Source organism: Micromonospora sp. NPDC023814, from assembly GCF_040639595.1.
Taxonomy (GTDB): Bacteria; Actinomycetota; Actinomycetes; order Mycobacteriales; family Micromonosporaceae; genus Micromonospora.
Window position 1 is genome coordinate 1 of record NZ_JBFAAF010000039.1, and the last position, 55,511, is coordinate 55,511.

At 72.2% G+C, this 55,511-nt stretch carries 55 protein-coding genes and 3 pseudogenes (1 of these 58 running past the window's edge); 24 read left to right on the forward strand and 34 right to left on the reverse strand.

Going from position 1 to position 55,511, the window contains the following annotated elements:
- Window positions 1–402: hypothetical protein (locus AB0G14_RS20820; protein ID WP_357699726.1), on the forward strand; the 402-nt coding region annotated here is incomplete at its 5' end.
- Window positions 399–935: a GNAT family N-acetyltransferase gene (locus AB0G14_RS20825; protein WP_357699728.1), complete on the forward strand. Its 537-nt coding sequence runs from the start codon at window positions 399–401 to the stop codon at window positions 933–935. The genes AB0G14_RS20820 and AB0G14_RS20825, both read left to right, overlap by 4 nt.
- 35 nt (window positions 936–970) lie before the next feature.
- Here AB0G14_RS20825 and AB0G14_RS20830 read toward each other — a convergent pair whose 3' ends face one another.
- From AB0G14_RS20830 to AB0G14_RS20840, 3 genes are all read right to left on the reverse strand, one after another.
- Window positions 971–1,435, reverse strand: a complete 465-nt coding sequence (locus tag AB0G14_RS20830; RefSeq protein ID WP_357699730.1) for a hypothetical protein — start codon at window positions 1,433–1,435, stop codon at window positions 971–973.
- 302 nt (window positions 1,436–1,737) lie between these two features.
- A complete protein-coding gene (locus AB0G14_RS20835) occupies window positions 1,738–3,981 on the reverse strand; it encodes a hypothetical protein (RefSeq protein ID WP_357699732.1) in 2,244 nt (747 codons plus the stop codon).
- 31 nt (window positions 3,982–4,012) lie between these two features.
- Window positions 4,013–4,528: a hypothetical protein gene (locus AB0G14_RS20840; protein WP_357699734.1), complete on the reverse strand. Its 516-nt coding sequence runs from the start codon at window positions 4,526–4,528 to the stop codon at window positions 4,013–4,015.
- Window positions 4,529–5,144: 616 nt separating this feature from the next.
- Here AB0G14_RS20840 and AB0G14_RS20845 point away from each other — a divergent pair.
- The 4 genes from AB0G14_RS20845 to AB0G14_RS20860 all read left to right on the forward strand — a co-directional run bounded on the left by AB0G14_RS20845 (window position 5,145) and on the right by AB0G14_RS20860 (window position 10,681).
- Window positions 5,145–8,219: a DUF3427 domain-containing protein gene (locus AB0G14_RS20845; protein ID WP_357699736.1), complete on the forward strand. Its 3,075-nt coding sequence runs from the start codon at window positions 5,145–5,147 to the stop codon at window positions 8,217–8,219.
- Window positions 8,216–9,112 (forward strand): phosphorothioated DNA-binding restriction endonuclease, encoded by an 897-nt coding sequence (locus AB0G14_RS20850; RefSeq protein ID WP_357699738.1) that lies wholly within the window; start codon window positions 8,216–8,218, stop codon window positions 9,110–9,112. Before AB0G14_RS20845 ends, AB0G14_RS20850 begins: the two co-directional genes overlap by 4 nt.
- A 43-nt stretch (window positions 9,113–9,155) precedes the next feature.
- Window positions 9,156–9,824 (forward strand): hypothetical protein, encoded by a 669-nt coding sequence (locus AB0G14_RS20855; protein ID WP_357699740.1) that lies wholly within the window; start codon window positions 9,156–9,158, stop codon window positions 9,822–9,824.
- 92 nt (window positions 9,825–9,916) lie between these two features.
- Window positions 9,917–10,681, forward strand: coding sequence for a hypothetical protein (locus AB0G14_RS20860; RefSeq protein WP_357699742.1), 765 nt, complete (start codon window positions 9,917–9,919; stop codon window positions 10,679–10,681).
- A 30-nt stretch (window positions 10,682–10,711) separates the two neighbouring features.
- On the opposite strand, the gene AB0G14_RS20865 is transcribed toward AB0G14_RS20860, so the two are convergent.
- A complete protein-coding gene (locus AB0G14_RS20865; RefSeq protein WP_357699744.1) occupies window positions 10,712–11,893 on the reverse strand; it encodes an aminoglycoside phosphotransferase family protein in 1,182 nt (393 codons plus the stop codon).
- A gap of 485 nt (window positions 11,894–12,378) precedes the next feature.
- On the opposite strand from AB0G14_RS20865, the gene AB0G14_RS20870 reads away from it, so the two are divergent.
- From AB0G14_RS20870 to AB0G14_RS20885, 4 genes are all read left to right on the forward strand, one after another.
- Window positions 12,379–12,540, forward strand: coding sequence for a putative ATP-grasp target RiPP (locus AB0G14_RS20870; RefSeq protein WP_357454953.1), 162 nt, complete (start codon window positions 12,379–12,381; stop codon window positions 12,538–12,540).
- A gap of 163 nt (window positions 12,541–12,703) precedes the next feature.
- Window positions 12,704–13,684 (forward strand): MvdC/MvdD family ATP grasp protein, encoded by a 981-nt coding sequence (locus tag AB0G14_RS20875; protein WP_357699746.1) that lies wholly within the window; start codon window positions 12,704–12,706, stop codon window positions 13,682–13,684.
- Window positions 13,681–14,739 (forward strand): TIGR04500 family putative peptide maturation system protein, encoded by a 1,059-nt coding sequence (locus tag AB0G14_RS20880; RefSeq protein ID WP_357699748.1) that lies wholly within the window; start codon window positions 13,681–13,683, stop codon window positions 14,737–14,739. The genes AB0G14_RS20875 and AB0G14_RS20880 overlap by 4 nt, the downstream gene beginning before the upstream one ends.
- On the forward strand, window positions 14,739–16,889 hold the full coding sequence (locus AB0G14_RS20885; RefSeq protein ID WP_357699750.1) for a peptidase domain-containing ABC transporter: 2,151 nt from the start codon (window positions 14,739–14,741) through the stop codon (window positions 16,887–16,889). The genes AB0G14_RS20880 and AB0G14_RS20885 overlap by 1 nt, the downstream gene beginning before the upstream one ends.
- Window positions 16,890–16,967: 78 nt before the next feature.
- Here AB0G14_RS20885 and AB0G14_RS20890 read toward each other — a convergent pair whose 3' ends face one another.
- The 3 genes from AB0G14_RS20890 to AB0G14_RS20900 form a co-directional block, all read right to left on the reverse strand.
- Window positions 16,968–17,651, reverse strand: coding sequence for an ankyrin repeat domain-containing protein (locus AB0G14_RS20890; RefSeq protein ID WP_357699752.1), 684 nt, complete (start codon window positions 17,649–17,651; stop codon window positions 16,968–16,970).
- The gene (locus AB0G14_RS20895) at window positions 17,648–18,280 is read right to left on the reverse strand and encodes a response regulator transcription factor (RefSeq protein ID WP_357454977.1); all 633 of its coding nucleotides are present in this window, start codon (window positions 18,278–18,280) and stop codon (window positions 17,648–17,650) included. Before AB0G14_RS20895 ends, AB0G14_RS20890 begins: the two co-directional genes overlap by 4 nt.
- A 74-nt stretch (window positions 18,281–18,354) precedes the next feature.
- A complete protein-coding gene (locus AB0G14_RS20900) occupies window positions 18,355–19,485 on the reverse strand; it encodes a sensor histidine kinase (RefSeq protein WP_357699754.1) in 1,131 nt (376 codons plus the stop codon).
- A 173-nt stretch (window positions 19,486–19,658) separates the two neighbouring features.
- Between AB0G14_RS20900 and AB0G14_RS20905 the strand changes: the two genes are divergently transcribed.
- The 5 genes and pseudogenes from AB0G14_RS20905 (at window position 19,659) to AB0G14_RS20925 (ending at window position 22,462) form a co-directional block, all read left to right on the forward strand.
- Window positions 19,659–20,207: a heme-binding protein gene (locus AB0G14_RS20905; protein WP_357699756.1), complete on the forward strand. Its 549-nt coding sequence runs from the start codon at window positions 19,659–19,661 to the stop codon at window positions 20,205–20,207.
- A 230-nt stretch (window positions 20,208–20,437) separates the two neighbouring features.
- Entirely contained in the window at window positions 20,438–20,947 is a 510-nt protein-coding gene (locus AB0G14_RS20910) for a VOC family protein (protein ID WP_357699758.1), read from the forward strand.
- A gap of 74 nt (window positions 20,948–21,021) precedes the next feature.
- Window positions 21,022–21,390 (forward strand): annotated as a pseudogene (locus AB0G14_RS20915) (DUF6244 family protein); the annotation flags it as partial.
- Between the two features lie 180 nt (window positions 21,391–21,570).
- Window positions 21,571–21,993, forward strand: coding sequence for a hypothetical protein (locus AB0G14_RS20920; RefSeq protein WP_357699852.1), 423 nt, complete (start codon window positions 21,571–21,573; stop codon window positions 21,991–21,993).
- A gap of 16 nt (window positions 21,994–22,009) precedes the next feature.
- The gene (locus tag AB0G14_RS20925) at window positions 22,010–22,462 is read left to right on the forward strand and encodes a SitI3 family protein (RefSeq protein WP_357699760.1); all 453 of its coding nucleotides are present in this window, start codon (window positions 22,010–22,012) and stop codon (window positions 22,460–22,462) included.
- A gap of 81 nt (window positions 22,463–22,543) precedes the next feature.
- Here the strand turns inward: AB0G14_RS20925 and AB0G14_RS20930 are convergent, their stop codons facing one another.
- Together AB0G14_RS20930 and yidD are read right to left on the reverse strand one after the other, a co-directional pair.
- Window positions 22,544–23,035, reverse strand: coding sequence for a hypothetical protein (locus tag AB0G14_RS20930; protein ID WP_357699762.1), 492 nt, complete (start codon window positions 23,033–23,035; stop codon window positions 22,544–22,546).
- A gap of 68 nt (window positions 23,036–23,103) precedes the next feature.
- The gene (yidD, locus tag AB0G14_RS20935; protein ID WP_357699854.1) at window positions 23,104–23,559 is read right to left on the reverse strand and encodes a membrane protein insertion efficiency factor YidD; all 456 of its coding nucleotides are present in this window, start codon (window positions 23,557–23,559) and stop codon (window positions 23,104–23,106) included.
- A gap of 117 nt (window positions 23,560–23,676) precedes the next feature.
- Between yidD and AB0G14_RS20940 the strand changes: the two genes are divergently transcribed.
- Entirely contained in the window at window positions 23,677–24,234 is a 558-nt protein-coding gene (locus tag AB0G14_RS20940; RefSeq protein ID WP_357699764.1) for a hypothetical protein, read from the forward strand.
- Window positions 24,235–24,317: 83 nt separating this feature from the next.
- Here AB0G14_RS20940 and AB0G14_RS20945 read toward each other — a convergent pair whose 3' ends face one another.
- Both AB0G14_RS20945 and AB0G14_RS20950 read right to left on the reverse strand, forming a co-directional pair.
- The gene (locus tag AB0G14_RS20945; protein ID WP_357699766.1) at window positions 24,318–25,493 is read right to left on the reverse strand and encodes a hypothetical protein; all 1,176 of its coding nucleotides are present in this window, start codon (window positions 25,491–25,493) and stop codon (window positions 24,318–24,320) included.
- Window positions 25,494–25,810: 317 nt separating this feature from the next.
- Window positions 25,811–25,981, reverse strand: a complete 171-nt coding sequence (locus AB0G14_RS20950; RefSeq protein ID WP_357699856.1) for a hypothetical protein — start codon at window positions 25,979–25,981, stop codon at window positions 25,811–25,813.
- A 1-nt stretch (window position 25,982) separates the two neighbouring features.
- On the opposite strand from AB0G14_RS20950, the gene AB0G14_RS20955 reads away from it, so the two are divergent.
- Together AB0G14_RS20955 and AB0G14_RS20960 are read left to right on the forward strand one after the other, a co-directional pair.
- Entirely contained in the window at window positions 25,983–27,545 is a 1,563-nt protein-coding gene (locus AB0G14_RS20955) for a gluconokinase (protein WP_357699768.1), read from the forward strand.
- Between the two features lie 77 nt (window positions 27,546–27,622).
- Window positions 27,623–28,864, forward strand: coding sequence for a serine hydrolase (locus AB0G14_RS20960; RefSeq protein WP_357699770.1), 1,242 nt, complete (start codon window positions 27,623–27,625; stop codon window positions 28,862–28,864).
- A gap of 81 nt (window positions 28,865–28,945) precedes the next feature.
- Here AB0G14_RS20960 and AB0G14_RS20965 read toward each other — a convergent pair whose 3' ends face one another.
- The 3 genes from AB0G14_RS20965 to AB0G14_RS20975 all read right to left on the reverse strand — a co-directional run bounded on the left by AB0G14_RS20965 (window position 28,946) and on the right by AB0G14_RS20975 (window position 30,646).
- Window positions 28,946–29,230, reverse strand: a complete 285-nt coding sequence (locus AB0G14_RS20965) for an antibiotic biosynthesis monooxygenase family protein (protein WP_357699772.1) — start codon at window positions 29,228–29,230, stop codon at window positions 28,946–28,948.
- Between the two features lie 33 nt (window positions 29,231–29,263).
- Entirely contained in the window at window positions 29,264–30,022 is a 759-nt protein-coding gene (locus tag AB0G14_RS20970; protein WP_357699774.1) for a MerR family transcriptional regulator, read from the reverse strand.
- 96 nt (window positions 30,023–30,118) lie between these two features.
- A complete protein-coding gene (locus AB0G14_RS20975) occupies window positions 30,119–30,646 on the reverse strand; it encodes a winged helix-turn-helix domain-containing protein (RefSeq protein ID WP_357699776.1) in 528 nt (175 codons plus the stop codon).
- A 55-nt stretch (window positions 30,647–30,701) separates the two neighbouring features.
- On the opposite strand from AB0G14_RS20975, the gene AB0G14_RS20980 reads away from it, so the two are divergent.
- Complete coding sequence (locus tag AB0G14_RS20980) at window positions 30,702–31,637, forward strand: S41 family peptidase (RefSeq protein WP_357699778.1); 936 nt, start codon at window positions 30,702–30,704, stop codon at window positions 31,635–31,637.
- A 306-nt stretch (window positions 31,638–31,943) separates the two neighbouring features.
- Here AB0G14_RS20980 and AB0G14_RS20985 read toward each other — a convergent pair whose 3' ends face one another.
- The 10 genes from AB0G14_RS20985 to AB0G14_RS21030 form a co-directional block, all read right to left on the reverse strand.
- A complete protein-coding gene (locus AB0G14_RS20985) occupies window positions 31,944–33,632 on the reverse strand; it encodes a hypothetical protein (protein WP_357699780.1) in 1,689 nt (562 codons plus the stop codon).
- Window positions 33,629–34,741, reverse strand: coding sequence for a hypothetical protein (locus AB0G14_RS20990; protein ID WP_357699782.1), 1,113 nt, complete (start codon window positions 34,739–34,741; stop codon window positions 33,629–33,631). The genes AB0G14_RS20985 and AB0G14_RS20990 overlap by 4 nt, the downstream gene beginning before the upstream one ends.
- Before the next feature lie 148 nt (window positions 34,742–34,889).
- Window positions 34,890–35,375, reverse strand: coding sequence for a hypothetical protein (locus AB0G14_RS20995; RefSeq protein WP_357699784.1), 486 nt, complete (start codon window positions 35,373–35,375; stop codon window positions 34,890–34,892).
- 274 nt (window positions 35,376–35,649) lie between these two features.
- Window positions 35,650–35,883 (reverse strand): zinc-ribbon domain-containing protein, encoded by a 234-nt coding sequence (locus tag AB0G14_RS21000; RefSeq protein ID WP_357699786.1) that lies wholly within the window; start codon window positions 35,881–35,883, stop codon window positions 35,650–35,652.
- Between the two features lie 48 nt (window positions 35,884–35,931).
- Window positions 35,932–36,270 carry a TIM barrel protein gene (locus AB0G14_RS21005; RefSeq protein ID WP_357699788.1) on the reverse strand — a complete coding sequence of 113 codons (339 nt, stop codon included), beginning with the start codon at window positions 36,268–36,270 and terminating at the stop codon, window positions 35,932–35,934.
- Window positions 36,271–36,447: 177 nt separating this feature from the next.
- Window positions 36,448–37,389 (reverse strand): CHRD domain-containing protein, encoded by a 942-nt coding sequence (locus tag AB0G14_RS21010; protein WP_357699790.1) that lies wholly within the window; start codon window positions 37,387–37,389, stop codon window positions 36,448–36,450.
- A 306-nt stretch (window positions 37,390–37,695) separates the two neighbouring features.
- Complete coding sequence (locus tag AB0G14_RS21015; protein ID WP_357699792.1) at window positions 37,696–38,574, reverse strand: SRPBCC family protein; 879 nt, start codon at window positions 38,572–38,574, stop codon at window positions 37,696–37,698.
- On the reverse strand, window positions 38,567–39,124 hold the full coding sequence (locus AB0G14_RS21020; protein ID WP_357699794.1) for a helix-turn-helix domain-containing protein: 558 nt from the start codon (window positions 39,122–39,124) through the stop codon (window positions 38,567–38,569). The genes AB0G14_RS21015 and AB0G14_RS21020 overlap by 8 nt, the downstream gene beginning before the upstream one ends.
- Before the next feature lie 88 nt (window positions 39,125–39,212).
- Window positions 39,213–40,556 carry a class I SAM-dependent methyltransferase gene (locus AB0G14_RS21025; protein ID WP_357699796.1) on the reverse strand — a complete coding sequence of 448 codons (1,344 nt, stop codon included), beginning with the start codon at window positions 40,554–40,556 and terminating at the stop codon, window positions 39,213–39,215.
- Window positions 40,553–41,953 carry an FAD-binding oxidoreductase gene (locus AB0G14_RS21030; RefSeq protein ID WP_357699798.1) on the reverse strand — a complete coding sequence of 467 codons (1,401 nt, stop codon included), beginning with the start codon at window positions 41,951–41,953 and terminating at the stop codon, window positions 40,553–40,555. The genes AB0G14_RS21025 and AB0G14_RS21030 overlap by 4 nt, the downstream gene beginning before the upstream one ends.
- 160 nt (window positions 41,954–42,113) lie before the next feature.
- Here AB0G14_RS21030 and AB0G14_RS21035 point away from each other — a divergent pair, with 160 nt between their 5' ends.
- Complete coding sequence (locus AB0G14_RS21035) at window positions 42,114–42,398, forward strand: DUF427 domain-containing protein (RefSeq protein ID WP_357699800.1); 285 nt, start codon at window positions 42,114–42,116, stop codon at window positions 42,396–42,398.
- A gap of 51 nt (window positions 42,399–42,449) precedes the next feature.
- On the opposite strand, the pseudogene AB0G14_RS21040 reads toward AB0G14_RS21035, so the two are convergent.
- Window positions 42,450–42,734 (reverse strand): annotated as a pseudogene (locus AB0G14_RS21040) (MFS transporter); the annotation flags it as partial.
- Between AB0G14_RS21040 and AB0G14_RS21045 the strand changes: the two are divergent.
- Window positions 42,731–43,417 (forward strand): annotated as a pseudogene (locus tag AB0G14_RS21045) (helix-turn-helix domain-containing protein); the annotation flags it as partial. The pseudogenes AB0G14_RS21040 and AB0G14_RS21045 sit on opposite strands and share 4 nt — an antisense overlap.
- A gap of 172 nt (window positions 43,418–43,589) precedes the next feature.
- Here the strand turns inward: AB0G14_RS21045 and AB0G14_RS21050 are convergent.
- The 8 genes from AB0G14_RS21050 to AB0G14_RS21085 all read right to left on the reverse strand — a co-directional run bounded on the left by AB0G14_RS21050 (window position 43,590) and on the right by AB0G14_RS21085 (window position 52,616).
- Window positions 43,590–44,054, reverse strand: coding sequence for a hypothetical protein (locus tag AB0G14_RS21050; RefSeq protein ID WP_357699802.1), 465 nt, complete (start codon window positions 44,052–44,054; stop codon window positions 43,590–43,592).
- 445 nt (window positions 44,055–44,499) lie between these two features.
- Window positions 44,500–46,455 (reverse strand): VWA domain-containing protein, encoded by a 1,956-nt coding sequence (locus AB0G14_RS21055; protein ID WP_357699804.1) that lies wholly within the window; start codon window positions 46,453–46,455, stop codon window positions 44,500–44,502.
- Between the two features lie 2 nt (window positions 46,456–46,457).
- Window positions 46,458–47,915, reverse strand: a complete 1,458-nt coding sequence (locus AB0G14_RS21060) for a magnesium chelatase (protein WP_357699806.1) — start codon at window positions 47,913–47,915, stop codon at window positions 46,458–46,460.
- A gap of 63 nt (window positions 47,916–47,978) precedes the next feature.
- Entirely contained in the window at window positions 47,979–49,046 is a 1,068-nt protein-coding gene (locus AB0G14_RS21065) for a hypothetical protein (protein WP_357699808.1), read from the reverse strand.
- 100 nt (window positions 49,047–49,146) lie between these two features.
- Window positions 49,147–49,815, reverse strand: a complete 669-nt coding sequence (locus AB0G14_RS21070) for a response regulator transcription factor (protein ID WP_357699810.1) — start codon at window positions 49,813–49,815, stop codon at window positions 49,147–49,149.
- Window positions 49,812–51,056, reverse strand: a complete 1,245-nt coding sequence (locus tag AB0G14_RS21075) for a histidine kinase (protein WP_357699812.1) — start codon at window positions 51,054–51,056, stop codon at window positions 49,812–49,814. Before AB0G14_RS21075 ends, AB0G14_RS21070 begins: the two co-directional genes overlap by 4 nt.
- A gap of 88 nt (window positions 51,057–51,144) precedes the next feature.
- On the reverse strand, window positions 51,145–51,642 hold the full coding sequence (locus tag AB0G14_RS21080) for a hemerythrin domain-containing protein (protein ID WP_357699814.1): 498 nt from the start codon (window positions 51,640–51,642) through the stop codon (window positions 51,145–51,147).
- A 5-nt stretch (window positions 51,643–51,647) separates the two neighbouring features.
- On the reverse strand, window positions 51,648–52,616 hold the full coding sequence (locus tag AB0G14_RS21085) for an aldo/keto reductase (protein ID WP_357699816.1): 969 nt from the start codon (window positions 52,614–52,616) through the stop codon (window positions 51,648–51,650).
- Between AB0G14_RS21085 and AB0G14_RS21090 the strand changes: the two genes are divergently transcribed.
- The gene (locus AB0G14_RS21090) at window positions 52,615–53,184 is read left to right on the forward strand and encodes a GNAT family N-acetyltransferase (RefSeq protein ID WP_357699818.1); all 570 of its coding nucleotides are present in this window, start codon (window positions 52,615–52,617) and stop codon (window positions 53,182–53,184) included. The genes AB0G14_RS21085 and AB0G14_RS21090 overlap by 2 nt on opposite strands.
- A 38-nt stretch (window positions 53,185–53,222) precedes the next feature.
- On the forward strand, window positions 53,223–54,212 hold the full coding sequence (gene mgrA / locus AB0G14_RS21095) for an L-glyceraldehyde 3-phosphate reductase (protein ID WP_357699820.1): 990 nt from the start codon (window positions 53,223–53,225) through the stop codon (window positions 54,210–54,212).
- Between the two features lie 101 nt (window positions 54,213–54,313).
- Here the strand turns inward: mgrA and AB0G14_RS21100 are convergent, their stop codons facing one another.
- Window positions 54,314–54,775, reverse strand: coding sequence for a hypothetical protein (locus tag AB0G14_RS21100; protein ID WP_357699822.1), 462 nt, complete (start codon window positions 54,773–54,775; stop codon window positions 54,314–54,316).
- A gap of 314 nt (window positions 54,776–55,089) precedes the next feature.
- Between AB0G14_RS21100 and AB0G14_RS21105 the strand changes: the two genes are divergently transcribed.
- Window positions 55,090–55,511: the 5' portion of a hypothetical protein gene (locus AB0G14_RS21105; protein WP_357699824.1), read on the forward strand. Its footprint extends 157 nt past the window's final position; 422 of the gene's 579 nt are visible here — the first part of the coding sequence; it begins with the start codon at window positions 55,090–55,092; the stop codon falls past the right edge of the window.

Here is a 55,511-nt window from a genome sequence, read left to right on the forward strand (position 1 = left end):
CCTCACAAACACATGATCGACAGGCGGCTGCGTCCACGTTGCACACCCCCACCGCATCCCACCAGGTCAGACGGCCAATGGCGGCTGCCGTACTACCTTGCACTGGGCAGGCCCGATCACGCCGCCGACGCCTTCCGGGCCATTACGGAGAACCCCTCGGCTGTTCTTCGGCGCAATCAGATCTACTACTCGGTTCAGCTCGCCAGCGCCGCCTACAGGCAGGGCAACCTCGACGAGGCTGCGTACACGGCGATGAACCTGCTGCCTGAACTTGGTCAGGTGAGTTCGGGGCGGGTGACTCACCACCTCGCGCAGATCCGGTCCGACCTGGGGCAGCCACAGCGGTCAACGGCCGCAACCCGGAAGTTCGTTGAGGCGTACGACCAGGCGGTGCGCGGATGATCGAAGGTTTGGAGCTGCGGCACCACACCGTTGAAGAGGCCGCCGGACTCATCGACCGACTCGTTGGGCTCTACCTAATGGTGTACGCGGACGGCGGCGAGTTCCACAGCGAGGACCGGTACCGCCGCCAGCTTGCCGGCCACATGCAGCGCGACGGCTGGGACCTCGTCACCGCCACGGTCGGCGGCGAGCTGGTCGGATACATCTACGGGTTTCCGCTACCCGCCGAGACCGGGTGGTGGGGCGGCATACACGAGCCCATCCCGGCCGGATTCACTGACGAGAACGGAAAGCGGACGTTCGCCATCAGCGAGCTGATGGTGACCCCTGACTGGCGTCGCCGAGGGATCGCCAAGTCGCTGCACGACGAGCTACTCGCTGGGCGTACCGAGGATCGCGCCACGCTCCTGGCTGAGCCGGACAACACCATAGCCCAGGCCGCCTACCACAGTTGGGGTTGGCAAAAGGTCACCAAACTCCGGCCGGGCTGGGAGCACGCGCCCACATACGACGTTCTGGTGAAGCAAACTTAGCCGTATGGTAGTGAGCAGCGAGCAAACCCTCTTCTCTAACGGTCCAGCTCGTCAGCACCATCGGGCCGCTTACCAATTTCGGCATCCCCTCCAGCCTCTTCGCGAATCCTTTGAGCGAAGTCAAGGTCGCCAAGAGCTTCAGCGGCCACACTGAAGGCCTTGACCAATTCCGCTGACTTCTCGCTGGACATACCAGCGACATATTTGTGCACCATGCGCGCAATCACCAGCCAGCGATTCTGCGGCGTCCACCAGGATGCCTCTTCGAGAAGCCCTTCCAGCGCTTCCTTTTGAACACCCTTCCCACCAAGCGCATCTGCCGAAAGAAGTAGATAGAGTCGCGCAGTGGCGGGGTCCGACAGCACCTCGTTCCGTACAAATTCAACACGCGCCTTAGCCTGCTGACGAACCAGCGAATCAAAGCATTCCTGGCGCATTAGGCTTTCCAGTCGCAGAGCCGACTCTCGACAGGCCGGATCCACGCTTACCTCACTGCTCACCCTAAGCACCCTTGCACGCTTAACCGCGAGAGGTAAGCGCCTTAGAAACTCAGCATGCAAGTCTTGGCCCGCTATTTGGAAATCAAGTACCTCGCTGCCAGATAGAACACTTCCGGCTATTCTTCGAATCTCCTGCACTACTAAAGCCTCGAGGTCAAGCCGGCCTGCGCCGCCAGCCCACTCGATACTTAGGTCTACCTGAAAACGATACTCAGGGCGCTTACTCGGCAAGCTAACCTTGAATTGACTACGTCGAGTAGCAGCGGTCCAGCGGAAGACTCTTCCGGCCCACAGGACGCCACTCACCGTGAATCCTCACGCGCTGCGATTCGCCGGACAGATCTTACAATCTCAGCGTCTAGCACCTCGCTGAGATCTCTCTGCAGTGCGTGCTTCAAATTCGAAGAACCAGGCCCATCCTCTACCCATCTACGGACGCTACCGCGCAGCAATTCTCGTCGGACACTGGCTTTAGATCCGGTTGCACCGGAGACCGCCGCGGAGAGGACTGCGAATATCCGGCTACTGCCATCAGACTCAAGCGCCGATGCCATCCAGAAGTCTACACACTTCTGGAGGGGGCTGTCAGCTATTGTCAGGTCTCCCCGATCTAGGAGCCGACGCCAGGCGATCTCTAACACATCAATAGAGACGCCGCTAAAGGAGCTGGCAGAAAAAACACTTAGAACCTGGGGTAGTTTACTTTCAGCGTCCTTCAGTAATGCGAGCGTCTGGAATACAACAGGACCTGCTACATGGTCGTCGCGGCACCACGCACCAAGGTATTGCAACAGCGTCACTCGCGCCGCGTCGTCGCTCCAAAGCCGAATGACCGCGTCCTGGAGGTCAGGCAGAACAGTACCTGGACAGGCGTCGCCGATGTGGCGTAGTCGGCGGAGAGCGAAGCCTGTATGGATTGCACCAAAACTTCTGGCGCAGACGGCCGCCACGAGGCGTTTCTTTGACGCTTCGCTTGTTTTCGCCCAATCAAGTAACATCTTCCGAATGTACGGCGAACTAGCATCGGCGATCGCAGCTGCGTCTATGGCATCGACCAGTAGCGTCCACAACGATCGTTGACGATCCCAGGTCTCGACTAATGCCGCTAGAGGCAGGGGGCGCTCATGACGAACAGCAAATCTGACAGCAAAATCTACTACTCGCCGCCCAATCTGAAGCGAGTCATCTTGGGATATCTTAACAAGGTCCCCGTGAGAAGATGCCAAGGGAGTTTCGGCGAGCCATTTCACGAACACCTGCCGAGACAATGGCCGATCAATCCAAAAGTACTCGACCGCAGCATCCTCCCAGTGAGGTCGCCGAAAGCTGATCCTCTCTGCGGATGCCAACTCTCCTTCGACAGAGCTAAGTAGTTCGATAATGCCAGGCGCAGCCTGGCCAGACAACTCCAATTCCGAGTCTGAGAATGCCTCACATAGGTCTGCAGCTTTTGCGTAGATGTGACCGACGGGCGCATCACGAAGGATAGCTGCAGCCAATAGGAAGTTGCGCTGGATGGCGGTCCGACCATCCTCGCGATGCCACCTAAGAAGATCTTCGCGCCAACTCGATCGCGCGTTGACCACATTATCGATCTGACTCAAGGATGGGCAGTCAGAATGCGACTGATCCCCGCCCGGTCGATCCTCACTAATAATAAGGTCAGCGATGTCTATCGCGTCTACGGGAGCAGCCCCTTGAAAAAGCCGCGCGATGCGCTGGTCACCCAACCACCTCTCTATCCGGGAAATCGGGCAGGCGACGCGAAGGACCCCCCGTGCGATATCTATAGGCAAAGGAGGCGTCCCAAAGTTGGGTGCGAAGTCAGACCTTACACCCCGAGTAATTCGCACCCACTGATTAGGCCGAGCTAGGACAACAAGCCTAGCCTTACGGCGCGCGAGCACGTCACGCAAAGCAATCAGATGGTCACCGAATTCGTTGCTTACTCCGAACTCTATTTTGCCATCAGATGATTCCTCATCGGGGGGAAGCTCGAGCAGATAAGCTCTTCCGGGCTCGCGCGGAAGCCGGCGACCGGGAAGCGTATTTGAGCCACCAAAGGTGAGCCTATGCACTTCCTCTGCGAGCGACTCGTATCGCAGCCTCGCCAAAAGCGCGTACGCCAATGCGCTTCGTCCGGTGTCCGGCGGGGCTACGATAACCACCACCCCACCAACGGGCTCGATCAAGCTCCAAAATTCCTCAAATGAAGAATGTGGCGCATAGGTAGCCCTGAAGAGCGCCAATTGAACATCCGGAATTCGAACAGAGGGCGCAGAGTCCAGCACTTCCACGTTGAAGTAGACGCCCGCCATGACACCATTATTAAGGAGGGCCGACTGACGGTAGTCCGACTGAAACTTCTCGAAAGCCCTCCGATCGACGCCGAGGCGCTCAAGTAAAGAGGTCAGACCATCCGGCTCTTCCGATATTTCTGTATCATGCTGGGCCCAGGAACCTGCTTCCTGTTCTGCCGAGAATTCCTTCCGCGCCCCTTCTATCGCCTCATCCGCAGTGGGTGCGGTCGGCGCATTGCTCGACACTACTGGGCTTTCTGTTGTAAACCACACGGCGTCATCCAATGAAGCCGTCAACTTCTAGACCTACAATCCTGCCATCCCGGCTTACCCTTACAGCGGTCTGCTTTAGATCTACGTTGACGCCTCTCCTGATTCCGGAAGCCTTGATGCCCGTGACTGGGCGCTCGACATCGCCGAGTTGTTGATCAACCCTGACCTCGCCGGCCTCAGAATTCTGGAAGCGGAACTTTATGCCGTACAAAGCAGAAAGGTCCATACATGCGAGAACAATCGATTCCACTAGCCTCGAATCGTCGCCTCGCGCGATTTCTGGATGATCTCGATAGACCGCAAGGGTTCCTGCTAACTGCTGCAATCTTGCCTCGCGATCGCTTGTCAGGGCAGATTCATCTAGCGGCAGTGGCCCAGGATACTCCTCGACAAATTTCGCTTCGCCCTCTGAAACTACAGCAGGCTCCCTGCCAAGCGCCCCGTCCACTCTCGAACAAATAAATTGAACGATTGCACCTAAGGCAGGGCCAGCCAGCGTTGCGATAACTGCAGGATCCATTCGCTGCACTCCTCCATCAGCGGCCCACATATGAGCTTCGCACGTCAAATCCCCCGTCGCCTCGCAATGCCTTCCGATAGGCGCCTTGAAATTCTCCGACACGGAACCTAAATTCGGGCGACCAACATCCACGGTTGGTTCAAAGGGGCATCCTGCCACCTTTTTTTAGACATGACACCTATGGGCAATGTTGGCAGAGCAACGGCGCAGACGAGACAATGTGAGGCTCTCTCCTCATCTACCAAAAATCTCACTTGCACATCGGAACTAAAACTCCCCGACGCGAGAGGTGTTAAAGACACTACCGCGAGAGAACCAACCAGGGGAGAGCCCGACCCCGGTCTGATCAGCCAGCAACTCCTAGCCCTCATCGCTCACAGGGAACCAGCGAGGCCAACAGTTGCGTCGATCAGCGCTTTGCAACTGGGGCATCGCCGCAGGTCACGCAACGGATAGCGGTCCCGAAGCATGTGACGATCCGACACTCTTGGGCGGCAAGAGTGCTATCTAAATCCGAATTGGGGGAGGGGGAGTTGTCGGGGAACCGACACCAGCTCCGGCTAAGGAAACCAGCGGAGGGGTGACACTGCACGGCGATCAAAGTTACTTTTTCGGAGTGACGGATCTTGAGCGGGGCATCTACGAGCACCTCATCACCCGCGAGCTGGCCGACCGCCTTCAGCACGTCGACGCCCTCCTCGTCCAGCGCGACAAGCTCGACCCCGCTGACGCCCCCGACGCCCTCGCCCGTCACATCGCCGCCCTGGCCCACCGCGCCCTGCACGCCCTCCCCGGCGGCGACGACAAGCTCGCCCGTCAGGTCGACCTGGCCAACCGCATCGCCGACGCCATCGCCGCCGAAAGCCCCCAGGCAGCCAGGGCCCAGGACCAGGTCAGCGACGCCAAGCACCTCCTGCACGCCATCGCCGCCCCGCCGACCCCACCCGCGCAGCCCGCCTTCCCGCAGCGCCCCACCACCCCGCTCTCCACCGGCGCGCTGCTCGTCAACGGCCGCCACCAGCCGCGCATCGGCCACGAGGTCACCCACGAGATGGCCTCCGCCGACTCCGTCGACCTGCTCTGCGCGTTCATCAAGTGGTACGGCCTGCGGATCGTCGAGCCCGCCATCCGTGACCTGATTGCCCGGGGCGGCCGGCTGCGCGTCATCACCACTACCTACCTCGGGGCAACCGATCAACGGGCCCTCGACCGGCTCGCCGAGCTGGGTGCCGAAATCAAGGTGTCCTACGAGACCAGGACCACTCGCCTGCACGCCAAGGCGTGGCTGTTCCGCCGGGGCAACGGCATGACGACCGCGTACGTCGGCTCCTCCAACCTTTCCAAGGCCGCCCTGGTCGACGGCGTGGAGTGGAACGTACGGATCTCCAACATCGAGCAGCCGCACGTCATCGACACGTTCACGGCCACGTTCGAGGACTACTGGAACGACGCGGCCTTCGAGGACTACGACGCCAGCAGAGACGCGGAGCGACTCAGGCAGGCACTCAGCGGGGAGCGCCCCGGCGAGACACCGATCCAGATCGCCAACCTTGACGTGCGGCCGTACCCGTACCAGGCCGAGATCCTGGCCGACCTGGACGCCGAGCGGCACTTGCACGGCCGGTGGCGCAATCTCGTTGTCATGGCCACCGGGACCGGCAAAACGGTGGTCGCCGCGCTGGACTACCGCCGGCTACACAAGTCGGGCGAGGCGGACTCGCTGCTCTTCGTCGCCCACCAGGAGCAGATCCTGCGGCAGAGCCTGGCGACGTTCCGGCAGGTGATGGGCGACGGCAGCTTCGGCGAGATGCTGGTTGGGGGCAAGGAGCCGACGCACTGGCGGCACGTCTTCGCCTCCATCCAGTCGCTGCACCGTCGGGAGATCGACCCCGAGGCGTACGACATGGTGATCGTCGACGAGTTCCACCACGCGGAGGCACCGACGTACGCCAGTCTCCTGGAGCGGCTGCGGCCGCGCGTACTGCTGGGGCTGACGGCGACCCCCGACCGGGCCGACGGCGGCGACGTGCGCCGGTGGTTCGACGGCCGCGCCGCCGTGGAGCTGCACCTGTGGGACGCCCTGGAGCGGCAGTTGCTCGCGCCGTTCCAGTATTTCGGGCTGCACGACGACGTGGACCTGTCGCAGCTGCGCTGGAAGCGCGGGCAGGGGTACGACCTGGCGGAGCTGGACGTCGTCTACACCGGCAACCACGCGCGGGCACGGGCGGTGCTGCGGGCGGTACGCGACAAGGTCGACGTGGGCCGGATGCGGGCGCTCGGGTTCTGCGTGAGCATCGGGCACGCCCGGTTCATGGCGGACTGGTTCACGAAGCACGGCGTGGCGTCGGCGGCGGTGACCTCGAAGGTCGACACGCCGGATCGGCACGCACTGCTCGCCGAGTTTCGCAAGGGCACGCTGCGGGTGCTCTTCACCGTGGACCTGTTCAACGAGGGCGTCGACCTGCCGATGGTCGACACGATCCTGATGCTGCGGCCCACCGAGAGCGCGACGATCTTCCTCCAGCAGCTCGGCCGCGGGCTGCGCCTGGACGACGACAAGCCGTGCCTGACGGTGCTCGACTTCATCGGCGGGCAGCATGCCAACTTCCGCTTCGACCTGCGCTGGCGGGCGCTGACCGGGGTGAGCCGGAAGTCCGTCTACGACGCGGTCGACCAGGACTTCCCGAGTTTGCCGAGCGGCTGCCACATCGAGCTGGACCGGGTGGCCAAGGAGATTGTGCTCGGCAACCTGCGCTCGGCGCTGCCGACGTCGAAGCGGGGCCTGGTGGCGGAGCTGCGGCTGCTGGGTGACGTGAGCCTGGGCGAGTTCCTGCGCGAGACGGGCGTGGAGATCGAGGACGTGTATCGGTCGGCGAGCGTCGGCGGGTGGACCGGGCTGCGCCGGCTCGCCGGGTTGGAAGCCTCGACGCCTGGGCCGGACGACCGGGAGCTGGGCCGGGCCATCGGGCGGATGCTGCACCTCGACGACCCGGACCGGTTGGACCTGCTGACCCGGGTGACGGCGGGCGAGCAGCCCGACGCCGGGCGGCTGTGGGACATGCTGCACTTCGACCTGTGGGGGCCGAACGCCCCGCTGACCTCTCGGGAGGAGCGGTTGGCGCGGCTCCGGGCGGAGCCCGCCCGTTGCGCCGAGCTGCGCCAGGTCGCCGAGGTGCTGCGCGACCGGATCCACCGGGTCACGCCGGAGCCGCTGTCGGCGGCGGTGCCGCTGCGGGTGCACGCCCGATACAGCCGCAACGAGGCGTGCGCCGCCTTCGGCATGGCGAACCCGGGATCGCTGCGCGAAGGCGTGAAGTGGCTGCCGGACGCCCAGGCCGACCTGTTCTTCGTCACGCTCGTCAAGTCGCAGGCGCACTACTCCCCCACCACCATGTACGCCGACCGTGCCATCACCGACAGCCTGTTCCAGTGGGAGTCGCAGAGCACCACGTCGTCGGCCTCGGCGACCGGCCAGCGCTACATCCACCACGCCTCGCGCGGGTCGACGGTGCATCTGTTCGTGCGGGAGACCCGGGTCGCCGACCGCGACCTGGGCGCGCCGGCCTACCTCTACGCCGGCCCGATGACCTACCGGGAGCACACCGGCGACCGGCCCATGCGGATCATCTGGCGGCTGCACCACGCGCTCCCCGCCGACATGTACGCCGCTGCCCGAGCGATCGCCGCATGAGCACCCGGCAGGAGGTGTTGGACCGGCTGACCTCGCTGCGCCTGCACCAGCAGCGGGGCCGGCGCGCGCCACACAAGCCGCTGCTGGTGCTGCTGGCGCTCGGGCAGCTCACGCACAGCGGGTCGAGCGAGTTGCCGTGGTCAGCGGCGCAGGAACGGCTGAGTGACCTGATCGCCGAGTTCGGGCCGGCGTCGAAGACCGGACGGGCGCAGAGCGCCGCGTACCCGTTCACCCGGCTCCGCAGCGACGGCGTGTGGACGCTGAACCGGGACGTACCGATGGATCTGGTCGGGCCGTTGGCGACGCACGACGTGGTGGGTCGGCTCGACGCCGCCACCGAGTCGGCGCTGCGCCGCGACCCCGAGCTGGTGCGGCGGGTCGCCCGCGCCCTGGTGGAGCAGCACTTCCCGCCCACCATCGCGCCCGACGTGCTGACTGCGGCGGGCCTGGACCCGGACGACATCCTCCAGGCGCCGGGCGTCACGCCGATCCCCGCGCGGCGGCGGGACGCGGCGTGGCGGGTGGCGGTGCTCCAGGCGTGGGACCGGCAGTGCGCGTTCTGCGGGTACGACGGTCAGCTCGGCCACGCGTCGGTCGGCGTGGAGGCCGCGCATGTGCGCTGGTGGGCCTTCGACGGCCCGGACAGCCCCGACAACGGGCTGGCGCTCTGCGTGCTGCACCACAAGCTGTTCGACTTCGGCGCGCTCGGGCTCGACGCCGACCTGCGCGTCGAGGTGTCGGCCGCCTTCACCGCTCGTACGCCGGCCGGTCGGTCGACCTATGACCTGCACGGCAGCATGCTGCGGCCTCGACCCGGGACCCAGGTCCCCGCCGTCGAACACATCGCCTGGCACCGCCGTGAGGTGTTCAAGGGCGAATCCCTCGCTGCCTAGTGATGTCCAGTTACGGGCGCGTCGAGCGGTTACTGTGTACCGGATGATCACTCCCGCGCAGACGACGAGCCGGCTGAACAAGGACATCGGCGCCGTTGTGCGGCCGCTGGGCTTCCAGGGCACTCGCGGGACCTGGTCGGTCGTCACGACCGACGGCGTCGCACAGGTCAATGTCGGACGGAGTGTGATGCGCAGCGTCGGCGGCGGCACGATCTTCGTCAACGTGGGCATCGGTGTGGTGCCGGTTGCCTGGTGGGGGTACCTGAACTGGCGCGCCGCCCGCTGGGGCCAGCCTCCGATCCCGTTGGACAAGGACGCCACGTCCTACCGGATCGGATTCGTCGAGACCCGCCAATGCCCGGAGGACAGCTACTACCACCTGCGCCTGGACCCTGACAGGTACCCGGCGACCGTGACGACGACCGAGGAGCTCGACCACGCTGCGGCGCTGCTGGCCGGTGCGGCCGACAAGCTCGCCCACACCGCGCTCGACCTGCTCCGGCCGGGCCGTTACCTCGAGGCGCTGCGCGGCATACGCGATCTCGGCGGCGCGATGTGGGAGCCGCTGGTGGTGCTGCTCGCCGAGGGCGGCCCGTCGGCCGAGCTCGATGCCGCGATCGAGGACATGCGGGCCGACTACGCCAACTACGGCTTCGGCCCACCCGACATGGAGGTCGAGTACGCCCGCATGCGGGCCGCGGCGGCGGTGTGAACGGCAAGGTGCCCCTGGCTCCGCCATCGACGGTCGCTTGAATCGCCCTGCAATGCTCTCCACGGCGGCCCTCACGAGATCGAGGTATGGGCATGGAGCTGCGCAAGAGCCGGCGCTTGCTGGTGGCTGGCATTGTGTTCCTGGCGTTCGGCGTACTCGTGCTGCTGTGCGCAGCGGGCAGTTCGTCCCCTTCCATCGGCTCTTGGCTCTTCGGTGGGATCGTGGCGCTGATGGGTGGCGCGTTCGCCGTCAGCGAGCTCAAGCCGTTCAGGTTCCACATCGGAGACGAGGGGCTGACCCTGCGGCTGGCCGGGCTCGACCGACTCGTGCCGTGGACGGAGATCGACTCCATCATCCTCGACGAGCCGGTACCGACGCCCGGTGGCAAGAAGCCGACGTCTCCGTCGCTGTTGCTGGTGCCGGCCACCGGGTCGACCATCGATCGCCCGCAAACCGCCCGGAGTCCGGTCGATGGCCGAGACGCCCTGGTCCTCCTCGACCTCGACGAAGTTCGGCAGTCGACAGACGAGGTGGCAGCCGCCCTGGCCCGCTTCGGAGGTAGCCGTTTCACGGATGTCCGGAAACTACGCCGGGAGCGGTTCGATTCGCCCGACTTCACCATCGGCCTGCGCGGTTACGACCCGGCACGGGTGGACGAGCTGATCCGGCGGGGGCAGGACGCGCTGATCTCGGGCGTGACGTCGCAGCGTTACGCGGCCAAGGCCGAGCTCGACAAGGCGCGCACCGCCCTGCCTTTTGCCACGCGCGGATACAGCTGCGCACAGGTCGACGCGCTCCTGGAGGAGTTGTCTGCCACGCTGGCACGTTGGGGTGACGAGGGCGCCAAGCCTGACTGAGTGGTTGGGGCGCCCGACCGGGCAGGTGTGTCACGCCGGCGCGGCCACGCCCCCGAGCGCCTGCTTCAGACAGGCGTTGACGTCCGTGGCGTGGTACACCCGCTCGCTGGCCTCGATCCCGTCGAGGAACATCGCGTACACCGCCGCCATCCGCAGCGCCGCGACCGGCCGCAGCAGCTCGACGGCTCGCTCCGGATCGCACCCCGGCACGTCGGCCCGCCACCGCGCACACCACTCGTCGAAGACCGACCGCGCAGCGGCCACGTCGAGCCCCTCGGCCAGCCGCAACACGTCGAACGCGGGGTGCCCCACGAAGGCGTCGCCCCAGTCGATGACGACATGCCGCCCCGCACAGGCCCGGACGTTGCCGGGATGCAGGTCCCCGTGCACCAGCGTCTCCGGCAGCCCGCACCGGGCCGCCTCGTCCAGCCGCGCCGCCAGCCCGGTCAGCAGGGACTCCACCGACGAGGTGTCGTGACCGGAGAGCCGGTCACGGATCCAGCCAGCGAGATGCGGGGCACGCAGGTCCGGCACGCCCGCCACCACCAGTTCCGCCACGTCCGGAATGGACCGTACCTGCACCGGGTGGAAGTCGGCGGCCATCACCAGCCGCTCCTCGATGGGCGCCCCGTAGCGGTCCTCGCCCGGCACGTGGTCGAGCAGCATCCGGCCGTCGCCGTCGTCGGCGAGCAGCGTCGACGTCCTGCCCGGCACGGCACGGCCGAGCCAGCGCAGCACGGCGGCCTCGTGCCGGAAGAACACGGGCACCTGCTTCAGCCAGGCCGTCCCGCCCGGCCCGTCGAGCCGCCACACCGCCGACAGGTTCCAGGTGCGCTGCTGGGCGACGGTCTCCGCCGGCCGGCCGAGCCGCTCCAACTCGGCCGTCGCCCAGGCGACGCTGCGCGCCGGGCCGCCGGGCTCGGCGTAGGGGGCGCGCAGCGGGTCCGCCGACAGGTCCACCTCCGCCGGGACGAGCGGCGTGGCGGGCCGGTCGCTCACCTGCCCGAGGTACGCCACCGCGCCGCCGATGGTGCCGGTGCCGTCCCCGCCGAGTAGGCGCAGCACGGCGACGTCGACGCCGTACCGCCGGCGGGCCTCGGCCACCACGGGGGCGACGTCCTGCCACCAGGGCGACGACACGTCGAACGGCGGCAGGGAGCCCAGCAGCGCTCCGGCGGCATCGACCAGAACGAGGGTCACGGTGCGGGACACGCCGGCACGCTACCGCCGGACACCGCTCGCGGCGACCGGGTTTGCCCGGCACGCCCTACCGAGCACGCGAGAAGCACGAAGCAGTCAGGACCGCCCCAGCCCGGGTCAACCCGCGGGTGGAACGCCTGGTGGTGCGCTCCACCCGCGGTCGGATCCGCTGGCGTTGATCTCCACCCGCCGATCAGCCTGCGGGCCGAAGACCGCGGCGTACCGCGCCGCTTAGCGTCTCTGTCGTCGACGCCCCACGACCGAGAACTCCGTGACTGCCACCCCGGCAGGTGTCGGGGACGGTTCCTGGCTGATCCGGGACGTCTTTCCCGGGATTTTCCGGGACGGTGGCCCATTGAGCCTGGGATATCGGGATGCGGAGACTCGACCACGCCGACGAGGTGAGGGGGCAAACCTGTCGGCGGGATCCACCGGCTGGGTGGCTCAGCCGGCAGTTGAGGGCGGCGACGACCGCCCGAACACCAAGGAGGAATGCGATGGGCAAGTCCGTGCGTATCGACGACATCCCGGCCGACGGGGTCGAGCTCACCGAGGACGAGCTGGCCAACCTGATCGGCGGTCTCCCGCCGTCGTGGCACCGGTCGTCGAAGACCATCAACATCGACCCCGGCTACACCGACACCGACGAGGACTTCTGATCTCGTCACCGGATCGAGTCCGGCCGGCCGGCGCCCGCAGCGCAGCTGCGGAGCGCCGGCCGGCTGGCCGCTCGACGTCGGTCACCGGCAGTTCCGTCCACGACGCCCGGGCAGGGCGGACCGCAGGGAACCCGTCCGCACCGCCGGGAGGAGAAACCAACCGATGATTCTGATCCTGACTCAGGCCGACGACGTGCACGCCGACGCGGCCGAGGCGGAACTGGGCCGCCGCGACGCCCGGTGGCTTCGATTCGACCCGGCGCAGGTGCCCACCAGGGCGAGCATCGCCGTCCATTTCAGCGAGGGGCGTGTGCGGCGGACGTTGCACCACGACGGCGGGCAGGTGGACCTCGACGAGGTCAGCGCCGTGTGGTTCCGTCGGCCCGGCCGCCCGGTGCCGCCCGCCCACCTGACCGGCTACCTGGCCGACTTCGTGGCCGGCGAGAGCGCCACCTTCGTGGGCGACGCCTGGGAGACCCTCGACGTGCTGGCCGTGCCGGCGCCACGCCCGGTCGTCCAACGTGCCCAGTACAAGCTGCGTCAGCTACAGCTCGCCGCTCAGCTCGGCTTCGAGCTGCCGGAGACCGTCGCGGGCAACCACCCCGACGCGGTCCTCGACCTGTTCAACGCCCACGGCGGGCACCTCATCAGCAAACAGGTCGGTCTGAACAGGCTGGGCGGCGGCCTGGTGCGCTACACCGAGCCGGTGCGCCACCGGGACCTCGTGCACGTCGAGGGCATCCGGCAGTGCCCGGTCATCGTCCAGTCCTACGTGCCCAAACGGCTGGAGCTGCGCGTCACGGTCGTCGGTGAGCAGGTCTACGCGGCGGCCATCGACTCGCAGCACGCCCACCACACCCGCTACGACTGGCGCCGCTACGACGACAAGAACAGCCGGATGCGCCCCTGGGACCTGCCCGAGGACGTCGCCGCCCGGTGCGTCGACCTGACCCGGCGACTGGGCCTGCGCTACGGCGCCATCGACCTCGTGCTCACCCCCGACGACCGGTACGTGTTCCTCGAGATCAACCCCAGCGGCCAGTACCTGTGGGTCGAGGACGCCACCGGCCTGCCCATCACGGCCGCGATCGTCGACCTGCTGATGTCGGCGACGGCCGCCGCGACAACCGGAGGAAACTCGTGACCAGCACCATCGACCGGACGCCCGCGCAACGGACGGCGGCACCGGATCCGGCGATGCTCGCCGACGCGGTCGAGACGATGATCCGGCTGTCCGAGGTCGCCGGCGACAGCACCGTCGAGCGGGCCGCCCCGGCCGTCGCCGGGCTGCGTTCCCGGTGGGCCGACGCCCGACTCGACCTGGTCCACGATCGTGCGGCGGACGGCACGGTCAGCTACGACCTGCTCATCCGCGGCTCCGCCGGCACGCTCTCCGTCGCGTTCAGCCCCGCGCCCGCCCAGCCCTGGCCCCTGCGCGGCGCCATGCACTACACCGAAGGCACCCTGCTGCGGGTCGGCACCACCCGGCTCGGTGTCGGCGAGGGCCTGGGCGCGCTGGACTACCTCTGGAGCGAGGCCGAGGTGCTGGCCCGGCTGATCGACACCTGCGTCATCAAGGCGGAACTGGAGCGGGAACCGATCCCGCTCGACGACGCCCAGATCCAGCAGGCCGCCGACGCGTTCCGCCGGGCCAAGGGTCTGCTCGACGCCGAGCGGACCGCCCGGTGGCTCGACGCCGTCGGGCTGGACCAGGACGGCTTCGTCGAGCTGGTCAGGCACACGGCACAGGCCGCCGCCCTGCGGCGACGCGTCACCGCCGGCCGGATCGAGTCGTGGCTCGCCGAACACCACGAGGAACTCACCACCCTCTCCGTCGCCTGGATCGCCGCGACGCAGACGAGCGGACCGGCGCCGGTTCCGGCGGAGCGAGGCGCCGCGCTGGCCGCCGTCACCGCGGCGATCCAGCGCGGAGAGTCCGCGGGGCTGCTGCGCCTGGCAGCCGTCGACGCACCCGCGGAGCTGCGGTCGGCCGCCGTCGGCGACCCTGTCACGACGCACGTTCACGGCGCGCCCGCCCACGCCGTCGTCCTCGACCGCCTGCCCGCCGAGCTGGACGACGAGGCGCACCGGCACGCCGAGCGGGCGGTGTTCGACCAGTGGCTCGCCGATGCGCGCGCCGGTGCCGACATCGAATGGTGCTGGCTCGACGCCGACCGTACCGCCGCGGTAGGAGCCTGATGCGCCGCCGGGTACCGGTGATCCTGCAGACCGCGGACTCCGACTGCGGCGTCGCGGCCCTCGCCATGATCCTGGCGGCGCACCGGCGGCCGGTACCTGTCGCGCACCTCCGCGCCGATCTCGACGTCGGCCGCGACGGCCTCAGCATGCGGGACCTGCGCGCGGCGGCCATCGACCACGGCCTGCGCTGCCGGGCCGTCGCGCTGGCCGCCCTGCGCACCCGACCGGAACGCATCCGCGAGCTCGCCCTGCCGCTGATCGCCCACTGGCGCGGCGACCACTACGTCGTGGTGACGGCGGCCCGGCGCGGCCACGTCGACGTGATCGACCCGGGCGTCGGCCGGCGGCACCTCACCCTCGACGAGTTCGCCGCCGGGGTCACCGGCGCCGTCCTGCTGTTCGCGCCCGACGGTCCGGCGCCGGTGTCCTCGGCCCGGCCGGCCGGCGCCGTCCGTCTGCTCGCCGCGCCGCTGCTGCGCCGCCAGTGGCGGCTGCTCGCCCTCCTCGCCGCCGCCTCGGTGCTCATGGCCGTCCTCGGCCTGGCCGTGCCCCTGGCCACCAAGACGATCGTCGACAGCCTCACCCGGCAGGACGCCCCGCACACCGTCTGGTTCGCGGCCGTCGCCGCCCTCGCGCTGGCCATGGGCGCACTGTCGCTGGCCCGCGGCCTGTGCGTCGCCCTGCTCCAGCGGCGCATCGGCGCCCAGCTGGGCCGGGACGCCGTCGCGCACCTGTTCCGCGCCAGCTACCGGTTCCTGGGGCGGCGCTTCGCCGGCGACCTCGTGGACCGGGTCCAGTCGTCGCTCGGCATCCGTCACCTGCTGGCCTCCCAGTTCATCGCCAGCGGGATCGACGCCCTGCTGGCGGCCGGCTACCTGATCGTCGTGGCGGTCCTCGCCCCCGCCGTCGCCGCGATGACCGCGGTCAGCATGGTCGTGCAACTCGTGGTCGCGGCGTGGCTGTCCCACCGGATCGCCGCCCTGCAACGGGAGGAGCTGCTCGCCAGCGGAGAGCAGGCCAGCCAGCTCAGCGACGCGCTACGCGGGATCGCCACCATCCGGGCGGTCGGCGCGGAGAACCTCGTCCTGCGACGCTGGTCGCGGGCATTCGACCGTGGGCTGGCCGCCGACCACCGCAAGAGCCGGATGGAGGCCGTGTCCTCGGCGGTGCTCTCCGCCTGGCAGATCGCCAGCCCGGTCCTGATCCTGCTGGTCGCCGCACGCACCACCACCTCACCCGGCACCGCCGTCGGGCTGGCCGCCCTCGCCGGCGCGGCGACCGCCCCGGCGGCCATGCTGGCCATGCGGCTGCCGGCGTTCGCGGTGCTCGCGCCCACCCTCGAACGGCTGGCCGACATCGCCCAGGCCCCGGCGGAACAGCCCCGCCCACGGCCCCCGGCCCCACGGCTGACCGGCCGGATCACCCTTGAGGGGGTCGGCTTCCGCTACGACCGGCGCTCGCCGTACGCGCTGCGGGACGTCACGGTGACCATCGAGGCGGGTACGAAGGTCGCAGTGGTCGGCGGCTCCGGCAGCGGCAAGAGCACCGTGGTGTCCCTGCTGACCGGCCTGCACACGGCCACCGAGGGGACGGTGCGCTACGACGGGCACGACGTGGCCGAGGTCGACCTGTCGTCACTGCGCCGCCAACTGGGAGTCGTGCTCCAGGACCCGTACGTGGGAGCGGGCACCGTCGCGGAGGCGCTCCTCCTCTCCCGCCCGGACGCCACCGCCGAGCAGATCGACCGCGCGCTCACCCTGGCCGCCATCCGCGACGAGCTGTACGCCCTGCCGATGGGCCTCCAGACCCACCTCGGCGACGGCGGCACCGGCCTCTCCGGTGGACAGCGCCAGCGGCTCGCCCTGGCCAGGGCGCTGCTGGACGAGCCGGCCGTGCTGATCCTCGACGAGGCCACCAGCGCCCTCGACGTCGTCACCGAGGCGGCCGTCGAGCGGAACCTGCGCTCCCTGCCGATGACCCGCGTGGTCATCGCCCACCGGCTCTCCACGGTCGTCGACGCGGATCTGGTGCTCGTGCTCGACGGGGGCCGCCTGGTCGAATGCGGCCCCCCGGCGGAACTCGTCGCCGCCGGTGGCCGGTTCGCCGCCATGGTCGCCGCCTCCGGGGTGCCCGCGCCGGCGATGTCCTGACCGGCAGGGCCGTCCACGCAGGGGCGGTGGGCCCGCAGGTCAGCAGGTGGCGCGGCGGGAGCACGCCACGGCCGCCGCTCAGCGCGACAGGATGGCGACGATCTCGGTGTATCCGCGCTGGCGGGCGTGTTCCCGCGCGTCGACGCCGTCCCGGTCGGGCACGTCCACGCGCGCCCCGGCGCCCACCAGGATCTCCGCGATCTGCTGGTACGGCCGGCTGCCGTCGCCGAGGATCACGCACTCCAGCAGCGCCGTCCAGCCGAGGTCGTTGACGTGGTTGACGTCGATGTCGGTGCGGACCACGCGCCGGACGTACTCGACGTGGCCGCGTTCGCTGGCCGGGATGACGGAGATCCCGCCGAAGCGGTTCACGATCGTCAGGTCGGGGTCGGCGGGCAGCAGCACTTCCAGCATCGCCACGCTGCCGGTCACCCCGGTCACCAGCCACGGGGTGTCGTGCTGGTCGTCGAGCGCGTCCGGGTCCGCTCCCGCCTCGACGAGGATCCGGGCGACCTCGACGTGGTCGTTCGCGGCGGCCAGCAGCAGCGGCGTACGTCGTCGGGCGTCGCGGGTCTCGATGTCGGCGCCGGCGGCCAGCGCGGCGCGTACCGTCGTGGGGTCCCCGGCGTCGGCGGCGGCGAGCAGGTCCTGGTCGGCGGGGCGGGGCATGGGTTCCTCCGGGGGTGGTGTCGGGGCGGGCCGGGCGCAGCCGGCGGCCGTGGCGAGGGTGAGGGCAAGGGCGAGCAGGGCGCGGCGCTTCACCGGCGGATCAACTTCCGCTCGACGGCGGCGTGCACCGCAGCGGTCCGCGAGTCGACGCCGAGCTTGGCGTAGATGCGGACCAGGTGGGTCTTGACGGTGGCCTCGCTGATGAACAACTGTCGGCTGATTTCCTTGTTGGCGAGGCCCCGGGCGAGCAGCGTGAGGATCTCCACCTCGCGGGCGCTGAGCGTGGGCTGCGGGCCGCGCATCCGGCCCATCAGCCGGGCGGCGACCGGCGGGGAGAGCACGGTCTGCCCGGCCGCGGCGGCGTGCACGGCGCGGAAGAGTTCGTCAGGCGGGCAGTCCTTGAGCAGGTAGCCGGTCGCGCCGGCCTCGACGGCGCGCATGATGTCCTCGTCGCTGTCGTACGTGGTCAGGATCAGCACGCGTGGCGGCTCCGGCAGGGCGAGCAGGTTGGCGGTGGCCGCCGCGCCGTCGACGCCGTCGCCGAGTTGCAGGTCCATCAGCACCACGTCGGGGCGCAGCGCGGCGGCCTGCCGGAGCGCCTCCCCGGCGGTGGCGGCCTCGGCGACCACGGTCATGTCGGGCCGGCCGCCGAGCAGCGCCCGTAGTCCGGCGCGGACCACCGGGTGGTCGTCGACCAGGATCAGCCGCAGCGGCGTGCTCATCGGGCCTCCCGCAGCGGCGTGCTCATCGGGCCTCCCGCAGCGGCGTGCTCATCGGGCCTCCCGCAGCGGCGTGCTCATCGGGCCTCCCGCAGCGGCAGGCTGACCGCGATCGCGGTGCCCTCGCCGGGTGCGCTCTCGACGGCGACGGCGCCGCCGAGCTGCGTGATCCGCTCCCGGATGCCGGTCAGCCCGAACCCGCTGACGGCAGCGGGGTCGAAGCCGGTCCCGTCGTCGTACACGTCGAGCGTCACCTCTTGGTCGCCGAAGGTCAGCGTCACGGCGGTCCGCCGCGCGCGGGCGTGCTGGCGCACGTTGGCCAGGGCACCCTGGGCGACCCGCAGCAGGGCCACCTCGTCGTCGACGCCGAGCGGCGCGACGGTCCCCACGACGGCGAACCGGACCGGGATGCCGGTGTCGCGCTCGGTCGCCGCGCACAACCGCCGCAGGGCGTCGGTCAGCGAGGCGCCGTCGAGCGCCGGGGAGGCCAGGCCACGGACGAAGCGGCGCGCCTCGGCCAGGTTCTCCCGGGCGGTCGCCGCGGCCTGCCGTACGTGCGCGCGGGCCTGCGCGGGCTCGGTGTCCCACTCCTGGTCGGCCGCCTGGAGCAGCAGGTTCATGCTGGACAGGCCCTGGGCGAGGGTGTCGTGGATCTCCCGGGACAGCCGGGCGCGTTCCGCCAGCGCCCCGGCCTCGCGCTGGCTGCGGTCCAGCTCGTCGCGCGCGGCCAGGAGGTCGTCGAGCGCGCGCTGCCGGGCCCGGTTCTGCCGGTCCAGTTCGAGGAAGACGACGGTGGTGATGGCGGCGACGCCCACCGGGCCGAGCACCAGGCTGGGGTCGAGCCGGTCGGCCAGCCGGATCTGCGCGACGACGACCGCGCCGGTCAGCAGCCCGACCAGCGGCCAGACCGCGCGGCGGGGGAGCTGGCGCAGGCCGACGAAGAACAGCGGGATCGCCACCAGGGCGAAGCTCGGCGCGGCGAGCACCAGCGCGAGGAAGGCGACGAGCACCGCCGCGAAGCGCGCGCCGGCGGCACGCCGCCCCAGCTCGTTGATCGCGTACGCGGCCAGCAGCACCCCGGCCAGCGCCAGCACCGCTCCGGTGTCGGCGCCCCAGCCGTGGCGTACGCCGTAGCGGGTGGCGGCGGCGGCGAGCAGGAGCAGGAATCCCCACCGCATCGCCGGGCGCAGCCGGTCCTGCCGTCCCACCGCCCACCTCCGATCAATTGATCTTGACAACTGTCCAGCGTACGGCAGGAACGGGGTGGCCGGTTCAACCATTCGAGGTATCTCGGTTGCATCCGGCGTGCCATGACCGCGCCGCGTGCGGCGGCCAGGCTGAGGACTGTCACCCCCGATCCGAAGACCTCAGGGAGCACGCGATGATCCACAACTTCCGCCGCCGGATGGCGCTCGGCCTGGGTGCCGGCGCCGTGGCCGTGGCCGCCGTCACCGGCGTCGCCGTCACCGCGTCCGCCGCCGAGCCGGTGGCGAAGCCGCAGACCGCGACAGTCGCGAAGAGCAACGTCGTGGCGAACCCGTCGCTCGACCTCGACGCGGCGCTGCGCGCGGCCGAGGCGACCGTGAAGGCCGCCGAGAAGGGCGGCCACCGGGTCACCGTGGTCGTCCTCGACCGGTCGGGCACCGTGCAGGTGCAGCTCAAGGGCGACGGCGCCGGCCCGCAGACGGCCGAGTCCGCGCACCGCAAGGCGTTCACGGCCGTCTCCTTCGGCCAGCCCACCTCCGCGCTGGCCGGCCGGGTGACCGGGGCGGGCGCCACCCTGCGCGACATCCCGGGGACGCTGTTCCTCGGCGGCGGCGTGCCGGTGAGCGTCGACGGGCAGGTCGTCGGCGCCATCGGCGTCGGCGGCGCGCCCTCCGGCGACCTCGACGAGCAGTACGCGAACGCCGGCGCGGCCACCCTGCGCTGAGCCCGGCCACCCTGCGCCGAGCGCGGCCGCCCTGCGCTGAGTGCCATGACCCGCCAGGGGCGGGCCTCCGGGACTGTTGACCGGAGGCCCGCCCCTGCGGCGTCGGATCCACGGTGCCCGGTCGGACGCCGGCTGCGGCAGCATCATCCGTTCGCGTGCCGCCGCCCCGGCCTGTCGTGAGCCCGCGTTACGGTGGCCGCGATGCCGGTCGTCCCCTGGAGGTTCCCGCGATGATCGATGACGTCCACGACCCGGGCGACGACCCTCGGGGCCGGGCGATGGAGCAGCGGATCAGCCTGGTCACCCTCGGCGTCGCCGACGTGGCCCGCGCCCGCGCCTTCTACGAGCGGCTCGGCTGGCGCGGCCAGGAGGTCGAGGAGACCGTCTTCTTCCAGGCCGGCGGCCTGGCGCTGGTGCTGTGGGGCCGCGACAAGCTGGCCGCCGACGCCGGCGTGACCGACGGGAGCGGGTTCGGCGGGATGACGCTGGCGCAGAACGTCCGGTCCCGGGGCGAGGTCGACGAGCTGCTGGCGGTGGCGGCCGAGGCCGGGGCGGAGGTGACCCGGCCGGCACGCGAGACCTTCTACGGCGGCTACGCCGGCTGCTTCGCCGACCCCGACAGCCACGTCTGGGAGATCGCCTGGAACCCGGGCTTTTCCCTCGGCCCGGACGGCTCGCTCGCCGTCCCCGACTTCGGCCGGGGCACCGACGACGTGGAAGCCGGCAGCGGCCCGGAGTGACTCAGGTGGCACGGGCTGCCTCGTGGCCCCAGCCTCCCGGACCTTGACCGCCTTCGATCGGGGGCACCGGCCACATGTCGCACATCGAGAAGCTCAACGGCGAATTCCGTATTCTGCTGGCCGGCGTAGAGCAAGCGCGAGGGTTGGCAGCCGCCGCCGACAGCAGGGCACAGGAAGTCGGCCGCCGGGCCGCGGGTGCCGTTCTGGAAGCCGTACTGAGCGCGGTCGACAGGGCCCGCGACGCGGCGGTCGAGGCCATCGCCCGGATCGCACGGGCGCAGCAAGTCGTCGCCGTGATCCTTCACGGCGGGCAGCCCGGGCCGCTGCTTGACGCTCTGGAGAGCATCAAGCGGGTCCTGCTACCGGTGGCGCAGCGCACCAACACCGCCCGGCAGTCCGTCGAAGCGGCGATCGGCGAAGTGCGCCAGTTCGGGGTCGCCGGAAAGATGATCGAGGTTGGCGGCCCCACACCGACCAGCCCCGTGCCTGCCGCCACCGACGACCCGCCGTCGACAGCCGCGACCGGTGGGACCGCCGCCTCCGCTGGGCATGGCCCAACTCCGCCCTGGACCAGGCAGCCCACCGGCGTTGTCGGCGGATCGCCGACGGGACCACGGACCAGGATTCCCCCCAAGGAGGATGATGAGGTACGGCGCTCACTAGAACTCGAGAACGAGTGCGCCGACACTGTCGCCGGTCGGGGTTATCGGATCCACCAGAACCCCACCAAGCCGGAGATCGCGGCAGCCAGGCTCAGCGCTGGCGACACGGGCAATCCGGAGAAGACCCCTGATTACCTCATCGAAGGCCACGTCTTCGATTGTTACGCTCCCACTCCTCCCAAGGCGGTACGCGGCATCTGGGCCGCGGTCTCCGAGAAAGTCGAGAAAGGGCAGACTCAACGCGTGGTGCTCAACCTGGAGGACTGGAACGGGGACCTCGTCGTCCTACAGAAGCAATTCGACGACTGGCCCGTGCCCGGGCTGAAGGAACTCGTAGCGGTGCAGCGGAGCGGCGTGATCGTGCAGATCGTACGGCGGAACTGAGGGAGTGACTGCGAGGATGGCTGTTGAGTTCCGGTTGACGCTGGCAGGCGAGATCCCCCTCGACGAGGTGGCTGAACTCGCCGCACCGAACGCCGTCGAAACGCGCACCTTGTCCGGCAACCGCATGCTCACTTCCGCGCTCAACGAGGAATGCGGCTTCGTCGTCGACATCACGTCGGGCAGCCACGGCTACTACGACGCCGAAGACGACGACGGTTCGCTGTGGGTGTGGGAGCCGGAAACGTACGTCGACATCGACTTCTACATGCGCAAGGACGTCCTGGCCGACAAGGGGATCCCCCACGTGCTGGCGACCACTGCGCGGGTCCTGAACGAACGAAGCGAGGACGCGGCCCTCGTGTTCAACCACAACCTGCTGTTGCTGACCCGCGTCGCGGGGAGGTTGAGCAAGCACCGGCCGACGTGGTGGAGCCACCATGAGGCGGACGATGAGATCGTCCGGCCGTAGCCGCCGCAACCGGGCGGAGGGAGTGGGGCCACACACCACCGCCGGCAGCACGGCGCACGGTCGCGGCGGGGTCGACGGTAGTCAGGAGGCAGCGGCGCGGCGGGGGTACGCCTCGGCCTCCCGCGCCCACTGCTCCGCCGCCACCGCGAGGGCGTCGGCGGAGACGGTGAGCGTCAGCGGGTAGACCGCGCTGAGCGGCCGCCGCGGCATCCACGGGGGCAGCGACTCGTACGAGAACTCGACGGTCAGCGCCAGCCGGCGACGGCGCAGCACCCGGGCGCGGAAGGTCAGGTTCGGCTCGGTGAAGCGCACCACCGCCAAGGGTTCCGCCGGGTCCCCGGTCGTCTCGGCCTGCTGCCGCAGCCAGCCCGCCAGCGCGTACGCCTCGGACACCGTCAGGCAGGGCGTGTAGTGCGACCACGCCTGCCCGTCGGCGGTGCGGGCGTCGGTCTCGACGAGCAGCCAGTCGTCCCAGTCCGCCGCCTCGTCCGGGTCGTCCGGCGGCTCGACCCCGGGCTGGTAGCCCACGGGCCGGATCCTGACCCGGGCGCCGTCGTCGGAGCGGATCTCCATGGCCCCATCATGGCCGAACCGGGAGCGTGTGCGGGCGGGATATTCCGCGGGTCAGGGGCATCCCCGGGTCAGCGCACCGGGTCGTGGGTGCCGCGCGGCACGCCGGGACGGCAGCGGCGCACCCGGTCGGCGGCCATCCGCCCGCCGACGCCCAGCCCGTACCGTTCCACGGCGGCCAGCCCGTACGCGCTGCACGTGGGGGTGTATCGGCACTGCCCCGGCCAGCGGTGCGACAGCCACCGCCGGTAGCCGAGGATCGCGGCGCGCCCGGCCCGGTCCACCAGCGGCACCCGCCTGGAGGCGGCAACCAGCGGCGACCGCCCGACGGGATCGGTCGTAGGTGCCGACGTCCGACCGGGCGCGACGAGCCGGGCGAGCAGCGCGCCGAGGGTGAGCAGGGTAGAGAAGAGCCCGAGGTTGCAGCCGGGTATGTCGCAGTTGGGCACGTCGCAGCTGCACCCGCCGCAGTAGTCGCGCTTCTTCTTGCGGTGCTGGTCGTGCTTGTGGTTGATCACGGCGAACATCATGCGACGGACGCGCAACCCCCCGGTCCCGTCGGGTGGCGCTCGGGGTGGTCGGTCGGGGGCCGATGCGGGAAGTCCCGGATGGAGCGCGGCCCGTCGGGCGACGACGCTGGGTGGATGACTGACACCGATGCGCGGACGTCGACGAGACTCGTGCCGGCGGCCGCCGTCGGCGGCCCGGCGCTCCTGCTGCTCTACGGCCTGCTCCGCCTGGTGGACGGCCTCGACGGCGACCGGGGCGACGGCTGGGCCTGGGACGTCGGCCACACCTTCTTCCTCGCCGGGATCCTGCTGTTCGGCGCGCTGGTCGTCGGGCTGCGCCGGCTGCTGCTGGCCGTCGCGCCCCGGCGACGGGTGCTGACCGAGGCGGCGACCGTGCTGGGGCTGGTCGGGGTGGCCGCCTTCGTGTGGGTGATCCTCGGCGACCTGTTCCCCGGGCTGGCCGATGCCGCCGCGCTGCCCGATCCGGCCATGATGCTGGGGCCGCTGCTGTTCCAGGTCGGCATCCTCACCCTGCTGGTGCAGGCGGCAACCACCCGTCCCCGGCTGCTGCCGGCGTGGGTGCCGGTGCCGGTGCTGCTCGGGTTCGTGGGGATCGCCGCGGACCTGGACCTGCTGCCCCTCGCAGCCGCGGTGATCCTCGCCGGCCTGCTCCCCCTGCAACGGCTGCGCTGAGGCGGTCGCCGCGGACCCGCCCGACGCGGAGCACGCTGAGCGGCGGGGCCGCACCGCGCGCCGGGGACACACCCGCCGAGGGATCAGCTCCAGACGGTGCGGCGCACCCCGTCATGCTCGGCGCAGGCGTCGCGCCGCCCGCCGGTGAGGCTGACCGAGCCGTCGCGGCACTGCACCAGGTAGCCCCGCCCGGCCCAGAACTCGGGGACGCAGTCGAACCAGTCGCAGATCTCCGCCGCCGGTTTGCGGATGCGGTTGCCGCCGCAGAAGTCGTACCCCATCGGGTTGGCGGGGGCGCCGCACCGCCGCTCCCGGGCGGGCGTCGGCGAGGGCGACGTCGCGTCGCGGCGCGGCGCGGACGCAGTCGCGGTCGCGGTCGCCGCCTTCGGCGGGACGACGGGCGTGGCGGCCTTCGGGGCGGCGGTGCCGCTGGGCGCGGGGGTGCCGCTGGGCGCGGGGGTGGCCGCGACGGCGACCTCGGAGCCGGTCGGGTCGGAGGGGTCGGTGTCGAGCAGCGCGGCGGGCACCAGCAGGGCGATGCCGGCGGCGACGGCCACCGTGCGCCGGCCGCCGGGCACGAACGCGAAGGGCCGGGCCTGCCCGGGGGTGGCGATCTGTGGCCGGAACGGCTTGAGCTGGGCGTGCTCGGCGATCGCCTCGTCGAGCTGGTCGAGCACCGCGCCGCGCTGCTCGATGGCGTCGGCGAAGGCCAGCGCCAGCTTGAACCGGAAGTCGGCGGCGACGTCGGCGGGGAGCATCAGCCCGGAGGTGCGCCGCCGGTCCAGCACCTGTATCAGCGTGACCGGCGCGTGCGGGTCGTGGGCCAGGCCGGTCATCTTCCCGTACGCCCAGTCGCGCCGGCCGCGCCCGCCGAGCAGCACGAGCCGGCGGTTGGTGATCACCGCCATCCCGGCGTCGGCGACGCGGACGCCGTCGGGCCTGCGGGCGCGCAGTGGGGCGGCCTCCGGGGCGATTGCCAGGTCCGGCGCGGGCAGCACGGCGGTGTGCCGGACCTCCACCAGTTGCGCGGCCGGCAGCACCCAGAAGACCACCTCGTCGGGCGCCAACTCCAGGGGCAGCCCCGCGCCCGCGGCGGTCGAGCCGTGGAACTCCTCGGCGAGGGTACGCAGGCGGCGCAGTTCGTCGTCGCGTCGTCGCCATTCCTGCTCGGCGCCGCGGAACTCGCGCCGCCGTCGTTCGTTCTGCCGGTGCGCCCACCGGTACCGCCACGTGGAACCCGTCGAATCAGTCTTTGCCACGCCGACTCCTTCGCCGCGCAGGCCACCAACCGGGGTGTCACCGGTGTCAACGGTGACAACGGCCGGCGCGGACACGACGCAACGGGGCAAAATGGCCGATCGGCGGACCAAATCGGACGATAGGCGGGTTTCGCCGGGCCGAACCGCACCCGTCGGGCGTGTCGCCGGACGGGCGGGGCCGACACACGGCCACGCGCCCGCCGGATCCGTGTGATCCGGCGGGCGCGAGGCGTGGCGAACGGGACGGGTCAGTGGCGGCGGCCCTCCCCCACCCGGTAGGTGCGCAGGTTGGGGTCGGCCTTGATCTGCGCCTCCGTCTACTTGATGGTGTCCCAGCCCTTGCCGGAGTAGAGCCGGGTCTGGTCGCCGCACCAGGGGAAGTTCGGGTTGCTCGACTGCGAGTAGGTGAGGAAGAGCTGTCCGGGGACGGGTTGTTCGCCGCACGACGCCCCGACACGCTCGGTAACGTCAGCGGAGCCGGGTGTCATCGTGCGTGCAGGCGAGGGGGTGGAGCTGGTGAAGGACCCGCTCCGCGCCGTCGTGGTCGGCGTCGACATCGGCACCACCAGCACCAAGGCGGTCGCGTACGACGCCGACGGCAGGCAGCTCCTGCACCACTCGGTCGGCTACCCGCTCGACGAGCCGCACCCCGGCTGGGCCGAGCAGGATCCGCACCGCATCCACACGGCGGTGCTGGAGTCGATCCGCGGGGTCGTGGCGGAGTTGGGCCGGCCGATCGCCGGGCTGGCGTTCAGCACCGCGATGCACAGCCTGATCGGGCTGGACGCCGACGGCAACCCGCTCACCCCGTCCATCACCTGGGCCGACTCCCGGGCCAGCCGGCAGGCCGAGCGGCTGCGGGCGGTCCCGTCCGGGCTGGCGCTGCACCGCCGCACCGGCACCCCGGTCCACCCGATGGCGCCGCTGCCCAAGCTGCTCTGGTACGCCGAGCAGGATCCGCAGCTGTTCGGGCGGGTCGCGTACTGGGTGGGCATCAAGGACTGGATCCTGCTGCGGCTGTGCGAGGCGCTGGTGACCGACCACTCGGTCGCCTCCGCCACCGGCCTGATGGACATCCAGCAGCTCTCCTGGGACCCCGAGGCGCTCGGCGTCGCCGGGATCACCGAGGAGCAGCTGCCCGAGCTGGTGCCCACCACCACCGTGCTGCCGGGGCTCACCGCCGAGGCGGCCGCCGCGACCGGGCTGCCGCCCGACACGAAGGTGGTCGTCGGCGCGGGGGACGGCCCGCTGGCCAACCTCGGGCTCGGCGCGGTGGCCCCGGGCGTCATGGCCTGCTCGATCGGCACCAGCGGCGCGATGCGGGTGATGGTGGAACGCCCCGGCGTGGACCCGCTCGGCGGGGTGTTCTGCTACGCGCTGACCGAGCAGCGCTGGGTGGTCGGCGGCGCGATCAACAACGGCGGCCTCGTGCTCGACTGGGCCGGCGACGCGCTCGCCCCGGAGCTGGGCGAGCACGCCGAGCAGAAGCTGCTGGCGGTGGCCGCCGAGGCCCCGGTCGGCTCCGGCGGGTTGATCATGCTGCCGTACCTGCTGAGCGAGCGGGCGCCGCACTGGAGCGCGCTGCCGCGCGGCGCGTACGTGGGGCTGACCCACGGGCACCGCCGCGCGCACCTGGTGCGGGCCGGGCTGGAGGGGGTCTGCCAGCAGTTGGCGCTGGTGCTGGCCTCGGTACGGGCCGCCGGCAACGAGGTTCGGGAGATCCGGGCCAGCGGCGGGTTCGCCCGCAGCCCGCTGTGGCGGCAGATGCTCGCCGACGTGCTCGGCATGCCGGTGCGCTTCCCCGTCGAGCGCGAGGGCTCCAGCTTCGGGGCGGCGCTGCTCGGCATGGAGGCGCTGGGGCTGGTCGCCTCCGTCGACGTCGCCGCCGACCTGGTGCACATCGAGGAGACCGTCCGCCCCGACCCGGCCGCCGCCGCCACGTACGCCGCCCTGCTGCCGCTGTTCACCGAGCTGTACAACGCGCTGGTCCCCACGTTCACCTCGCTGCGCCGGCTCGCCCCGGGCCTGCCGCCGGAATCGCCGCCGCGGTAGCCGCCGCCCACGCCCCGGACGGGTGACACCGCTGGGCGCGATGCCGGGCGTCCCGCCCGCCTTCATATCGTACAAACGTGAGGAAAACCGACAAGAGGCGCTCATCTTCCTGGCGGGGCGCGGTGCGCGTACCGCTGGCGGTCGTCACCCTGCTGGCGCTGGCGGCGGGGCCGGCGGCGGCGGACGGCGGCGGGCCGGAGCCCGGGCCCGGGCGCCCGCCGGCCAGCACGGCGGCCTGGCTGCCCTTCCCCGGCGGGGTGTTCTCGGTGGACACCGGCACGCGCACCGTGCGCTACCGGGCCTGCGACGGCGACACCGGCCGCGCCACCGACCCGGGCATGCGGGTCGTCGGCCGGTCCGCGCGCGGCACGCTGACCCTCGACGGTACGACCTACGCCTACGACGTCCCGCTCGTCGGCCGCCGGTGGGGCACCCTGGAGGTGGCCCGCCCCGGCGCCCGGCCGCAGCGGCTGGCCGGCCCGGTGGTCACCGACCCCACCGACCCGGCCGCCGGCCGCCGGCTGCTGCCGCTGACCGACCGGCTGCGGCAGGTGGTCGACGCCACGGCCGGCACCAACCCGGCCGGCGTCACGGTCCGCGATCTCTCGGGCCGGTACGGCGACCAGCAGGTCGCGGTGAACGGCACGTTCCGGCCGAAGGCGGCCAGCGTGATCAAGCTGTGGATCCTCGTGGAGCTGCTGCGCCGGGTCGACTGCGGCCAGGTGTCGCTGGACGAGGGCGTGCTGGTCACCCCGGCCGACGTGGTCGACGGCACGGGCGAGCTCCAGCACGAGACGTTCCCGCAGGTGGTGAGCCTGCGTCGGCTCGCCGAGTACACGATCGTCTACAGCGACAACACCGCCGCGAACGTGCTGATCGGCTACCTGCGCGGGTTCGGGCCGGTCAACGCCCTGGCGGACTCGATGAACCAGTGGCAGACCATCCTGGCCCGCAAGTTCCTCGACGAGGACGCCGCTCGGCGGGGCGAGGAGAACTACACCAGCCCGGACGACGTCGTCTCGCTGCTCGGCGCGGTCTGGGACGCGCAGATCCTCACGCCCGGCTCCCGGGACCTGCTGATCGACTTCATGCGGCGGCAGACCCTGAACACCAAGATCCCGGCCGTGCTGCCGCCCGGCGTCCCGATCGCCCACAAGACCGGCGACCTGCCGGACGCCTCCCACGACGTGGGCTACTACCTGGTCCCCGGCTCGGAGGTCGCGGTCGCGTTCCTCACCTCCGGCCCGATCGCCACCGGCGACGAGGTGGTCCGCCGCCTCGCCCGCACCGTCTACGACTACCTCCCCGAGGGGCGGTGAGCCGGCTCGGGCCGGCAGGCCCGACGGCAGGGTCGGGCCGTCCCCGGGTCGGCCGGACGCGGATACGTCCGGCCGACCCGGTCACGGAGCCTCGACGGCGGAGATGCGGTACCTGTGCACCTCGGCGCCGCGGATCGCCACCGCCTGCTCCTCGGCCGGCCCCGCGCCCCGGAAGGCCAGCAGCTGCGCGTCGGACTCCCAGCGCTCGTAGACGTTGATCCGGCCCGGCTCGACCAGGTCGGCGCTGATCGCGAAGTCGACGCAGCCCGGCGCGGACCGCGCCTGCCGGACGACCTCGACGCAGTCGGCTAGGTAGGCGTCCCGCTCGTCGGGGTCGACGTAGAGACTGCCGGCGACGATGAGCACTGGTGACCTCCAGGGTGCGGACGGACCGCACGATCAGGCGCGGCTGATCGCGTTGGCGTGGATGGCCTCGCTCAGGTACGCCGCCATCCCCGTCCTGATCCTCTCGAAGTACGCGGTGAACCGCTCGTCCGCCACGTACATGTCGGCCAGCCCCGTGTGGACCTCGTACGAGCACTCGTAGAACCAGCGGCTGATGAGCTGCCGGTGCTCCTCGGCCAGCTCCATCGCCGCCGGGCTGTCCGCCGGCGCGCCGGAGGACATCACCTCGACGAACCGCCGCCCCCAGTCCTCGTTCTCGGCCTTGTTCCGCAGCCAGTCGTCCTTGGTGTAGCGGGACACGCGCCGGTTCGACTCCCGGTACGCCTCGGTGCCGCCCCACCGCTGCTCGGCCTCGTCGGCGTGCGCGTCCGGGTCGAAGTCACCGAAGACCTCGAACCGCTCCTGCGGGGTCAGTGGGATGTTCAACTTGCTCGCCTCCATCGCGAACTCGATCGCCGTGACCATCTCCTGGAGCCTCTTGATCCGTACGGTCAGCAGCTCGTGCTGGCGGCGCAGGTGCGCCGCCGGGTCACTCGCCGGGTCGTCGAGGATCGCGGCGATCTCCTCAAGCGGGAACCCCAGCTCCCGGTAGTAGCGGATGTGCTGCAACCGCTCCAGGTCGGCGTCGTCGTAGCGCCGGTAGCCCGTGCTGCTGCGGCCACTGGGCGAGAGCAACCCGATCTCGTCGTAGTGGTGCAGCGTCCGCACGGTCACCCCGGCCGACTGCGCCACCTGTCCCACCGTGTACGCCATGGTTTCCCTCCCTTCCGCCAACGAGGCTCCCGCCTGCCGTTACGTGAGGGTCAAGCCCGATTCTGGACCGGCGGGCGGCGGCCCCGGCGGGACCGGTCAGGCCGGCGGCGGCGGGGTCTGCCGGTAGAGGCTGACCAGCACGCCGTAGCGGTCCTCGCCCTCGCCGGCGTCCTCGGCGGTGTCGAGCAACTCGCTGAGCGCGGCGCCGAGCCGTTCGGCCTGGGCCGCGGTGAGGCGCAGGTGGCGCAGGTGCAACAGCGGCTCGCCGGGCGCCGCGGAGACCTCCTCGGCGACCGCTCCGAGCATCGCGGCGGTCGCGGCGGCATGGCCGGGCGCCACGCGCATCCGCCGGGCGCTGCGCTGGTAGTACTGCTCGGTGCCGCCGCGGACCTGGCGGGTGTGGGCGACGCGGACCATGCCGGCGTCGCGCAACACCTTGAGGTGGTGGGCCACGTTGCCCTTGGCCGCGCCGAGCGCCGCCGCGAGTTGGCTGATGGTGGCGGGGCGCTGCCCGAGCGCGAAGAGCAGCCGCTGCCGCAGTGGATGCCCGAGCGCCTTGAACTGCGCCGGGGTGGTGACCTCCAGCAGGTCGTCGAGCGGCTGCTCCGCGGGCGTCGGCGTCATACCGAAAGTGTCTACGTCGCTTGACGCTTTGTCAAAGCGCTGCTCTACTGCGGACATGACAACCCTCGACACACGGGAACAACCGGCATCACAGATCGAGATCGCCGAGGTCGTCGAGCGCACGGCCCGACTGGTCGGCGAGCACTACGTCTTCGCCGACGTCGCGGCCCGGCTCGCCGGGCTGCTGCGGACGGAGACGGACCAGCACCGGCAGACGGGATCCTGGGCGGCGCTCGCCGACTCGCTCACCCGGACGCTCCGGTCGGTCAACGACGACCGCCACCTGCGGGTGAAGTTCCACGACCGGCCGCTGCCGGAGGGCGGCGGGGATCCGCTCGCCGACGCGCTGCCCGGGATGGCCCGGGCCAGCCTGGGCGGCATCCACCGGGTGGAGCGGCTGCCCGACAACGTCGGCCTGGTGCGGATCGAGCCCGCGCTGTTCTCCCCCACGCTGGCCGGTGAGGCGATGACCGCCGCGCTGCGCCTGGTCGCCGACGCCGACGCCCTGATCCTCGACCTGCGCGAGACGATCGGCGGCGACCCGGAGATGGAGGTGCTGGTCTGCGGGCACCTCTTCGACCGCCCGACGCACCTCTACACCATGCGCCAACGCCACCTGCCCGACCGCCAGTTCTGGAGCCCCGCACCGCTGGCCGGAGCCCGCTTCGGCGGCAACCGGCCGCTGGCCGTCCTGACCAGCGCGACGACCTTCTCCGGCGGCGAGTCGCTCGCCTACGCGCTCCAGCAGCACGGCCGGGCCACGGTCGTCGGCGAGCGGACCGGGGGCGGCGCCCACCCCCGGACGGGGTTCCCCGTCCACCCGCACCTGCACCTCTCGGTGCCGATCGCCAGCCCGGTCAATCCGGTCTCCGGCACCAACTGGGAGGGCACGGGCGTCGTTCCGGACGTCGAGGTGCCAGCGGCCGAAGCGCTCGACGTCGCCCACCGGACCGTCCTACGCACCGCCCCGCCATCACTCATCGTGACCTAGCGCTCCTCGTCACGCAGCGTCACGCCACGGCCGGAGGACCGCACCGCCCCGTCGCCCCTTTGCTCTGCACCCATCACCGCACCATGGGTCTTGACCTGGACATATCCAATCAGCTGGCAGTTCGCGGAGTTCACGCAGCGTGCCTGGCGCGTCGGTGGGTGCAGAGCAAAGCGCGTGGAGGGGGTAGGTCCCGACGACGCACGAAGGTAACGGAGAGTGGCGGCACGTTTCGGGGCAGGTGGCGCTGGACCGGTGACGGGAGTCCAGCCCAGGCCCGGGCGGGTGGGAGAGCTACACGCCAGCCGGTCAGGCCCACTCCTCGTCGGGGTCGCCGTACACGTCGGTCGAGGAGGCCGCCGCGACCGCGCGGTCGGTGGAGCCCGAGGCGGGGCCGTGCGACACAGGCGCAAGGGCCAGCCCGTGGCCAGGCGGCACAGCGGCCGGACCGGGGCCGGGCGGCGCGGGGGCCGGGCCGGGGCCAGGTGGCACAGCGGCCGGGCCGGGGTCCGGGGCGGGGTCGGACGGCGCAGGCACGGGGACCGGTGGGCCCCCGTGGGTCCACGGGGTCTCCTCGACGGCGGGGAAGGCCCCCGCCGGCATGAAGGAGTCCGACAGGGTGGTGTAGCAGAGCCTCTCCCCCACCTCGGGCACCGTGCCCGGCGGGGCCGTCAGCCCCCGGCCCATCCCGCCGGAGAGTTCCAGCACCACCTCGGTCTTGCCGTCCGCCGCCGGGGTCACGAAGACCACCTTGGCCTTCTGCGCCGGCCGGGCCGGCGAGTACAGCGTGGCGCCGACCGGCATCGGCACCGGCTCGGTGGTGACGACCTGGACGCGGGGGCGCAGCACCGGCCGCTTCCCGGTGTCGTCCACCCGCTTCGGGTCGGCCAGGGTCACCTCGCCCACGAACGCCTCGCCGGTCAGCCGGTGCTCCGCCATCACCAGCGGGTCGTCGTAGGCTCGCTGGACGGCGTACGAGGTCAGGGCCCGTTCCAGCCGGTGCAGCCGCTGGGCGGCGGCCACCGCCCCGTCGCGGCGGGGCTGCGGCGGACCGCCCGCGTCGACGTGCTCGGCGTACCCGGTGAACGCGTCCTTGTCGCCGTCCCACCGGCCGGCCACCCGGGCCCCCGGCGGCAGGCCGCGCAGCAACCCCACGCCGCGCCACATCAGCTCCCAGGTGGGCGCGAGCTGGGCGCGCAGCAGCCGCTCCAGCTCCGCGTACGCCCCGGCGCGCGCCTCCGCGTCGTCCTCGGCGGCGGCGTACGCGGCGATGGCCGGGGCGAGGCGGTGGTTGTCGAAGTCGGGGTCGGTGGCCGGCCCGGCGGGCGGGCAGAGCGCCGGGTCCTCGGCCCGCGCCGCCGCCTCGGGGCCGGTGAGCCCGGCCGGCGGGTCGATCCAGCCGAGCAGCGCCGGCAGGTGCAGGTCCTCCACCACGCTCTGCCCGGTGGCCCAGTGCAGGGTCAGCGCGTCGGTCATCGCCACCAGCGCCGACGAGCCGGGATGCTCGGCCCGCTCGGCGAAGAAGGTCAGCCAACGCCCGAGCACCGGCACCGACGGGTGCACCGGATGCTCGCCGTCGGGGCGGCGGAAGCGGGTGGAGCGGCCGAGCAGCCGCAGGAAGGTCACCCCGGCCGGGTTCGGCACCAGCAGCTGCGGGGCGTCGACGTACCGGTACCGCACGTCCCTGCCCCGGTCCACCGGCACCGCCTCGGCGACCCCCCGGAACCCGTCCAGGTACGGCAGCACGATCGCGGCCAGCTCGGCGGCGAACCGGTATCGCTGGTCACGGTTGCGGGGCTGCGGCACGATCAGCAGCCGCGCCGCGTCGGGCGCGTCGCCGACCAGCGCCGCCAGCGGGGCGTTCGCCTCGCCGGCCATCGCCAGCGGCACCAGCACCAGCGGGCGCTCGGCCAGGTGCAGGTGCCGGACGGTCGCCACCGGTTGGGCCACCCCGGCGGCGAGCGCCTGGGCCCTGGCGAGCGCGCGGAGCGTACTCATGCGGGGGTCCCGGCGAGGGCGTCGGCGCGCAGCCGGGCGGCGGCCCGCAGCAGCGCGGCGGCCTCCTCCTGTCCCGGGTCCGGCGTGCGCTCGCCGGCGGCCAGCGCCAGCACCTCGTCCACGTCCGCGATCCCGCCCAGCGCCTCCCGGACCGGCCGGCCCAGCGCCCCGCTGTGGCCGCGCGCCTCGTGCCGGCAGAAGTACGCCAGCTCGCAGGCCGCCAGGCACTCCGGCGCGTAGCGGGCCTCCACCCGGGACAGCGCGGCGAGCAGCGCCGCAGGCTCGGCGGCCAGGTCGGCGGTGAAGTCCTCGGGCACGGCGGCCAGCAGCGCGTCGAGCCGGGCCATCCGGTCGAGCTGCCGGCGCAGCACCAGCAACTGCTTGCGCACGTCGACCAGGCTGGCCACCGGCTGGTTGGCGAAGTCCCGCGGGCAGACCAGCACCACGTCGTGCGACACCAGCTCGGGGTCGTGGCCGGCGGAAGCGAGCAGCTCGCGCAGGGCCAGCACGTAGACGGCGGCCTGGGTCGCGGCGGCGGACACCTTGGCCGCGTCGGCCTGACCGTCGACCACCGGGAACGACTTGATCTCGACCACGTGGAACCGGCCGGCGAGCCGGGCGGCGACCAGGTCCGGCTCCAGGTGCACCCGGCGGCCGGCGACGTCCAGGCCGAGCAGGGGATGGTCGAACAGCGCGGCGGCGTCGCCCGTCCCGTCGCCGGGCGTGGCGCCGGTCAGCAGCTCGGCGGAGCGCCGGTGCCGGGCTGCCGTGTCGTCCTCGACGCCGTCGCCGAGGTCCGTCCAGGTCGCCGCCGCCGGCACCGGTACGCCCAACCGCTCGGCGACCAGCCGCAGCAGCTCGGCCCCGCCGTCGGCCTTGACCTGCGCCTCGAAGGCGTTGCCGCGGGTGATGGCGAACCGGGACTGCCCGAACCGGGCGGGGAAACCGATCCGCTCGGCCAGCTTCGGCTTGTCCACCCCGGCGCCGTCCAGCACGGCCCGCCGGGTGCAGCCCGGGTTGCCGGTCAGCGCGGCGATGGTGCGGGCGTTGTGCCGCCTGGGTGGCACGCCGCCGCGGATCGCCGCCAGTCGCTCCTCGCTGCTCGTCACGATCCGCCACGATAGGCGGTCCCCGCCGGTCGCGCCGGGCGACGCCCCGGCGGGAGGGCGCGGGACGCCGCCCGGTGCGTGTGCCGTCAGGCAAGCCGGAGCCCGGCCAAACCGAGCCGGAGCCTGGTCAGGCCGAGCCGGAGCCTGGTCAGGCCGAGCCGGAGAGCCCGGCCAGGAGCGCGGAGCCGCCGCAGCAGACCACGCCGAGCACGAGGAAGGTGACCAGCAGGATGCTGTAGTTCGACCACATCCCGAACTTCGTCACGTCGGTGCCGTGCCCGTCGTGGACGCGGTTGCGCCACCCGCCGAAGCGGAACGACAGGTGGTGCACCGCGCCGGGATGGGCGACGAGCGCGGTGGTCATCACGGGAATGCCCATGAAGTCTGTGTAGCGGACGTCGTGCGGGCCCGCCGGGACGGCCACGTGCCAGGTGCCCTCGCCGGGAATCGGCACGACCTGGCCGTCGACCTTGAATTTGCTGGTCGAGGGGGCGGGGACGAGGTACGGCCCGCGGTTGACCGAGACGGCCAGCACGGCGTGGCCCGGGGGCGGCGGGATCGGGTGGGGGTAGGCGACCAGCGGGGTGACCGCGCCCGGCCCCGGCGGGTACGACGGGTGAGGGGGATACGACATCGCCACATCCTGGCACGCCCCGGCACGCGGGCCGGGGCGCGCGCTGTCGGGCCGACTGACGCCGGCACCCACGGGACACGCGGCGGTCAACGGCCGGAGGAGCGGTTCCAGGGCGAGCGGGGCAGGGCGGTGCCGGCCGTCGGGCGGCGGTCTCGGCGACGCCGGCGGCGCCCCGGGGTGCAGGGCGGCCGGGAGACGGTGTGTACGGGCGCCGGGGCGGGCGCGGCGGGCTGCCGACCGATCAGCCAGCAGAGGAAGCGGGCCATCGGTGGGCTCAGCCGACCGCGAGGCGCTCGGCCTCGGACCTGGGGATGTCGTACTGGGCGCCGCAGAAGGTGCACTGCTGCACGTAGCGGGTGCGGATCGGGATGATCGGGACGAAGAACAGGCTGAACTTCGTCGACCGGCGGGTGATCACCTGTGCGGCGTGGTTGCCGCAGTTACGGCAGACCTGCCGCACCACGCCCGACTGGCTGACCCTGGTGCGGAGCCCGAAGATGAAGAACATCGACCGGCAGTACCCACTGCCGGGCCCGCAATCACCCCCCGACCGGGGTCAGGAGCGGGAGTTCCCGGCGGACGGCACGGCCGACAGCCCGCGCAGGGAGGCCAACCCCTCGACGGCGAGCGCGTCGGGGCCGGTGGCGAGCGGTCGCCACACGGACATCGGCACGGCCAGGGCCGGCGCCGTGAACGACTCGATGCTCAGCTGGCCGGAGTAGTCGATGTCCGCGAGGGCGGCCAGCATCGCCGGCCAGTCGAGGTGGTCCCCGCCGGGCACGCCGCGGTCGTTGCCGCACACCTGCACATGGGCGAGCCGGTCACCGGCCGTCCGGATGGCCGCCGGCAGGTCGCGTTCCTCGATGTTCGGGTGGAAGGTGATGCTGATCTTCATGGCTGCCGCCCTCCACTGTCGGCGGGATCCGTCGACCGTAGAGGATCATGAGGGCGCCAGGGCCGGTCGACAGCGGGGCATCCGCTCGTCGGAAACGAGCGGATGCCCCTGCCGGGCCCGTGGCCCGCCCGCCGCGACGGCAGGCGCGCACCACGGGCGACGATGAGTTCGGCGCTGTCAGTCGTCGCTCATCTGCCGGTCCCAGTCGTCACCCTCCGTGCGGTCCCAGTCGCCGCGCTTCTGGTCGGCGGAGTCGTCGCCCTTGTCCTGGCCCCGCTCGCCGCGCTCCTCGTCGCGACCCGAGTCGTCACGCTTGTCCTGGCCCCACTCGTCACCCTTGTCCTGGCCCCACTCGCCACGCTCCTCGTCGCGACCCCAGTCGTCACGCTTGTCGTGGTCCCGCTCGTCGCCCTTGTCCTGGCCCCAGTCGTCACCCTTGTCCTGGCCCCACTCGCCACGCTCCTCGTCGCGACCCCAGTCGTCACGCTTGTCGTGGTCCCGCTCGTCGCTCTTGATCTGGCCCCGGATCTCGCCGTTCGGGTACTTCTTGGTGTGCACGTTGGCGTACGTGACGCCGGCCTCGATCGCGTCGACCAATTCGTCGAACTCCCCGGGCTCGATGCCCTGGTCGGCGGGGCCCACCACGTCAGCGGGCCTGATGGTCCCCTCGATCTTGGCGGGGGAGGCGGGGCAGGCCTGGACGCCCTGTGGCGCGCCACCCTTCGCGTCCTTGAGGTTCGAGCAGAGGAAGGCGGCGATACCGCCGCTCTGGTGTCTTCCTCCGAAGTGGATGTGCGCCTGCTCGACGTCCTTCAGGTCGTCGTAGCTCAGCCGCCACTTGATCTCCTTGTTCCGTTCGTCGATGTGCGCCTCGAACCGGCCCGAACCGGGCGTGGAGATCGTGAGCGGGTCCTCCTGGTAGCCGCTGAGCCTCGCCCGCACGGTGTCCTCACCGTGCCGCGAGTCGTCCCAGTCCCACGAGTTCTGCGACTCTCGCGACTCGTGCCGGTCCCGCGAGTCGTCCCGTCCGTCGCCCATGGCGGCGTTTCCGACGGCGACCGCCGCCACCGCCGCGCCGGCCGCCACCGCAACTGCCCACAGTCGAGTACGTCCCACCATCACTGCTGCTCCTTCCTAGGCGATGCCTGGCCCAAGCTCACGGACGGCCGTCGACCGATCCGTCGGAGGCACAGGCGGAAGGCGCCGTTCAGCCGAGAACGGAGTCACGATGCCGACGGCTCAGGCTGAGCAGGCGCCCCTATGGTGAAATTGTCCCATATTCCCCATATGCCGTCGCGACTTCCCCGATCCGACCGTGAGAGACTTTCGCGACCTGTGGACCGCCTGTACCCGCCCTGCGGCGCTTGGACAGGCAAGAGCCCCCTGCACCCCGATGGGGTGACAGGGGGCTCTTGCTCCCCGAGGTCAGCTCGTCGCCTGAACGACCTCCGGCTCCAGGCCCGGCACCTCGGCCGGGAGCCAGATGGGCTGCCAGTCCTTCATCTCGTGGAAGCGGCGCAGCTCGAACAGCCCCGAGAGCGACCCGGCCCAGCCCGCGTACGGGGGGTTCTGCTCGTCGAAGCCGGACTGCACGAAGGTCAGCTTCGTCTTCCCCTGCGACTCGGCCAGCTCCCAGGTGCTGACGCCGATCGGGCCCCAGTCGACCGAGAGCTTCCGGCCGGGCTCCAGGTCGACGACCTTGGCGGCGTGACCGGATTCGAAGCCGCCCATCGCGTAGCGGCCGCCGACCCAGGGCTCGATGCCGATCGGGTAGCCGAACCAGGCGCTGGCCTGCTCGGAGTCGGTCAGCGACTCGAACACCTTGGCCGCCGGCGCGTCGATCAGCACCTCGCCGCGCAGCTCGGCGGAGGTGAAGTCGACCTTCGGCAGCAGCGGGTCGCCCTCCAGGTGGGCGGCCAGGTTGGCGAGCGACAGGCTCCAGAAGGTCTGCAGCACGCCGCGGATGCTGCTGCCGCTCATCGTCTCGGCGAAGTCGAAGTGGCTCTGGGTCAGCGTCAGGACCGTGCTGTCGGGCCCCTCGGCGCGCAGGGCGAACTCGGTGGTCGTCTCGACCCCGTCGAGCAGCCAGGCGAAGCGCAGCGTGTCGTCGTCGACGTGCAGCAACCGCTGGTGCGGCGCGTCGCCCTCGGGGGTGTGCCGGCCCCAGAACTCGTACCGGTGCGGCAGCTCGACCTCGACGTGCTCGGCGAGCCAGACGCGCAACTCGCCCGGGTCGGTCAGGGCGCGGCGGACGGTCGCGACCGGCGCGGCGAGGCGGACGGGCACCTTCATCGGTTCACTCACTGTCTTTCCCCTTCGGATAGCAGGCCACGGCGAGCTTGAAGGCGTCGCCCTCGGCGCCCCCGTAGCGCGTGAAAAGGTCCTGCAGAGTCGTCCGCAGGTCGTGCAGAAACTGCTGGCGTTGCTCCGCCGGCACCCGGATCTCGCCGGCCACCCCCACCGAGGGGAGTTCGGGGGCGGCGCGGTCCAGCCCGGCGATGTCGGCCTGGACCTCCTCCATCAGGTCCAGCAGGTAGCCGAGGCTCAGCTCGTCGCGGGCCCGGCGCAGGCCGATCCGGCCGACGAGCCGGGGCGACAGCCAGTAGGACCGGGCGGCGGCCTGGTAGATGCCCTCCGTGATGCCCCGGACCTTGCGCTCGCTGACCTGCTCAGCCAACCCGGCGGCGACGAGCTGCTTGACGTGGTAGTAGACGCGCTGCGGCGTCTGCTCCAGCCGGGCGGCGACCTCGGTGCAGGTGCGCGGCTCGGCCAGCTGCCGCAGCACCTCGACGCGCTGCGGCTTGAGCAGGGCCTCGGCCTGCTCAAGCTGTTCCAGGTACAGGACATCTCTCATGGCAAAAATCAGTTTGTACGTACAAAATTTGTTTGTCAATGGGTTCGACGAAAGCCGCGCCGGCCGGCCGGCGCGGCTTTCGTCCGGATCAGGGCAGCCAGTCGGGGCGCAGCGGAAAGCCGCTCGCCCCCTCCGGGCCGTTGCGGGTGGCCAGCACCTGGTGCAGTTGGATGCCGTTGCGCTCGAACGCCAGCCGGGAGCCGGCCATGTAGAGGCCCCACACCCGGGCCGTGCCCGGCCCCACCTCGGAGACGCAGAAGTCCCAGTGCTCCACGAGGTTGCGGCACCAGCCGGCCAGCGTCAGCGCGTAGTGCCGGCGCAGGTTCTCCTCGTGCTGCACCTCCAGCCCGACGTCGTGGATCTCGCTGAGCACCCGCCCCGGGCCGGCCAGCTCGCCGTCGGGGAAGACGTACCGGTCGATGAACGCGCCCGAGCGGTGCGGCGCGTGGTTGTCGGCCCGCGTGATGCAGTGGTTGAGCAGCCGCCCGTCCGGCCGCAGCCGGTCCCGCAGCGCGGCGAAGTAGGCCGGGTAGTTGCGCACCCCGATGTGCTCGGTCAGCCCGATCGAGGAGACCGCGTCGAAATGCTCGCGCGGCGCGTCCCGGTAGTCGAGGTGGCGCACCTCCGCCAGGCCGGTCAGCCCCTCCCGCTCGATCGCCGCCCGGGCCCACTCGGCCTGCGCCCGGGACAGGGTGACCCCGAGCGCCCTGACGCCGTACTCGCGGGCCGCGTGCCGGACCATGCCGCCCCACCCGCAGCCCACGTCGAGCAGGCGCATCCCGGCCTTGAGCGCGAGTTTCTGCGCCACCAGGTCGTACTTGGCCGCCTGGGCCTGCTCCAGCGTGTCGTCGGGCGAGCGGAAGACCGCGCAGGTGTACGTCATCGACGGGCCGAGCACCTTCTCGTAGAAGGCGTTCGAGACGTCGTAGTGGTGGGAGATCGCGGTGCTGTCCCTGATCCGGGAGTGCCGCAGCCCGTTCACCAGCCGCTTCCAGCGCGGCTGCGCCTCCTGCGGCGGGGGCGGCGGCGGCATCAGCCGCTCCCAGCCGAGCCCGCGCACCAGGGCCAGCGCCTCGGCCAGCGGGGGCGTACGCAGCCGCAACTCGTCCTTGAGCACCCGCAGCGCCTCGTACGGGTCGCCCGGGTGCACGCCCTGCAACGCCAGGTCGCCGCTGACGTACGCCCGGGCCATGCCCAGGTCGCCAGGGGCGGTGAGCAGGTAGGTCAGGCCCCGCTCGGAACGGATCGACAGGGTGATCCCGGCGTCGGCCGGGCCCACCGCGCTGCCGTCGTACCCGGTGACCCGCACCGGAAGGCCCCCGGTGGTCAACGCGCGGACGACGTCCGCCACGCGCGGACCCGGGCGCCGGCCCCCCGCCGGCGGGGAGGCGGGAGCGCTCGCCGCTCCCTGGTCTCGATCGGTCAGGCTCATTTTCGTGCTACCGCCTTCTCGTACAGTCCCGTGAGCCGGTGGTCCGGGTCGTAGCGGTCCTTCACCGCGCGCCACGCCGCGCCGCCGTAGAGCCGGTCGAAGGATTCCCGGTCGTAGTACGCGTCGGAGTAGAGCGACTTGTGCCCGCCCAGCTCCGACACCATTCGCTCGATCACCCGGTTGACGTCGCCGTCGGCGGCGCCGCCCTCGATCGGCACGCTCCCCCAGAAGCCGATGTTCACATAGTCCTGCCCCGGCCGGAGGGGATACAGCGGCCAGGCGCGGGCCGATTCCGGGCCGGCCGGCTCGCGCAGCCGCAGCGGACACAGCCAGACCGGGGTCATCCCCACGGCCCGGGCGAACCAGCGCAGGAACTCCGCCGTCCGGTCCAGCGGGATCTCCACGTCCTGCACCACCCGCTCGCGCGCCGGCTGGCCCCGCAGCCGGTCGATCCGGGCGGCCACGCCGTGCCGGTGCTCCAGCCGGACCAGCCGGTGGTAGACGTCGCTGCGCCGCCACCGCGCCGGCCAGATCCGCCGGACCACGGGGTGCTGCACGCCGAACGCCGCCGAGCACCAGAACCAGTCGGTGTCCCAGCGCCAGAGATAGTCGTACGTGGTCAGGGCGTCGCGGGTGCGTCGGCGCAGCGACCGGTAGTAGATGTCCTGACCCGTGTAGTCGCTGGCGTGCGGGGCGTCGTCGGTGAAGACGCCGAGCACCAGGTACGCCTCGCCGGGGCTGAACATCACCCCGTCCATCGCGTCCACGTCCTCGCCCGCCCAGGAGCGGGTCGCGGTGACCTCGGCGACCGCGTCGGTGAGGGCCTCCAGCCGGGTGAACCGGACGTTGCGCAGGGCCACGAAGCGGCGTACCGGCTGCAGCTCGATGCGTAGCCGGGTGGCGTAGCCGAGGCTGCCGAGCGAGTTGGGGAAGGCCGCGAAGAGGTCGGCGTGCTCGCCCTCGGGGCGGGCCGTGACGACGTCGCCGGCGCCGGTGAGCACGTCCAGCTCCACCACCGACTCGTGCGGCAGCCCGTTGCGGAACGAGGTCGACTCGATGCCGAGCCCGGTGACCGCCCCGCCGAGGGTGATGGTGCGCAACTGCGGCACCACCAGCGGCATCAGCCCGTGCGGCAGGGTCGCGTCGACCAGGTCCTCGTAGGTGCACATGCCCTGCACGTCGGCGGTGCGGGCCACCGGGTCCACATCGAGCACGTTGGTGAGCCCGCTGACGTCCAGCCCCGGCACGCGGGGGGCGGATCGGGGGCGGAACAGGTTGGAGGTGCGTTTGGCGAGCCGGACCGGTTCGCCCGCGGGCACCGCCGCGTACGACCGTCGCAGCTGGGCCACCGCGCCGTCGTGGTCGACCGAGTGATGATCCACACGCACCGCGCACATGAGATCACTGTACGCTCCCGCCGCTCTTCCCCGTGGGATGTCCACGGTGGCCGTTTCGCGCCGCGACCGCCCCGCCGTCGCCCCGTGGGGCGGTGGATCCGGCGGTTCCGAACCGACGACCACGTGGCCGCGCGGGTCCCGTCGGCATAGCGTGGGAGCCATGCCGAAAGCTGTGTGGAACGACGTGGTCGTGGCCGAGAGCGACGACACCGTGCTGGTGGAGGGGAACCACTACTTCCCGCGTACCGCCCTGCGTGACGACCTGATCCGGGAGTCCGACACGCACACCGTCTGCCCGTGGAAGGGCACCGCCTCCTACTACACGCTCGTCCACGACGGGCGGACCAGCCCCGACGCCGTCTGGTACTACCCCGACCCGAAGGCGGAGGCGGAGATGGTCCGCGACCGGGTCGCGTTCTGGAAGGACGTCCAGGTCGTCGACTGAGCCACCCGCCCGCACCGGCGGTCGGAGCAGCAGTGGACGGTCGGCCGACCGTCAGCCCCGGTAGCTCCATGCCCGCCGGCCCCCGGCAACGACCACCGGGGGCGGCGCGGGCGGCGCCTCGCGGCGGCGGCGCAGCAGCAGCGACAGCACGGCCGCGCCGATCGACAGCACCCCCGCCACGTACCAGGCCGGCGCGTAGTCGCCGAGCCGGTCCCGGACCAGCCCCGCCCCGGTGGCGGCGACTGCTGCGCCGACCTGGTGCGCGGCGAAGACCCAGCCGAAGACCACCGCGCCGGCCGCGCCGAAGTGCTCCCGGCACAGCGCCACCGTGGGCGGACGCGCTGCGCGGGGCGTACGCGCGGGGCGCCCGGATCATGTCCATCTGCACCGGGGCGTTCGTGCTGGCCGCGGCCGGACTACTCGACGACCGGCGGGCCACCACCCACTGGGCGTACGCCGACCGCTTCCGGTGGCTCCACCCGGCGGTGGACCTCGACCCGGACGTGCTCTTCATCGCCGACGACCGGGTGCTCACCTCGGCCGGGGTGGCCGCCGGGATCGACCTCTGCCTGCACGTCATCCGCACCGACCACGGCAGCGAGGTGGCCAACCGGGCGGCCCGGCGTTGCGTGGTCCCGCCGTGGCGCGACGGCGGCCAGGCCCAGTACATCGAGCGCCCCGTGCCGAAGACGGCGGACGCGGGCACGGCCGGGGCGCGGGAGTGGGCCCGCCATCGGCTGCACGAGCCGGTCAGCCTGCGCGACCTGGCCGGACAGGCCCGGATGAGTGTGCGGACCTTCACCCGGCGCTTCCGCTCGGAGACCGGGATGAGCCCGGCGCAGTGGCTGCTCCAGCAGCGCACCGACCACGCCCGGCTGCTGCTGGAGACGACCGACCTCACCGTCGACCAGGTCGCCCGCCGCTCCGGCTTCGGCACCGCCGCGGCGCTCCGGCAACAGTTGCACCAGCGCATCGGCGTGACCCCGTCGACCTACCGCCGCACCTTCCACCACCCCTGACCCCTCCCCTCCCCTCCCCTCCCCGCGCCCCGCGCCCCGCCCCGCCCCGCCCCCGCGCCCCGCCCGCCCGCCATCCCCCCGCGATCTTGCACTTTCGGCCCGGCATTCGCCCTTTTTCATCGCGGTTTGTCGGGGCGACAAGTGCAAGATCGCGGAGTGGGGACGGGTGGGGTCAGGAGGTGCGGAGCATGCGGAGTTGGGCCAGGTGTTTCGGGAGGTGGACGCGGGTGTGCAGGTCGAGGGTGCGGCCCCAGGGCAGGGTGTCGTCGACGACCAGGTCGAAGCCCTCACGCAGGTGCGTCTCGACCGGGGTCTCCGCCGCCGGGCCTAGCCGCTCGGTCAACACGCAGAGCTTCTGGCTGGTGGCCCGCAGCAGGGTGGCCAGCCCGTCCAGCCCGCCGCACTCGACGACCAGCGCGTCCACCTGCGGACGGTGAATGGTCTCCAGGTCGTAGTACGCGAACGGCGAACCGGCGATGACCGCCTCCGTCGCCTCGGTCATCAGCTCGTCGTTGGCGGCGAGGTGGGCGACGATCTGTTCGGCGCTGAGCTGCCCGGCCGGCGGTGGCCCGAACCCGCCCGCGTCGACCTCGGCGAGCACCTCCTCGTACGCCCCTCGCAACGCCCCGCTGTCCATGCCCTCAGTGAATCCCGCCCAGCGCCGTCCGCCCCAGCGTTCCCGCACGTGGTTCACCCGGACGGGGCCCACCGGGAACGCGGCCCGGACCTGAACCTGGAGCCGGCGGACGGCGAACGCGGCCAGCGGACGGCGAACGCGGCCGGGCGCTGAGTGAACGACCGCCAGCCACCCTCGCGGCCTGCCCGTGGTCGGCGCTGTCGAGCTGCCCCACGAATGAGACCAGGAGCCGGCATCCTGCCGAGCCGCCCCACGCACTGACGCCGCGCTCGGCTGGCGGCAGCAGCCGCCGGAACGATCCACGAAACGGCGAGATTGTCCGAACAGCCCCGCCGCCGGCACGGCCGGCCGTCCGAGCAACCAACCGTCACGGCAGCCCAGCCATCCAAAGCGCCCAGCCGTCCGAGTGGCCCAGCCATCGCGGCGGCCCAGCCGACCAGCGGGGTCAGCGGCGACGGGGCTGGCGGGCGCGGAGGTAGTCGGAGACGACGTACTCGCCGAGGTCTTCGAGGTCGGGGGTGAACATGCGGCCCTTCGAACGGCGGGCGACGGCGTCGACGAAGCGGCGCAGGCCGGGGTCGTCGCCGAGCATGAACAGGTTGAGCGTGGCGCCGTAGCGGGTCAGCCGGTCCACCTCGCGGACGGTCGCCCCGATCGTCTCCGGCAGCGGTGGCCAGTGGAACACCGCCTCCCCGCCGTCCGGGTCCAGGTGGGCGGTCGGCTCCCCGTCGGTGACCACCAGCACCACGGGCTCGGCGCCCGGGTGCCGGCGCAGGTGCCGGCCGGCCAGCCGCAGCGCGTGCTGGAGGTTCGTGCCCTGCTGCATGTCCGGCTCGACGGCGGCCAACTCCTGCTGGTTCAGTGGCAGCGCCTCCCGGCCGAACCCGACGATCTGCAGCGCGTCCTGCGGGAACCGGGTGGCCATCAGGTGCGCCAGCGCCAGCGCGGTCTGCTTCATCGGGCCCCACCGGCCCTGCGAGATCATCGAGTAGGAAAGGTCGACGCAGAGCGCCACCGCCGCCGACGCCCGCCGCTCGGTCTCCACCACCTCGAAGTCCTCGACGGCCAGCTGCACCGGCACGCCCGTCCCGGCGCGACGGACGGCCCGGGTCAGCGTCCGCACCACGTCCAGGGGCTGCTCGTCGCCGTACTCCCACGGGCGGGAGCCCCCGCTGACCTCGCCGGCGGCGCCCGCCGAGCGCAGGTCGTGCTGGCCGCGCGGCCCGGCCGTCAGGTCGGCGAAGACCCGCCGCAGCGCGGTGCCGCCGAGCCGGCGCAGCGCCTTCGGGCTCAGGGTCAGCCCGTCGGCGTCCCGGCTCACCCATCCCTGCCGGCGCAGTTCCCGCTCCAGCTCCCGCAGCCGGCGTACGTCGTCGGCGGCGTCGCGGCCCAGCGTCCGGGCCACCGCGTCGACGTCGACGTCGTCCAGGGTGGCGCCCGGGTGCTCCTGGTCGAGCTGGTCGAGCAGCTCGTCCAGTTCGGCGATCTCGCCGAGCGCGCCGGCGGCCTCGCCGTAGCCGAGCGGCCGGTCGCCGCGCACCCGCTCGCCACGGCCCCCGTGCAGGTCGGGCCGGAGCGCACGGAGGTTGGCGTCCAACGCGGCCAGTTCCCCGGCGAGCCGGTCGCCGAGCGACTGCCGCATCAGACCCGCCAGCTCCTCCCGCTGTCGGTCGGACAGCGAGCGCAGCAGCCGCTCCCCGGCGGCCGACCGGCGGGCCAGCACGTCGACCAGCTCGTCGACGTCGGCCGGCTGCTCCGGGAAGAACTCGCCGTGCCGGCGCATGAACTCGGCGAACGCGTCGGTGGTGTCCTCGGACCGGGCGTGCCGGGCCAGCAGGTCGTTCAGGTCGCGCATCATCTCGGCCAGCCGCCGCTGGGCGGCCGGGTCCGCCGAGGCCCGCACCGCGTCGCGCAGGCCGGCGAAGCGCTGGCCCAGCACGTCGTCGCGGAGCCCGTCCAGGATCCGCTGGTACGTCCGGCGCGCCTCGTCGCTGGCCCACCCGTAGCCCGCCAGCTCCGCCACCGCCCGGGCGGTCGAGCGGGGCAGGTTGTCCAGCACCGCCTCGGCGAACCGCGCGGCGTCGCCGTCGCGCCCGCGCAGCTCGTCCCGTTCGGCGGCGAGCGCCTGGTCGAGCAGGGCCCGGGCCCGGGTGACCGCCCCGTCCAGGTCGCCCCGACGCAGCGCCTCCCGGCGCAGCCGCCTCGCCCGGGCGGCCAGGTCGTCGAGGCCGCCGCGCCCGTGCGGGCCCCGGCGCAGCAGGTCGCGCAACGCCTCCCGGAGGCTGCCGCCGGCCAGCACCTCCGCGCCGACGGCGTCCACCGCGCCCCGCACGTCGTACGGGGGTGCGAGCGGGTCGGGACCGCCGCGCCACTGCCCGTACCGGAACCGGTTGCCGGCCATGCTCAGGCCCGACCGCCGTAGCGGGTTCGGCCGGAGTCCGTGACGTCCTTGCCGAGCCGGCGGGTCAGGTGCAGCCCCTCCAGGACGAACTCGACGCCGGCGGCGGCCTGCTCGGGGGTGGGCGCGTCGCCCAGGCCGAGCCGGTCCAGCGCCTTGGCCAGCCCGGGAACGGTGCCCACCTGGCGCAGCAGTTCCGCGGAGCTGACCAGCTCGCCCGTCTCGATCACCGCGTCCTCGTCGACCAGGGCGGTGAAACCGGACAGGTCCAGCCCCGCCAGCCGGGCCCGGAACGTCTCGGCGGTCGCGGTCCGCAGCAGGTGACCGAGGACCTCGACCTCCCGCCCCTCCTCGCCGCTCTCGAACTCCACCTTCCCGCGCAGTGTCGACGTCACCGACACCGCGTCGCCCACCCGGGCCACCGGCGCCTCGGGGCGCACCCCGTCGGCACCGGCGGCGAGGAGTCCGGCGCGGCGCAGCGCGGCGGCGGCGACCGTCTCGGCGGCGGCGATCGCGAACCGGGCGGAGACGCCGGAGCGCGGGTCCACCGACGGCGACTCGCGCACCGCCCGGGCGAACCGCGCGAGCACCTCCAGCACGTGCTCCGGCACCTCGGCGACCAGGTCGGCCTCCTGCCGGATCAGGGCCAGCTCCAGGTCGAGGTCGACCGGATAGTGGGTGCGGACCTCCGCGCCGAAGCGGTCCTTCAGCGGGGTGATGATCCGGCCCCGGTTGGTGTAGTCCTCCGGGTTGGCGCTGGCCACCAGGAACAGGTCCAGCGGCAGCCGCAGCTGGTAGCCGCGGACCTGGATGTCCCGCTCCTCCAGCACGTTGAGCAGCGCGACCTGGATCCGCTCGGCCAGGTCGGGCAGCTCGTTGACCGCGAAGATGCCCCGGTTGGTGCGCGGTACGAGACCGAAGTGGATGGTCTCCGGGTCGCCGAGGGTGCGCCCCTGGGCGATCCGGATCGGGTCGACGTCGCCGATCAGGTCGCCGACGCTGGTGTCCGGGGTGGCCAGCTTCTCGCCGTAGCGCATCGAGCGGTGCAGCCACGCGACCGGCAGGTCGTCGCCGGCCTCGGCGACCAGCGCCTGAGAGGCGGGGGTGAGCGGGTGCAGCGGGTGCTCGTTGAGCACCGAGCCGGCGATCACCGGGGTCCACTCGTCGAGCAGCCCGACCAGCGAGCGGATGAGCCGGGTCTTGCCCTGGCCCCGCTCGCCGAGCAGCACCATGTCGTGCCCGGCGAGCAGCGCCCGCTCGACCTCGGGCAGCACGGTGTCGTCGTAGCCGACGATGCCGGGGAAGCGGTCGGCGCCGGAGCGCATCCGGGCCAGGAGGTTCTCGCGGAGTTCCTGCTTGACCGTGCGGTACGCGTGGCCGGCCGCCCGCAGCGCGCCGAGCGTGCCGGGTAGGTCGGCCGGTGGGACCGGGGTAACCGGGGAAGGCGCAGTCACCCGACCCACGCTAGCTCACGGCGGCGGGGACGCCCGGTCCGTCGACCGGGCGCCCCCCGCCGTCGGTACGGCTCAGCCTCGGCCGCAGCCTCCGCAGGCGCCCCGGCGGCGCAGGTGGTACGCGTACGTGGCCGCGCCGAGCGCGACGCCCCAGAACGGCCACAGCAGCATCGGCGCGGTGGCCAGGCTGACCTCGCCGAAGGCCCAGAAGTCCGGGGTGGCGAGCAGGCCGAGGGTCGCCGCGGTGACCGCCACCGCGACCAGGGTGGCCGGGACCACGGCCAGCCTCACCGGCACCGGCCGCCCGGCCAGGCCGACCATCCAGCGCGGGAACCGCTCGCCCCAGCGCTGCACCAGCCCCAGCGTGAGGATCGCGCCCACCAGCGCGAACCCGCCCAGCCCGGCGCCCGCCCACACCAGCCCGGTCGCCCGCATCTCGTCGAGGAACGCCTGCTCGATGCCGAGCGGGATGCCGGCCGCCCAGGCGAGCCGGGTGACGGCGTACAGGGCCGGGATGGTGGCCGCGACCCAGGCCGCCCAGCGCCCCCAGCGGGTGGCCGAGGCGGGCGAGGTCCAGCCGTGGTCGGTGCCGTCGCGCCCGCACCCCGGGCAGGCGCCGGCGGTGCGCCGCTGCCAGCCCAGCACGGCCCCGGCGAGCAGCACCCCGCCGACGACGGCCGCGAACCGGGCGAACAGCGCCCAGGTGAAGACGTCGGCGTAGTCCACCGGCGGCCAGCCGAACGGCGCACCGATGATCAGGGTCGGGGCGTACCCGAGGATGGTCAGCACTCCCACGTCCGGCACGACGACGGCCAGCAGGAACGCGACCGCCCAGGCGTACGCCGACAGCAGCGCGCGCAGCGACCGGCCCGGACGCCGCTGGCCGGTCATGGCGAGCGCGGTGACGGCGGCGCCGAGCAGCAGCGCGGCGAACAGCGGTGGCCCGACGGCGGTCGGGACCAGCCGCAGCAGGTTCATGTCACCGCCGGGGTCGTTCGCGCCGAACGGGTAGCCGGCGCCGGTGACGGTGGAGACGAGGGCGAGCACGCCCCACAGGCCGAGCCACGCGGCGGCGAGCGGGGCGAGCCGGGCCGACCGGTGCACGGCCGGACGGCGGGTGGGCGGAAGGGTCGTCGTCATGCCTCCAGCCTCGGCCGGCAGGCCCCGCGTTCCCTCCCGTGCGGCGGTGAACCCACTCCCCCTCTGGAGGGAACCACCTGCTGAACCCGGAGGAGCCTCCTCAGCCCGACGGGGTGACGAACCCCGACTCGTACGCCGCGATCACCGCCTGGGTGCGGTCGCGCACGCCGAGCTTGGCCAGCACGTTGCCGACGTGGGTCTTCACCGTCTCCACGCCCACCACGAGGTGCGCGGCGATCTCGGGGTTGGACAGGCCGGTGGTCATCAGCCGCAGCACCTCGGCCTCCCGGTCGGTGAGCCGGGCGGCCTCCAGCCGGTCGGCGCCCCGCCCCCCGTACGCCCCGGCGAGGCGGCGGATGGCGGCGGGGAACAGCAGCGACTCGCCCCGCGCGACCACCCGGACCGCCTCCACCACCTCCGCCGGCCGGGCCCGCTTGAGCAGGAACCCACTGGCCCCGGCGCGGAGCGCGTCGTAGACGTACTCGTCGTTGGCGAACGTGGTCACCACCAGCACCCGGGGCGGGTCGGCCGAGGTGGCGAGCAGCCGCCGGGTGGCCTGGATGCCGTCGATGCCGGGCATCCGCACGTCCATCAGCACCACCTGGGGGCGCAGCCGGGCGACCAGCGGCGGCACCTCCGCGCCGTCGGTGGCCTCGCCGAGCACCCGCAGGTCGGGCTGGGCGTCGAGGATGGCCCGCAGCCCCACCCGGATCAGCTCGTCGTCGTCGACGATCAGCACGCCGGTGGCGGTCGTCGCGGTGTCGGTCATCGGGTCCCCTCGAACGGCAGCCGTACCTCGATCCGCCAGCGGTCGCCGTCGGGCCCGACGGTCAGCCGGCCGCCGAGCAGCAGCACCCGCTCCCGCATCCCGTCCAGGCCCCGGCCGCCCCGGCCCGGGTCGGCGCGGCGCCGGCGGCCCACCGCGTTGTCCAGCTCCAGCTCCAGCGCGTCGGCGTGGACGCCCAGGCGCAGCGTGACCGGCCCCCGACCGTACCGGGCGGCGTTGGTCAGCCCTTCCTGGACTATCCGGTAGCCCTCCCGGGAGACGGCCGCGGGCAGGTCGGCGAGGTCGCCGGCGCACCGCGCGTCGACGGGCAGGCCGGCCGCGCGGGTGTCGGCCACCAGCCGGTCCAGGTCGGCGAGCGTACGCTGCGGGGCGGGCGCGGCCCGCCCGCCCGCGGGCTCGCGCAGCAGCCCGAGCACGTGGTCCAGGTCGTCCATGGCGGTGCGCCCGGCCTCCTCGATCGCGGTCAGCGCGCGCCGGGCGAACTCCGGGTCCCGGTCGAGCAGCTCGCGGGCCGCCCCCGCCTGGAGAGTGGCGACGGTGAGCGCGTGCCCCACCGAGTCGTGCAGCTCCCGGGCCAGCCGGTTGCGTTCGGCGAGCCGGGCGGCGCGGGCCTCCAGGGCCGCGATCCGTTCCGCCTGGGCCGGGCCGAGCAGCACCGGGGCCATCGACACGGCCAGCGCGCCCAGCCCGGCGACGGTGTAGCCGAGCGCCACCAGCACCACGATGCCCGTGAGGGTCAGCCAGCCGGTGTCCCGCCCGTCGAACGGCCCGAACCGGTCTCCGCCGGTCATCCCGGTGTCGAGGCCGAACTGCTGGCCGATGAAGGCCAGCGCCATCGGCACCGCGCTGAACAGGGCGGCCACCACCAGCCCGCCGCTGACCAGGTGCAGCCCGATCCAGAGCGCCGAACGCAGCCGGGTCTCGCGGTCGGCGACGTGCCCGGGCGCCGGGTCGGGCAGGTCGACGCCGAGCAGGGCCCGCGCGGCCGCGATCTCCAGCGCCCGGGGGCCGTCGAGGAAGACCGGGACCGCCGCGATGGTCGCTGCGACGACGAGCAACCCCAGCACCAGCGGCCGGGGCACGTCCGACTGCGTGAGCATCTGCGCGAAGGCCACCGCCAGCAGCACGTACGGCAGCACGAGCACCCCGCCGAGCAGCAGGAACACTCCACGCCGCCAGGTGCTGCCGGCCACCAGCGGGGCGAGGACGGTGCGGGGCTTCACCCGCCCATTCTGTCCCGGGGCCGCCCCGCGCCGGCTCCCCCGCGTCGGGGAGATCGGTGGCCCGGCCGCCGGTCGGACGAGGGGCGGGTCAGCGGTGCTCGTCGACGTAGCGCTGCGGGTCCTTGTCGGCGAAGGGCAGGTCGCGGCCGTTCTTGTGCTCGCCGTAGAAGGTCAGCCAGCGGCGGCCCAGCTCGGCGCGCAGCTCGTCGCTCGCGTGCCGGCGGAAGTCGGGCAGCGCCTCGTCCTCCTCCTCGGCGAGGTGCTCGCTGTTCTCCCGGCGGGCGGTACGCACCGCCGCCCACCACCGGTCGGAGCCCACCGGGTGCAGCTTGGACTCGGCGACCGCGTCGCGGATCTTGTTGTGGTCGCCGATGGCGTCGACGGTTTCGGCCTCGCCGTCGTCGCCGTGGCGCACCAGGTGCGGGTAGAGGATCGCCTCCTCCGCCTCGGCGTGGATGTCGAGGTGCAGTGCGAGCGCGTCCCAGATCGCCAGCAGCTCGTGCTCGTCGCGGGCGTCGTCGAGGCGGGCGAAGCCCCGCCGGAAGGCGGCGTGGTCGTCGAGGATCAGCGCGGTGATGTCGTCCATCGGGCTCACTTTCCGGTTCGGGCCCGGAGCAGGCGGGGCATCGCCGCCAGCCCGGTGATCGGGCGGAACTCCTTCGCCGCGCGGGCCAGCGCGGCGTACTCGTCGTCGGCCAGGTCGATCTCGGCGGCCGCCGCGTTGCGTTCCACCTGCTCGACGCCGGACGCGCCGGGGATGGCCACCACGCAGGGGTGGCGCAGCAGGTGGGCCAGGGCGATCTGGCTTGGGGTGGCGTCGTGCGCGTCGGCCACCTGCCGCAGGGTGTCGATCAGCGCCGCGCCGCGTTCCAGGTTCTCCGGCAGGAAGTACGGGTTGGCCCGGCGCACCGCCCCGCTCGGCGGGTTCCTCGCGTCGTACCGGCCGGACAGGAAGCCCTGGGCCAGCGGGCTGTACGCGATCACCACCCGGCCGGCCTGCCGGGCGTACGGCAGCAGGTCGTGCTCGGGCCCGCGGTCGACCATGCTGTACCGGACCTGGTTGCTCAGCACCCGCCGGCCGAGCGCCGCCTCGGCGACCTGCCAGCGGCGCAGGCCGTAGTTGCTGACCCCGACCTCGCCGACCAGCCCGACGTCCTGCAACGCGCGCATGCCGCGCATGGTGGTGTGGTCGGCGACCAGCGGGTGGGGCTGGTGCACCTGGTAGAGGTCGAGGTGGGTGACGCCGAGCCGGGCGGCCGAGGCGACCGCCCGCTGCTGCACCACCGGGGCGACCGGCAGGACCGGGAAGATCTTGGTGGCGAGCACGACCTTGTGCCGGTCGTCGCCGAGCGCCTCCCCGAGGATCCGCTCGCTGCGGCCGAAGCCGTACAGCTCGGCGGTGTCGAAGAGGGTGATGCCGAGGTCGACCGCCCGCCGGACGATGTCCACCGCCCGGCGCTCGTACCCGGGGCCGTAGCCCCACTCCCGGGACCCGAACTGCCAGGTGCCGAGGCCGATCTTGGACAGGGGCTTCGGGGTGTCGAGTTGGACGAAGCGCATGGCACCGAACCTACCCGGACAAGAGGGACGGTACGCCCGTTCGGGCTCGCGCACCGAGCGGCAGCGCCCGGTGCCGGCCCGGCGCCGCTCGCCGCGACTCCGGCACAATGGGCGGGTGCGATTCCTCATCCGGCCCGCCCGGCCCGACGAGGCGACCGAGCTGACCGAGCTGGCGCTGCGCTCCAAGGGCCACTGGGGATACGACACCGAGTTCCTGGCCCGCTGCCGTACGGAGCTGACGCTGACGCCGGCGGACGTGACCGCCCGACACGTGGCGGTGGCCGAGCGGGACGGCCGGGTGGTGGGCCTGGTGGTGCTCGCCAGCACGCCGCCCGAACTGGAGCTGGACATGCTCTTCGTGGACCCGCCGGCGATCGGCACCGGCGCCGGCAGGGTGCTGTTCGACCACGCCGTGGCCGCCTCCCGCGCCGCTGGCGCCCGTACGCTGTGGATCGAGGCGGACCCGGGCGCCGAGGCCTTCTACCGGCACGTCGGCGCGGTACTCACCGGCACCTGCGTCTCCCCCTCCACCGGCCGCACCCTGCCCCGCCTCCGCTACGACCTCTGACCTCCGCGTCGGATCGGGCGGGCGGCTAGGGTCGGGGCGTGACGTACCTGGCAGAGGACGACCGCTACGAGACGATGACCTACCGGCGCAGCGGGCGCAGCGGGCTGCGGCTGCCCGCGATCTCGCTCGGGCTGTGGCACAACTTCGGCCCGGACCGCCCGTACGAGCGGCAGCGGGACATCGTCCGCCGCGCCTTCGACCTCGGCGTGACCCACTTCGACCTGGCCAACAACTACGGCCCGCCGCCGGGCGCCGCCGAGGAGAACTTCGGCCGGATGCTCGCCACGGACCTCAGGGCGTACCGGGACGAGCTGGTGATCTCCAGCAAGGCCGGCTACCTGATGTGGCCGGGCCCGTACGGCGAATGGGGTTCCCGCAAGTACCTGGTCTCCTCGTTGGACCAGTCGCTGCGCCGCCTCGGGCTGGACTACGTCGACATCTTCTACTCGCACCGCTTCGACCCGGACACGCCGCTGGAGGAGACGATGGGCGCGCTGGACGCCGTCGTCCGCTCCGGCAAGGCGCTCTACGTCGGCATCTCCAACTACGACTCGGAGCAGACCGAGCGGGCCGCCACGATCCTGCGCGAGCTGGGCACGCCGCTGCTGATCAACCAGCCGTCCTACTCGATGCTCAACCGCTGGACGGAGGACGACGGCCTGCTCGACACGCTGGAGCGGGTCGGCGCGGGCTGCATCGCCTACAGCCCGCTCGCCCAGGGCCTGCTCACCGACCGCTACCTCGGTGGGATCCCCGCGGACTCCCGGGTGCGCACCAGCGTCTTCCTCAGCGAGCGCGACCTCGGCGAGGAGAAGATGGCCACCATCCGGACGCTCGGCGCGATCGCCGAGCGGCGCGGCCAGTCCCTGGCGCAGCTCGCGCTCGCCTGGGCGCTGCGCGATCCGCGGATGACGAGCCTGATCATCGGGGCGAGCAGCGTGCCCCAACTGGAGGCGAACATCGCCGCGCTGGACAACCTCGACTTCACCGCCGAGGAGCTGGCCGAGATCGACCGCCACCTCGGCTGAGCCCCACCGCTTCCCGCAAAGTCCGGAAATGGTGTCGACGTGATTGCCGGACGGGCCGGTGGAATCGCACCACCGACCCGTCCACACACTTGGCAGTTCATTTACTGCGGGTGCGAGACGTCCCCGCAGGTGACGATTCCACCGACGGCCGGGTTGGCCCGAGCGTGGTACCAGACGGTGCCGGACGAGTCCGCCATCGAGCCGCTCCAGAGAACGCAGCCACCCAGGCCCACGTACGTCTTGGCCGGGCCGGCGTAGTAGAATTTCAGCCCCTCGTCCTGAACCGGCGACGCGTAGTCCGTGTCGGCGTAGACCCCGGTGCGGGTCGCCACCCCGACGTACGCCGACTTGAGCGTCACCACGCACGCGTAGCCGGTCAGGTTGTTGCGCAGCAGGTGGACCGTACCCAGCAGCTCGCCGGTGTCCTTGCGGATCGGGTCCTGGTCGATCCGCGTGTACCCGGCACCGCACACCGCCTCCGGCGTGTACGGGTCGACTGCCGCCTGCGCCGGGGCACCCACCACGCCGACCAGCGCCGCCGCCGCCGTCACCGCGACCGCCATTCTCCGCATCATTCGGAACACCCGTTCTCCCCCTTCACCGAGCGATCTGGTTGCCGGGACAGAGTGGCAATTCCGACAGGCAACGATGTATGTCCGGGTCCGACACCACGACGAAACCGATGTGTGCCCGACGGCCACCCCGACCATTTCACCAGCGACGGCACGGCACTTCCATTGACACACTTCGATTATAACCAATCCCACGATCAATTCCGTTGCCGTTCGCAAGATCACTCGTGCGGGGGAGGCGGCGGCCCGCGAGGGCTTGTGATGCTGCGAGCCGAGAACACAATCCGCTCACCCCAGGAGAACGCATGACCAGAGCAGGCTTCCGTACGTTGGTGGTCCTCAGCATGGCGACGGTGACCGCGTCCGCCGTCCCGGCCGCTTCGCCGGGGGCGGCCGCCACCCGGACGCAGTCGACGGCGAGCGTGACCGGGTCCGCACGGGTCTTCTACCCCCAGGCGCCCGACGACGACGTCCGTTTCACTTTCGACGCCCACGCCGTCTCCGCCGCCACAGGTCAGGTCCCTCACCCGGCCGACGCCGAGGGAACGGTCCGCGTCTACCACCGGGTGGCCGCCTTGGATCTCACCCTCTGGGCCGAAGGAGAGGTGAACTGCGTGATGACCAGCGGCCGAGCCTCGACACTGACCGCGATCGTCACGAAGGCCTCGCCCGAGCTGAATCAGAGCTGGCTGGGCAAGCACCTCGGCTTCACCGTCTTCGACGGTGG

Coding starts and splice junctions, on each gene's coding strand:
- AB0G14_RS20825 (WP_357699728.1), top strand. CDS start 399: ATGATCGAAGGTTTGGAGCTGCGGCACCACACCGTTGAAGAGGCCGCC.
- AB0G14_RS20840 (WP_357699734.1), bottom strand. CDS start 4,528: ATGGATCCTGCAGTTATCGCAACGCTGGCTGGCCCTGCCTTAGGTGCA.
- AB0G14_RS20850 (WP_357699738.1), top strand. CDS start 8,216: ATGAGCACCCGGCAGGAGGTGTTGGACCGGCTGACCTCGCTGCGCCTG.
- AB0G14_RS20855 (WP_357699740.1), top strand. CDS start 9,156: ATGATCACTCCCGCGCAGACGACGAGCCGGCTGAACAAGGACATCGGC.
- AB0G14_RS20860 (WP_357699742.1), top strand. CDS start 9,917: ATGGAGCTGCGCAAGAGCCGGCGCTTGCTGGTGGCTGGCATTGTGTTC.
- AB0G14_RS20870 (WP_357454953.1), top strand. CDS start 12,379: ATGGGCAAGTCCGTGCGTATCGACGACATCCCGGCCGACGGGGTCGAG.
- AB0G14_RS20875 (WP_357699746.1), top strand. CDS start 12,704: ATGATTCTGATCCTGACTCAGGCCGACGACGTGCACGCCGACGCGGCC.
- AB0G14_RS20885 (WP_357699750.1), top strand. CDS start 14,739: ATGCGCCGCCGGGTACCGGTGATCCTGCAGACCGCGGACTCCGACTGC.
- AB0G14_RS20895 (WP_357454977.1), bottom strand. CDS start 18,280: ATGAGCACGCCGCTGCGGCTGATCCTGGTCGACGACCACCCGGTGGTC.
- AB0G14_RS20905 (WP_357699756.1), top strand. CDS start 19,659: ATGATCCACAACTTCCGCCGCCGGATGGCGCTCGGCCTGGGTGCCGGC.
- AB0G14_RS20910 (WP_357699758.1), top strand. CDS start 20,438: ATGATCGATGACGTCCACGACCCGGGCGACGACCCTCGGGGCCGGGCG.
- AB0G14_RS20925 (WP_357699760.1), top strand. CDS start 22,010: ATGGCTGTTGAGTTCCGGTTGACGCTGGCAGGCGAGATCCCCCTCGAC.
- AB0G14_RS20930 (WP_357699762.1), bottom strand. CDS start 23,035: ATGGAGATCCGCTCCGACGACGGCGCCCGGGTCAGGATCCGGCCCGTG.
- yidD (WP_357699854.1), bottom strand. CDS start 23,559: ATGTTCGCCGTGATCAACCACAAGCACGACCAGCACCGCAAGAAGAAG.
- AB0G14_RS20940 (WP_357699764.1), top strand. CDS start 23,677: ATGACTGACACCGATGCGCGGACGTCGACGAGACTCGTGCCGGCGGCC.
- AB0G14_RS20950 (WP_357699856.1), bottom strand. CDS start 25,981: ATGACACCCGGCTCCGCTGACGTTACCGAGCGTGTCGGGGCGTCGTGC.
- AB0G14_RS20970 (WP_357699774.1), bottom strand. CDS start 30,022: ATGGCGTACACGGTGGGACAGGTGGCGCAGTCGGCCGGGGTGACCGTG.
- AB0G14_RS20975 (WP_357699776.1), bottom strand. CDS start 30,646: ATGACGCCGACGCCCGCGGAGCAGCCGCTCGACGACCTGCTGGAGGTC.
- AB0G14_RS20980 (WP_357699778.1), top strand. CDS start 30,702: ATGACAACCCTCGACACACGGGAACAACCGGCATCACAGATCGAGATC.
- AB0G14_RS20985 (WP_357699780.1), bottom strand. CDS start 33,632: ATGAGTACGCTCCGCGCGCTCGCCAGGGCCCAGGCGCTCGCCGCCGGG.
- AB0G14_RS20995 (WP_357699784.1), bottom strand. CDS start 35,375: ATGTCGTATCCCCCTCACCCGTCGTACCCGCCGGGGCCGGGCGCGGTC.
- AB0G14_RS21000 (WP_357699786.1), bottom strand. CDS start 35,883: ATGTTCTTCATCTTCGGGCTCCGCACCAGGGTCAGCCAGTCGGGCGTG.
- AB0G14_RS21005 (WP_357699788.1), bottom strand. CDS start 36,270: ATGAAGATCAGCATCACCTTCCACCCGAACATCGAGGAACGCGACCTG.
- AB0G14_RS21010 (WP_357699790.1), bottom strand. CDS start 37,389: ATGGTGGGACGTACTCGACTGTGGGCAGTTGCGGTGGCGGCCGGCGCG.
- AB0G14_RS21020 (WP_357699794.1), bottom strand. CDS start 39,124: ATGAGAGATGTCCTGTACCTGGAACAGCTTGAGCAGGCCGAGGCCCTG.
- AB0G14_RS21025 (WP_357699796.1), bottom strand. CDS start 40,556: ATGAGCCTGACCGATCGAGACCAGGGAGCGGCGAGCGCTCCCGCCTCC.
- AB0G14_RS21030 (WP_357699798.1), bottom strand. CDS start 41,953: ATGTGCGCGGTGCGTGTGGATCATCACTCGGTCGACCACGACGGCGCG.
- AB0G14_RS21035 (WP_357699800.1), top strand. CDS start 42,114: ATGCCGAAAGCTGTGTGGAACGACGTGGTCGTGGCCGAGAGCGACGAC.
- AB0G14_RS21050 (WP_357699802.1), bottom strand. CDS start 44,054: ATGGACAGCGGGGCGTTGCGAGGGGCGTACGAGGAGGTGCTCGCCGAG.
- AB0G14_RS21055 (WP_357699804.1), bottom strand. CDS start 46,455: ATGGCCGGCAACCGGTTCCGGTACGGGCAGTGGCGCGGCGGTCCCGAC.
- AB0G14_RS21065 (WP_357699808.1), bottom strand. CDS start 49,046: ATGACGACGACCCTTCCGCCCACCCGCCGTCCGGCCGTGCACCGGTCG.
- AB0G14_RS21070 (WP_357699810.1), bottom strand. CDS start 49,815: ATGACCGACACCGCGACGACCGCCACCGGCGTGCTGATCGTCGACGAC.
- AB0G14_RS21080 (WP_357699814.1), bottom strand. CDS start 51,642: ATGGACGACATCACCGCGCTGATCCTCGACGACCACGCCGCCTTCCGG.
- AB0G14_RS21090 (WP_357699818.1), top strand. CDS start 52,615: ATGGCACCGAACCTACCCGGACAAGAGGGACGGTACGCCCGTTCGGGC.
- AB0G14_RS21085 (WP_357699816.1), bottom strand. CDS start 52,616: ATGCGCTTCGTCCAACTCGACACCCCGAAGCCCCTGTCCAAGATCGGC.
- AB0G14_RS21100 (WP_357699822.1), bottom strand. CDS start 54,775: ATGGCGGTCGCGGTGACGGCGGCGGCGGCGCTGGTCGGCGTGGTGGGT.